The organism is Candidatus Binatia bacterium, assembly GCA_036382395.1.
In the GTDB taxonomy this organism is placed as follows: Bacteria; Desulfobacterota; Binatia; order HRBIN30; family HRBIN30; genus JAGDMS01.
This window is the reverse complement of sequence record DASVHW010000238.1, coordinates 1-47,257: the sequence shown is the minus strand read 5'-3', so window position 1 is coordinate 47,257 and position 47,257 is coordinate 1. Positions and strand designations below refer to the sequence as shown.

Here is a 47,257-nt window from a genome sequence, read left to right as displayed (position 1 = left end):
ATCAAAGCCCAGCCCTTCCTCGAACACGGCTTCCTCCATCTCGCTCGGCGGCACGGTGAAGTGCTGCCAGATGCCGAGGAAATCGTTGAACTTGAAATCCACCGCCACCGCCTTGTGATCCTTCATGAACTTGATGACTTCTTTGGCATTCATCCTTTTCCCGCTCCTCTCAGATGGATTTGAGCCAGTGCAAGACCCGTCCGTCACCGGCTAGACCACTGGCGTGGTGCTTCACCTCGGGCTCGGCAGCAATGCCGATGCCACCGATCTTCTGACTGCCGGATTTCACGCACTGAGTTGCCATGAATCGAGATACTGCCTGCTTGGTAAGGACTGCCCTATTTACGGGCAGCAGCCGGGTCGCGCGGGTCACGCTCCAGGGCGTGCAGGACGATTTCTTCGAGAGCCGGAGAAATTCCCGGGCGCAGGCGGCGTGGCGGCGTGGCGGTGTGGGATCTTCACGCAACTTCGAACGCATGGCGGCGTACACATTGTCCCCGGAAAAGGCCACCTCGCCGGTCAGCATCTCGTACAGAATGGCGCCCAGGCTGTAGATGTCGGTGCGGACGTCACCGCGCAATCCCTTCACCTGTTCCGGTGCCATGTAGTCCGGGGTGCCCATCGTCGGCGACAGGCCCGACCAGGTCACTTTGCGCAAGGTGGTGTCGAGCGCGATGCCGAAGTCCATGAGCTTGAGGCTCCCCTTTTGGCAGGATCATGATGTTCTCGGGCTTGAGATCGCGGTGCACCACGTTGTTGTCGTGCAGGTAGACCAGCGCATCGGCGGTCTGGATGGCGAGTTGCACGGCGGTCTCCACCGGCAACCGGCCTTCGCGCCGCAGGCGGCCGCTGAGCAGTTCGCCCTCGACATATTCCATGGCCAAGTACATCCGGCTCTTCTGTCGTGGTGTGAACATCTTGATGATCGCCGGGTGATCCAGGCGTTGGCCGATTGTTTCCTCGCGCAGAAAGCGTTCGTGAAAGACGATGTCGCTTTCATACTGGAGGTGAGGGACCTTGAGGACGACGGCGTGCCCATTCTCCAGGTCACGCGCGTGAAAGATCGTGGCCATTCCGCTGCGTGCGATCATGCTGAGGAGTTCATACTGGTCCAGTCGTTGGCCGGGAGCTAGATCAGCCATAGCGGGGGCACCTTAGCGGTCGGAAGGGGCAAGGGGCAAGCAACTCAAGAGGTCGTGCAACTCAAAAGGTCGAAGCGCTGGCTACAGCCCCTCACCTTCATCCTCTCGCGGAGGGAGAGGAAAGAACCTCAGCCTCCGAGCTGCCACCAGCGACGGGCGTTGGACGGCGGACAGTTGAGAACGGCGGCGACCTGTACGCTCAGATTGTCATCGCCGCCGGCGGCGCGCCCGCGCTCGATCAAGGCTCGGCAAGCGGCTTCGGGTGCCGAGCCTTGCAGCGTGGCGACGATCTCGGATTCCGGCAGTAAGGCGTGGATGCCGTCGCTGCACTGCACGAGGATGTCCCGGGTTGAATGTCCAGGGTGAGTGTATCGATGCTGACGATGAGGTCGTGGCCCAGGCAGCGGCTGAGGATGTGCCGGCGCGGATGCGTGCGCGCCTCCTCCGGCGAGAGGACACCGTACTGTACCTGCTCCCAGACCCAAGTGTGGTCCTTGGTCAGCTGAGCGAGCGTGCCCCCACGCCAGAGATACAGCCGGCAGTCTCCCACATGAGCGGCGGTGAGGTTTCCGGCGACCAAGGCCGTTACGGTCAGCGTGGTTCCCATGCGGCGCAGCTCGGGGACGGTGATGCCCTTGTTGTAAATTGCGAGATTGGCTTCCTGAATCGCGCGCCTGAGCCGCGTGGTCATCGACCAATGGCCGGGGGCGCGCTCCATTTCGCGCGCCAGCACCTCGAGTGCGAGACTGCTGGCGACCTCACCGGCGTTGTGCCCGCCGAGACCATCCGCCACGGCAAAGACGATTCCGTCTTCGTGCGGCCAGTAGCCGACGGCGTCCTCGTTCCCGGTGCGGCCACAGCCCACATCGGTGAGCTGAGAGAAGTCAATCTCTGGCATGACAGAGCATGGCTGGTGGCGTCAGGCCACCAGCCATGCAGCGTACGCGTCAGGGAAGTTCGTCTCAATCCCTGCGGCCGGCCGCCCTAGGCGACCTGCCGCAATGCGGGAGCGGCGAGGAGCGGGCGGCCTTTGCGTACGCTCGCTACCGTGACATACAGGGCGCTGACCACCGCCCAGCCCCCGGCGATACCGAAGCAGATGTCCCCCGCCACCGAAGAGCCGTCCGGCGCGGTGGCCGCCGCCTGCAGCTGATACGTGGTCCACAAGAACGCCCCGGGCGCGATCAGTGCCATCGCGTTCGGCCCCTCCTTTTCTGAGGAGAGGCTTGAGCGACGTCGGTGCCACTGCCACAGCTGATCAAACTGAAGCGGTGCCGGCCCACAAGTCGATGGGCTTGTGCTTATCTCCTGGGCGGCGCTGCTTCAGTAGGCGGCACGATGCAGCCACTCCCAGGCCTGAGTCGCCCTGACCGCATGACGTTCAATGACCCAGTCAGGGCAGAGGCGCGTGAACATACGAGAGGCAACAATCACCGCGATGACGTCATCGACGATGCCTAGCGGCAACACGTAGTCGGGGATCAGGTCGTTTGAGACGACACCGTAGACAATCGCTAAGGCGAGCAGTCCCTTACCGACAGCGGAGGCGTTGTGGTCAACCAGTAAGCGGACGAAGACAGCGATGGCGAGAGCCGAGGAAGCGCCCAATGCCCGGAAGCCGTGCTCGCGCCAGGTCTGCACCAGCCTCCGATCGAGCAACGCGGCCAGCGGTGCGATGAGCACGAACAGCAACGCGCTACTAGCCCATCGCCTCCATTTCATTACGCACACACGCAGGTATTTCGCCAGATTCGCAATAGTGCCGTGCATCAACCGAAAAAGATGACGCGCACCTAAACTCAATCGGTGCTCGAAAAACGGCTGGGCGAAGCTCGCGGCGAACACCAACGAGGTCGGTATCATCCGCTGGGCGCCGTTGATGCCGATTTGGCGAGCTAAGGGGGCACCAGCACGGAGCAGCTCTTCCGCGCCGCGGTGGTCGCTCACAGCCGGCAAGCGAAAGCCTGCGGCTGCCACTGTGATGATGGCCAGCCCTGCGAGAATCACGGTTGTGGTCAGTCGCACGATTCCATTCCGCCCAGGGCACCCCCTGTAGCACATCGATTCCGAAAAATCGTCTGCAAAATGCGGCAGAAGAAAATACCTCACTGATGCTGGTTCCACAGGAAATTCCGCAAAAAGGAAGAGGCCGCCCGTGGTGCGGGTGGCCTCTTCCTTTTTGCGTGTTGTCGTCGGTTTGTGGCGTGGCCCCAGATGGCGGGGTGGGACTAGAAAGTATACACCAGTTCCGTTGCCAGGGTGTCCTGCCCGCGGGCAAAACCGCTCTTGAGCGGGAAGACCTTCTTCGAATCCGACTCGTCATGGCGGTACTCGTTACGCCAGAAGAGCCCGTCGACAATCTTGTAGCTGACAGTCGGGGTGAACTCCCAGTAGTTGGCTTGGTCGCCAGCTCCGAACCCGTTGACCCCGGCCGCCAAGGTCCGCATGCCATCCATATCGTCGAAGATCTCGGCACGCAGCGTTCCCGACAGATTGTCGGTGAAGGCGTAAATGATGTAGCCGGCAGCGCCGTGCCACTGCGCGGTGTGGAGCATCCCGTTGCGTGGCACGACGTCGCTCTCGTTGCCGTAGTTGTGGTCGAGGATGAGCGTGAGCTGGTCCGTCGGCTTCACGGTGATGAGTGTGGTCACCATGAGACGCTTCGACCGCGCGGCATGGACGACCAAGGGGTTACCGTGGGAGTCGACGAACGGCAGCGGATCGCGGGTACCCGGGTCGAGGTTGTTTGGATTCGTGGGCGTGTGCGTCGATTGCTCCGGCCCGTAGGTGCCCGAGATGGCGATGCTGAACTTGGGACTCGGCGCGTAGGTGAACATGCCGTGCACGCTCTTCCCGTCGTTGTTGTCGACAACGTTGTCCCAGCCGTTGACCAAGCCCAGACTCATGCTGAGCTGGTCGTTGAAGGCGTACGAGCCCATGATGCCGGTGTGAGTGAACGGAATCGCGAAGCCGAACAAGAGCGAGTTGGTGATGTTGTAGTTGAGGTTGTTGTAACTCTTGATCACTTCGGCGCCGTGCAGCGTGACGAAGCGCCCGGCTTGCAGCTTGATGCCGGAGCCGACGGGGACGGTGTACGTGAGGTAGAACTGGCGGACATCGAAGAAATTCGTGCCGTTGCCGAGATTCGGATTGCCGTTGCCGTCGAAGCCCTTGCCGAAATAGGTGCTGTTGTTCACGACATTCGCGGTCTCTCCGAAATCGACATCGGAAACGAAGCCGAGGCCATCCTTCGAAGCGCGCTCGAAGTGCAGATTGGCGAGGTTCAGCACGAAGCTGTTGTTCTTGTCTTCAAACGAGCGCAAAAACGGAATTGCGCCGCCCGCCGGCCGGTTGATATTGTAGAGATAGTCGACCGCCACCAAGCCATGGATGCTTACCCCCAACGTCGCCGCCAAATTCGACTGGTCAACCTTCTGCTCGATTTCCTGCACACGCTCTTCGAGCGTCTTCGGCTCGTCCGCTCGCCCTATTTGCGGTAGCATTCCCAGCGAGAGCGCCACCGTCAACAACCAGCCAAGCTTTTTCCCCCACATGATTCTCCCTCCTTTTCGTCTCTCCACCGGAAACCTATTCGGCGGAAGTTCACAAGTTGTTCCGAGCACGCCTCAGCAACGCGCATACCAGTGCGGTATCCGCCGACTTCAGCTACAAAAGGAGTCGATACGGGAGAAATGTGACCAGGGCTTGGGTTTGTGCTGCCCTCGATTTAAGCTCCGCTGGGAAAACGGGCAGATCTACGGTCGCGGCAGATGATCAGTGTCCCCGTTTGGGGATCAGGACGCGGCGGCGCAGCGACAGCACGCGCGCATCGTGTTGATTCCAGGCGCGGGTCTCGACGTAGAGGACGCCACGATCGGGCTTGCTCTTTGATTCCGCCTTTTCAAGGATCTCGGTCTCGGCGTAGATCGTGTCGCCATGGAAAGTGGGCCCCAGGTGGCGGATGTTCTCGTATTCCAAATTGGCGATGGCGTTTTGGCTGATGTCCTTGACGCTCATGCCGACGGCGATGGCGAACACCAGGATGCCGTTGACTAGGCACTTCCCGTGCTGTGATTGGCTGGCATAGTGGTCGTCGAAGTGGATGGGGTTGGTGTTCATGGTCATGAGCGTGAACCAGGTGTCGTCGAAATCGCGGATGGTGCGCCCCGGCCAGTGCTTGATCACCTCGCCAACGGTGAAGTCATCGAAGTAGCGGCTCATATCATCTGCCCTCTGCAGGCTCTTACAGCAGGGAAGCGGCGGGCTCAAGATGCCCGGGGGAAGTACGTTGGCGCAGGCGCCCGCGGTGAAAGGGAGAATCTCGCGACTTATGGGAGCTGCAGCAGCCGCTGCACCAGGAACTCCACACATCGAGGGGCGTCCACCGTCACGGCGACCTCGAACTCGGGCGCGGAGTGTTCCTCGATCAGGCGGAAGATGCCATCGACAATCGCAGGCCGGAGCCGGAGGCGCTCGAAGGTCACCAAGGACCGGTCGACGAGAATGGCGAGCGTGAGCGGATCGTGCAGAAAGGCGACGGCGTCGCGCTGGAATGTCGGTGCCGATTCGGAGAAGGCGCGCTGTATCGGCGCCCACACCTCAATTGCGTCACACAGGGTCTGTACGAACGCCGAGCCTGCGCGGCGGAGGCGGTCGAGGTGTCCGGTGGTGAAGAATACTTTCCACGTGACGTCCAGCGGCACCAGGGTGGTGGAAATACCGAGGTTCAGGACGACCAGCGCGGCCTCAGGATCGCTGGCGAGGTTGTACTCGAGTAACGGAACCTGCGGGTGGTGTCCGAGAGAACCACCCATGATGGTCAGGTGCCGGATGGAGGTGATGACCGCGGGCTCTTTCATGATGGCGACGGCGAGGTTCGAGAGCGGTCCGATCGCCGCCACCTGCATCGGCTCCCGCAACAGCGTTTCAATGAGCAGGTCCACGGCGTGTGCCGGAGCGAGTTGGAGGGTCTCTTCGGGCGCGACGATGCGTTGCCCCTCATGTCCCAGCCAGAGAAAACGCCGCTGCCGCAAGATCGGGTCGCGGATGCCGGCAGCCACCGGCACGGCCGAACGGCGCGCCAGGGTGAGGAGCTTCTTGGCGATTCTGCCGCGGAGGGACACGTCGCCTGACACGGTAGTGATTGCCCGGAGATCGATTTCGGGCGAGGCGAGCAAGAAACCGATGCCAATGGCGTCGTCAACGTCGGTGCCGACGTCGGTATCGAGGAGAAGTGGAAGTGGGGTCGCCATCGCGCGAGCCGGAACCAGACCTAGCGAAACAAGTCGAACTCGCGGGCGCGGATGAGGCGCTTGGCGTCGCCTTCCGCCGGGATGAAGTCGTAACCACGTACCAGCGCCGCAGGGATCCCGTCGCCTTTGCGCATCACCAGTCCGGCTCCGGCAGCCAAGGCGTCGGCCTGGGCCATCACCGTGTGGTGCAACTCGCGACCGTTGAGGTCGTGCTGGCCGCGCAAGTCCAACAGGGCCTCCATGCCGGCGAGGCCGAGGGCGAAATCGACGAGCCCTTCTCGCCAGGGCCGGCCGAAGGTGTCGGTGATTACGACTGCAACATCAGCTCGCGTGCGTTCCCGGAAGGCGGCTCGCAAGTGACGGGCGGAGGCATCAGGGTCCACAGGCAGGAGGACCACGCTCTCCGGACCGAGACCGTTCGACTCGTCGACTCCGGCATTGGCGCATATCCAGCCGGGACCAGTTTCGGTGATCAGGTGGCCGCGGTCCATTTTGACGATGCGCTTGGTCTCACGCAGCACCACCTCGACGACGCGTGGATCTTTGTCCGTCGTTTCGGCAGCGAGTTGCTTGGCGAAGGATGACGGTGTGATCTGGTTGAGCTGGACGATTCTGCCCTCGGCCTTCGACACCACCTTTTGGCAGACTACCATGACATCGCCGGTGTGGAGCTTCAGTCCGGCAGCCTCCAGTGCTCCCAAGATCATGGCGGCGAGATCATCGCCAGGTTTGACGGTGGGGATGCCCTTGATTGCCGTGATGGAGATGGTCATCGCCGGAGTTCGGACAATACGGTTGCGGCCAGACGACGCGACGCGGGGGTACCGGTCATGAGCGTGTCTGTGATTACCGGACGCATCCCCAACTCCGCAATGCGGGGTGCGAGAGCGGCGTCGCGCCGGTCGACGACGAACACGTCGGCAAGGCCACGGTACAGCCGGGCCACCCCTACGGGAGAGACCTCGTATCCAAGACCCTTCAGCATGTGATGCAACGGTCCCTTGACCGGGGCGCCAGCGATGATGGGGCTGACCGCCGCTACGCGGGCTCGCATGGTGCGTAACGCTTGGCGCATCCCGCGCAGCGCGATGATCGGACCGATGCTGACAAGCGGATTGCTTGGCGGAATGATGACGAAGGTGGATCGCCGGACCGCGGCCAGCGCACCACGGGTGGGATGCGCTTGGGATGCGCCGCGCAAGGTGATCCGTTGCACTTGTCCACGTCCGCCTCCGTGCACGAGGTAGCGTTGGAAGGGCAGGGGGCCGCGGTGGGCCACGTCGACGAAGGTACGAACGAGCGCATCGGTCATCGGCATCACGGTGGCACGGATGCCGTAGGCCTTGGCTATCGTGGCAGTGGCCTCCGTCAGTGTCTTTCCCCGGCGCAGCGCGTCGGTGCGAAAAATGTGCGTCGCCAAGTCTCTATCACCGAGTTGGAACCAGGTCTCGTCGTAGAAGCGATTCAGGGCGCCCAGGCAGGAAAAGGTGTCATTCCTGATCCCCCAGCCGGGTAGCGGGTTGATGGCGCCGGCGAGCGTGTAGATCACGGTGTCGATGTCCGGCGAAACGTGGAGCCCAAAGAAGCTCTCATCGTCCCCGGTGTTGACGATGACGGTGAGGCTACGTGGATCAAGAAGCGAGCTGAGGCCCCGCAAGAAGCGCGCCGCGCCCACCCCTCCAGCCAGCACTGTCACTCGTTCCGTGCGCCGTGTTTGCGGAGACCCTGCCATACGTTGTCGTGCGCTCCTCCGGCGTGCGTCCGGCCGTCTCGATGAGTGTGCGGATGCTCTCGGCAGGCAGATACTCGCCGGCATCCGCTCCAGCGGACTTGGAGATCTGCTCTTCCATCAGCGTGCCGCCGAAATCGTTGCAGCCTGCCTTCAGGCTCATTTGTGCGAGCTCGGTTCCGAGTTTTACCCATGATGTTTGCAAGTTGTCGATCGCTCCGCGCAGCATCAAGCGTGCGAAAGCGTACAGGCGCATGTCGACCGCGCCTTTCGGCGGCGGGTCGACCAGACCCCTCTGATACAGCGCGGTGTAGGTATGGATGAATCGGAGCGGCACGAATTCGGTGAAACCACCCGTATCCTTCTGGATGGAACGCAACAGCTCGACATGGCGGACAATGTGCTCCGGTTTCTCGATATGCCCATACATCAAGGTGGCCGTGGTCGGCACGCCGACACGGTGTGCCGTCGTGATGATTTCAACCCAGGTCCGGACATCGACCTTCTTGTGGCTGAGGACCTCGCGCACCTGATCATCGAGTATCTCGGCCGCCGTGCCGGGAATGGTTCCGAGCCCGGCATCTTTCAGCATGGTGATGTAGTCGCGATAGTTCATGCCGGTGCGGCGCGCACCGTACATGATTTCCATCGGCGAGAAAGCGTGCATGTGGATCGCGGGGAAGCGGGCCTTTATCGCCAGAAGCAAGTCGCGGTATTGAAACGCCTCCATCTCGGGGTTGATACCCCCCTGCATGCAAATCTCGGTGGCGCCGCGATCGACGGCTTCCTGGACTTTGGACAACACCTGTTCGGTATCGTCGGTGCGCGCGTCGGTATCTTTCCGGTGGCGCGCGAAGGCGCAGAACTGGCAGCCGACGAAACACACGTTGGTGAAGTTGATGTTGCGGTTGACGATGTAGGTGACGACGGGACCCACGTCTGCCGACCGTACGAAATCAGCCGTGCGAATCAGGGCGAGCAGGTCGGGGCCCTGCGCATGGAGGAGCGCGAGGCCGTCGTCGAAGTCGAGTTCCATGCGCGCGAGGGACCGTTCCAGAATCCCGGCGATCCGTGGCTGGGCGGCGGCAATGACGGCTTCGAGCGGTCGTGTGTCGTGCACCAGCTCTCGGAGTTGATTCATCAACATGACGGTACTCCTCTCTCGTTGGCGCGCTGTGCCACGATAGGGCGCAAGGCAGGTTCGAGGAAGCCTGGGCGGTCGAGGTACTCCGCATACAGCGGCAGGCGTGGCCGCAGCAGAAAGCCCTCGGTACGGCAGGTCTCCGCGAGCGTGGTGATGTGTGGCCAGGGTGCCTCGGGGTTCACGTAGTCAGGGGTCAGTGGGGAGATGCCACCCCAGTCGTTGATGCCCGCGGCGAGAAACAAGCGGTGATCGTATGGGCTGAGGTTAGGGGGGGCCTGAATGTTCATGTCAGGCAGCATCAGTCGTGCGACGGCGATGGTCAGGGCGATGTCGACGGTTTCGGGTTCCGGGTGCGCCGCCATCACCGTTGTGGGCTTGGCGCGGAAGTTCTGGATGATCACTTCTTGGATGTGCCCGTAGGTCCGATCCAAGTCACGGATGGCGGCGAGACTGGCGACGCGCTCGGCGCGGGTTTCACCGATGCCCAGCAGGATGCCCGTGGTGAAGGGAATGCCGAGATCGCCGGCTTCCTGCAACATCTTCAGGCGCCGTTCCGGATCCTTGTCCGGCGCATAGTAGTGTGCTTCACCCTTGCATCGCAGCCGCGGGCTGACATTCTCCAACATCAGCCCCATACTGACATTGACGGGCTTGAGCGCAGCCATCTCCTCGCGACTCATCACCCCGGCGTTGGTGTGAGGCAGCAAGCCCTCCTCCAAGGCGATCTCGCAGGCCTGATGCACGTAGCCGATAGTACTGGTGTGTCCGAGCCCGTGCAATGTGGCGCGGTACGAACGAAACGCCAGTTCCGGCTTGTCTCCGAGGCACATGAGCGCCTCGATGCAGCCGAGAAGACGTCCGGCGCGGCAGTCGGTGCGGATTTCCTCCGGGCGCATCGTCCACGCATGCGCGTCGCCGGGATCGCTGCGGAACGTGCAGTACGAGCACCGATCGCGGCAGAGGTTGGTGACCGGTAGAAATACCTTGGGGGAATAGGTGACGACGGTTCCCTTCGTGCGCGTACGCACGTGTCCCGCGACCGCGAGGATGGCGCTGAGTTCATCGGGAGCGTCGGCCGCGATCAATGCGTGCGCATCGGCATCGTTGATGGCCAGGCCGTCCAAAGCCCGCTCGAGCGGGGCACGTACCACGGCACGGGTATGGCATAGGCGGCCCGGAACCGCAGCGGCATCGACGATGCTCGACATGAGGCGTAGCTACCACAAACACTAGTTCTGTAGTAGAGGGCTTCCCGTCAGTCAAGCTACGCTGAGGCGAGAAGTTGGGCGGGGCCGCTATGCGGGCAATGCTCTGTACTCGCGGCGCACGCGCAAAGCCAGCAGCCCGTCTTCATAGCGGTTGCTCTGGAGGAACTTGGTCAGGGTGTCGAACTCCGACGGGTCGAAGATTTCGGCGCAACGTGCCAGGAGTTCCTGATAGGTCTCGTCGGGCATGCGTGCGACGCTGACGGCGGGGTCCTCGGCATCATCGAAGGCAACGGTCAGCGCGTCCGGGTTGAGATGGCTGACGACGTCGCGGACCACCGAAACGAAGCGGTCCAGTTTCGTCAGGCGGAGCGCGTGAGGGTAGAAGGTCACGTCCAGGCCCCGCCGCAGGTCGCGGTCGTCGATGAGGATTTCCGAATTGGTCACGTCGAGCGTGCCGGGGGCGAAGCGGTAAATGCGCGGCTCTTCGACTGCGGCCCGACCTCCATTCACGAGATATACCTGATGCCCGTCTGTCGCTTCGAAAGTAATCGTCGCCATCGGATCCCACAGGGCGCGGTCGGAAGCGACCTCGGTGCCGTGTCGTTGCAGCCATGTGATCGCGTGTGATTGATGGTCGGCAACGAACCTCCAGAAGGCGGCGATGAATTCTTCTGATGCCTCATCCGGTGGGGTGGTTGTGTGGCACGTTGCTGGGTGCAGTACCAGTACCCCGCAGTCACGGCAACCGACCAAGAGTGTGTTGTCCCAGAAGCTCATCAGTGGAGGGACCGGCTCAACGCGTTCTGGCGCGAAGGGATCGTGATAGTGACGTGCGTGCCGTGTCCCAGCTCGCTGCGGATCTGTAGGCTCCCGCCCAAGAGGTCGATCAAGCGAGTTGCCATCCGCAGGCCCAACCCGAGACCCCGAAAGCGCCGCCGCGGAGAGGAGTCTCCCTGGGTGAGCCCTTCGAGGGCTTGGGCGATTGTCTCGTGCTCCATGCCGAGTCCGGTGTCAGCGATCTCAATTTCGAGTGCGGCAGGTTGCGTTGCACGGCGGATGGCGACCGAAACCGTGCCGGCCTGGGTGAACTTGACGGCGTTGTCGAGCAGGGCGCACACGATCCGTTCAAGCTTTCCCTCGTCGGTAACAGTCATGAAGTCCGTGGCGTCGTTTTCCAGATGCATCGACAATCTTTTCTCATTCGCCGACGCCTGAAATTTTTCGATAGCGCGCCTGGCCATATCGCCGACGTCGAAGGCTTCGATGTTGAGGGTGATTTCACCGGCATCGAGGGCGTTCAGCAGGAGTACGCCCTCGACGAGGTTGAGGAGGTCGTAAGAGTTGGCCTGGATCCGGTCGAGTGCGGCGCGTTGATCCGGGTCGACTACCCTCTCCAGTTCCTCGGTCAGAATGGAGCTGTAGCCAATGATGGCACTCAGCGGGGTGCGCAACTCGTGTGACAGATTTGCCAGAAAGTCTTCTTTGGCACGGCGGGCACGCAGGTTGGCACGCCGGCGTGCCAACGCCCGGCGCACGAGATCGGAGATTTGCGGTACGTCGAATGGTTTTGAGATGTAGTCGAATACTCCGTGTCGAAGTCCTCGGATCGCGGAGTCGAGCGAACTGTAGCCGGTCACCACGATGACCTCGACGTCGGGATCGAATTCCTTGATCCGCTCCATGACCTCGACTCCGGACATTGCCGGCATGCGGAGGTCCAAGGTCACAACGTCGATCGGCGTCGAATGCAGAATATCGAGCGCCTGCTGGCCGCCACTCGCCGTGAAGACATCATACGATGGCTTGAAAATCATACGCAGGGACTCGGCCGGGCCCCGCTCGTCATCGACGATCAGAAGGGATGCTCTTTCTTCACCCATAGAACTTTACCTCGCGGAGCAGCATGTGCCAGATCGGTGCGGCTCAGCAGGTAGCACGGGAAGTGCCAACCAGACTGCAAGGTGAAGTGGTGTTCTAGCTCCGAAGCCTAGAGCCTAGGTTTTAAAGCGCATTCTGGGTTCGGAAAGATTTGCGGGGCGGTCACCACTGTGGGTTTGAAGTGAGATCGAGGCGTACAAATATGGACGCCTCGGCGGGGAATTGCCACCAAAGTCGGGAGGCTACTCCAGAGCGACGATGCGGAGCTTATCCATTTTATACTTCAGAATGCGCCGGGTGGTGCCGAGGATCTCGGCGGCGCGGGTTTGATTGTTCTGTGCTTGCGTCAAGGCGTTGCGGATCAATTCCTGTTCAAATTGATCAACGGCTTCGGCCAGCCTGGTCTCGCCGCGGAGAACGCTTTGCTGAACCGGGTGTTCATGGCCATTCCCGTTCCGAAGATACTGCGGCAGGTCGTCGGCGGTCATGGTGAGGCCCTGCGACAGAACCATCGCTCGTTCGATAAGATTCTCTAGTTCTCGGACGTTGCCCGGCCAGGAGTATTGCATCAGGAGGTCAAGCGACTCGGCAGTGAAGGATTTTTCTGGCAAACCAAGCCCCTGTGATTTTGTTGTGAGGAAGTGATGGACCAGCGGAACGAGATCCTCGCGTCGCTCGCGCAAGGAGGGGAGGTGGACCGAGACGACGTTCAAGCGGTAGTAGAGATCCGGACGGAAGTTACCATCACGCATTCCCTGGTGCAGATCGCGGTTGGTCGCCGCGATCACGCGGACATCGACCTGGGTGGGCTGAGTGCCTCCGATGCGGGTGAATTCGGACTGTTCGAGGACCCGCAGGATCTTGGCCTGAGTCGCTGGATTCATCTCGCCAATTTCGTCCAAGAACAACGTGCTTTGATCGGCCAGCTCGAACTGTCCAACCTTCTTGACGTAGGCATCGGTGAAGGCCCCGCGCTCGTGTCCGAATAGCTCGCTCTCCAAGAGGTTTTCCGGAATGGCGGCGCAATTGATCGTTATCATGGGCTTGTGAGCCCGCGGGCTGTGGTAGTGCAGCGCCTTTGCAATCAGCTCTTTGCCGGTACCACTCTCCCCGGTGATGAGCACGGTGGTTTTCAGTGGTGCCACCATGGAAACGGACTTGAGGACGGCCTGTAGTTTCGGGGAATTGCCAACGATGCTCTCGAAGCTGTATCGCAACCCCACCTCGGAGCGGAGCGCGTCCACTTCTCGTGCCAGCGCCGCTGACTCGACCGCCCGATCAACGATGAGCAGCAACTCATCAACGTCAAACGGCTTGGTCACGTAGTCGAAAGCGCCCAACTTCATCGCGGTTACCGCGGTCTTGACGGTCTTGGTGGCGGTCAACATCACGACTTGCGCCGGCAGGTTCAGTTCCTTGATCCGCTCGAGAACCTCCAGACCATCCAGTCCCGGCATGAGAATGTCCAAGAGCACAACGTCGACGGGCTGGCTGCTAAGCAGATCAAGCCCGTCTTGGCCCGAGGCGACGGCGAACGGCTCAAAGCGCTCTTTAAGCACCATTCGGAGGGATTCGCGGACGCCAGGTTCGTCGTCAATTATTAAGACTCGCCGTTTTACCATTTCTCGGTGCGATCTCCTCTCGGCTCGGGAGCCAAACGCTTATCGCGGTGACGTCGCGGAGGTTATCTAGTTGGATGCGGCCTCCGTTCCGTTCGATGAGCGTCTTGGCGAATACTAGGCCCAAAGGCAGCAACGATGCTGCATCCGCTGGAGCGTGGTCGAGGAGTTGTGCAAGCTTGCCTGCAATGAGGTTGCGCGCGCCGCCAAACTCGAAAGTCACTCCCGCCGTTCCTTCTAAGGGGCGCACGGAAAGCGTTTGTCCCTCTGGCAGCTCGCGGGTAATGACTCGCAAGAGGTTATCAAAGGCATATCCAATCTGTGCGGCGTCGACGAAAATGGCCACTGAGTCCGCAGGCCGGTAGTTCAGCAACAGGCGCCGCTCCGCGAGGGCGGGAGCGAGTTCGGTCAGGCAGGGAGAGAGGATGGCGTTCAGGGCCACATCGCCAGGGGCCGGCACCCGGAATCGCGTGAATTGCAGGAGATTCTCCAACGCCCGGTCCATGCGGTCGACCGCCTCGCCCGTGAGTCGGGCGACTTGCTCGCGTCCAGTTTCGTCCGCTAGCAGTCGCTCCAGGTGTTGTGCCACTGTCTTGATCGTCACCATTGGGTTCTTGAACTCGTGAGCCAGCTCGTTGATGATCAGGTCGACGGCGCCACTCGTGGCCGCCTCGGGAGCAACTTCCTTCGCCGCTGCAGGTTCCTCGTCTGGGCGGGGCACAATCCGTCCGTATCCGAACAACAGATCCGCCGCATCGATGGTTGGGCGTTGAGCGAGTACCACCGAACGGGTCAACACCGTTTCGAACTCCGCTAAATTTCCGAACCACAGGTAGCGCACCAGCCGTTCTATGGCGCGTTGAGTGAAGGTCACGGGCTCAATGGACTGCCCTCGGGCCAGTTCCGTGGCGATATGTTCCGCCAGCGTGGGAATATCCGACGTCCGTTCCCGTAGGGGGGGGAGGGTGATCGGAAACACGCTGATACGGTAAAGCAGTTCTTGGCTAAAGCCGGGCATTCGCGCGAGACCTTCGAAGCTCTGCGCCGTTGCGCAGATCAGACGCACGGCATGCCAGCCAGCGTTTGAGGATAAGCCGCCACAGTCAATCAACTCGAACAGGAGCTGTGTTCCTTCTGCAGTCACGCTGCTGATTTCGTCGATGAACACCGTCAGGTTTCCAGGGGTGACGCTGCCGACTTGCTGGAGCGCTGCGGCAGTGCAGCTGCTGGCGGACAGCATCAGAAACTGGCCGCTGCGCCCGAGCGAGTGGATGGCGCGAGCTAGTCGTGCCTTCCCCGTCCCAGGCTCCCCGCAAATCAAGACTGGGAAGCTTGTCCCTGCTGCTCGATGAGCGAGCAGCAGGGCTTCCTTTGGCAGTACAGGGTACTCGATGTTGGATCGAGCCCCCGACGTCGAGGGGACCTGCGCCCGGTGTGCCAGCAACGCCTGCGTCCGGGCGCGCAAATCGTCAGGCCGGAAAGGATAGGGCAGGGCCGCCGCTCGGTCGGGAAACGTAGACAGGGAACTGCCGGGACCGAGTAGCCAGAGTACGGGGGTGTCGGGCGGGAGGAGCGTGACTGACTTCTGCGGGAGGGCATCCGCTTCCAGCACCAATAGGTCCGCTTCTCGAACCTTGGACGGGTCGCGCACATACTCTTCACAGCTGAGGGCGCGTACGCGGTAGTCCTCCCCGAGTACGATCGAAATCGTCTCCTGAATGGACGGAGAATTATTGATTACCCACAGGCACGGGCGCTCCAATCAGCAGCCTCCTTCCCCTCCCCTCGCCCCCAAAGCGGCGACTGGCTAGAACAGACTTTTGAACCTGCTCATTTTTCTGTCGAGAAGTCAATGCTGAAGTTGGCATCTGCTGAATTTGGTACACACTGCGGCCGCGACCTTGAGCTCGAAAGCCGCAGAATTCGCTTGAAAAAGTTTAACAGGGCGTGGTAACCGTCATGAAATAGGTCAGTAGCAACTGCTGCGTACAAGCGAAAGGCTAGTGGCGAGGAATGGGTAATGGTGCCAGCGATAGGTGGCTCGTGAGAGGTTTTGTGCTCGGTATACAAGGCGTTGCGGGGTAGCGACGTGGGCGGTGCGTTACGAGGGACCGTCGCCCTCGATCAGAAGAAGCGCGATGGCGGGCGGGCCGAGGAGTGCCTCATTTCCGTCCACCCTGCCGTGGTGGAGCACGCCGGCCATACTTTTGGGAATTTGTTCCAGCGAATTTACCACCTTATCGAACTGCTGCGCCGCAGTGATGCGACGGGAGCCGATCACCTTGGAAGCAGCATCGGTCAACTGGAAGATTTCCTGCAATTGGTGATGGACTACTTCTCGCCGCTCTCCTTGACGCTGCAACGTGTCGCTAGCGCCGACGTCGCTGAAAGCCTGGCGCGGCAAATTGGCGCCATGGCTGACTGCGCCGTGGAAATTGAGGGAAAGGGGCTCGACGGGGAGTTGTTGGTCGACGCTGGACAGGTGGCAAGGGCCTTTGGTCTGTTGGCAAAACAACTGGCTGGGGAGAACCCGGAGCCTAACGAGCGCATCCAACTCACGGCTTCCAAGGGAAGATCGGGCCGCTCCTTGGTCCTTCGCGTGGTGGGTGTGCGGGCGCCATTCGATTCAAGACGTCTGTCGCAGGCGGAGATGCAGTGGGCGGTGGCACAAAAGATCCTTGAGACGCACGGTGGGACCTTGCAACAACATCCACAAACCTCGGGGGAAACGTCGTGGGAGATAGCGCTACCGCTCCAATTCTAACGCCATTGGCTGCGGGCCCGGTGCGCATCCTCGTTGTGGACGACGATCCACTAATCCGGCGGCAGCTCGAAGGGCTGTACGTGACTCATGCGTACGCCGTCGAGTCGGCAGCGAACGTGCAGGAAGCTCTAGAGAAGCTCAGCGCCTCGGATTTCACCCTGGCGATGGTCGATATGAAAATGCCTGGAAGCGATGGTATCACGCTGATCAGCGAGATTCGCGAGCGCTGGCCGTCGGTCGATGTCATCATGATTACCGGTTACGGTACCATCAAGGGGGCAGTCGAGGCCATGCGCTGCGGTGCCTGCGACTATATCACCAAGCCGTTTGAGCCCGACGACATCCTGCTCGCCACGCAGAAAGTTCTCGAACGACGGCGGCTGCTGGATGAAATCGAGTATCTACGTAAGCAGCTGTCGGATCGTTACACCTTTGCGAACATGGTCAGCCGCGATCCGGTGATGATGGAGGTGTTTTCCACGATCGAGACGCTGGCGCATAGCGATGTGACGGTCGTGATTTCGGGCGAATCCGGGACCGGCAAGGAATTGGTGGCGCGGGCGATACATTTCCAGGGGAAGCGCAAGGCGGGACGGTTCGTCGCCATCAATTGCGCCGCCGTCCCTGAATCACTGCTGGAAAGCGAGCTTTTCGGCTACGAACGCGGCGCCTTTACCGGGGCGATGCAGGACCACGTCGGCAAGATCGAATTGTCGAATGGGGGCACGCTTTTCCTGGATGAGGTCGAGAGCATCCCCTTGACGATGCAAGCGAAGTTGTTGCGGGTTCTTGAAGAGCGGGCCATCGAGCGACTGGGCAGCAACCGCCGGGTGAGCGTTGACATGCGCGTGGTCGTAGCGACGAACAGAGACCTCAGTGAAGCGGTGGCGGCGGGGCACATGCGAGAGGATTTTTACTACCGGATCAACGTCGTTCCGGTTAAACTGCCACCCTTGCGGCAGCGCGCTGCCGACGTGCCCCTGCTTGTCGCGGACTTCCTTCGCAGCAACGCCATGGCACGTGAAAAGGGTATCAACCGCGTTTCGGAGCGATCCCTGGCGTTGCTTATGGGGTACGGCTGGCCCGGCAACATACGTGAGCTGCTCAACGTAATGGAACGCGCCGTCCTTCGTGCAAAGGGCGATACGATACGCGAGGTCGACGTGCCTGGTCAGGAACAGAAAGTCTCCGGTGCCGCGGAGCTTGCTGATTACCAGTTGTCGCTGCGGCAGTTTCTCAAGAAGGCGGAGCAACTGTACCTCGCCCGGGTCTTGAAGCAATACCACGGCAGCATTGCTCCGGCGGCGCGACATGCCGTGATCGACCAGGCCACTTTGCACCGCAAGATCCACCTCCACGGATTGCGCCCCAGCGAGCTTCGCCGCGGCGGCCCGCGCATATCGTCCGGGAACGAATGATGAGGTCCGTTTGGAATCCGACTGGCGCTGCTGCGAGTTTGCGGCGCTTCTCATCGTCTGATCTGGCGCTGATGCAAGTGGGGGGACGACATTGGGTGGGCCTGGGGGTCGACCCGTGCGTGGCACGGTGGTTGCCCTTAGAGGATGAGGCGTCCAATGTACTGTGACTTCTATCAGTTGACCGAACGCCCCTTCAACGTTACGCCCGATCCGAAGTTTCTGTACCTCAACGCCAGATACCGCGAGGCGCTGGCGTCGCTCAATTACGGGATCACGCAACGCAAGGGCTTCATCACCCTGATCGGCGAAGCCGGAACGGGCAAGACGACTCTGTTGAACAAACTGCTCGAGGATCTCGACGCGAAGACCAAGTCGGTCTTCATCTTCAATACCAATGTGACTTTCGAGGAAATCCTCGAGTACATCTTCGCCGAATTCGACCTCCCTGTTCACAACGGGAAAAAACTCTACATGCTGCAGCGACTCAACGCCTTCCTCCTCGATGAATTGCGGGCTGGGGTCAACGTGGCGCTGCTGATTGATGAGGCGCAAGACCTGGAGTTTTCGGTGCTGGAGGACCTCCGCTTGCTGTCGAATCTCGAGACCGCGAAGGAGAAGATATTGCAGATTGTCCTCTCCGGACAGCCGGAACTCGGGCAGAAGCTGAGTAACCCGGTTCTTCGGCAACTCCGACAGCGGATCGGAATCAATAGCAGGCTGCTGCCGCTGTCGAGGGATGAGATAACGGAATACCTCCAGTATCGCTTGCAGGCAGCTGGCTGTCCGGACCTCAAGCTGTTCTCGCATGAAGCCGAGGAGCAGATTTACCATTTCTCGCGCGGCATTCCTCGTTTGGTCAACGTCGCTTGCGACAATGCGTTGGTGATCGGCTATGCGCTTGGCAAGAAGCGGATTGGGGCGGAGATCATCACCGAAGCGGCTGCTGATCTGCTGTCCAACGAGCCATTGGCGGAGGAGCAGCGTCCGGTTCACACTTCCTCGGCGCCGTCAGTGTCGCCTGTGGCGTCCGCCGCCTCACAAAGCCGCTGGCGGCCTCGCTTGGCCGTCATAAGTGTCCTCATCGTAGCGGTTGCCGTCGGCTTACTTTCGGTTGGCCGAACCATGCTGCTCAGGCCAGCAGAAGAGAATGTATCGACGGAGCTTGTGCGGCCGAGACTGGAGGTCATCCGGCCGGGCTCGCAGCCCGAGGGTACGGGGGTCGAAGCCCCCGCGGCCCGACCAGCCGAGAGCTTCGGTAACACCGCCCCCGTTTCCGATGACCGGGCCAATCGAGTTTCGCCGCCGCCGCCCGCCAAGGCGATCGCCGCTCAAGAACCGGTGACGGCGGGCGATGTGGGTACCCCAGACGATCGCGCCAGCGAGGGCAGGAGTGCCCCGATTGTTCCGCCTGTTCCCGGTTCCGATGCCGCGCAGAAGAGCGATGGAGAGGCGAGCGTTCATGGCGCGCGGGCAAGTCAGGAAGTTGTACTCGGTGGTCCGCAGGTGGAGCATCCAAACGTCGCGTCAGAACGGCCAGTATCGGCGCCGGAAGCGGTGCCAGTGGCGCTGAATCCGCCAAAGGATGAGCAGGCGCACTCGACTGGGAAACTGAGCGAGCCGCTGCCGAAGGGAGAGGCGACTGCGCTCAACCGGACGCAGCGCGAATCCGTGCCCATGGAAATGAAGGAGGCCGAACGGGAAGATCCTGCCGGTTCGGGTGGCGTGGTGGACGTCGGCCGCCAGCCACGCTTGGAGGGCATGCCGCTGACACATGTGGTTGTGCGCAGCGGCGACTCGGTGTCGGGTATCGCGCGTCGCAAGTATGGGCAGGCGAGCTACACGGTCTTGGACCTGCTGAAGCTCGCAAACCCTGAGCTGAGGGACATCAACCTGATTACCGTCGGTCAGACGATCCACTTGCCGGAACTGGGAGACGGTTTTCCGATCTTCCGCGACGGATCCGGCCATTACGCCCTGCTCGTGTTGTCGACGCCTCATGCTTTCCGGGCAGCGGCGGTTCAAAACGCGCTACACAGCCGTGGCTTTGAGGCGCATGTCTCAGGGGGGAGCATGGGATTTGAGAAGCCGGTGTTCCGGGTCGTGCTTTCCGGCTACACGGATCGCGAAGAGATCGCCGGGGTCGGGAGACAGGTGCAGAAGCTGTTTCGCGACGATACGCGGATTGCGCAGCTTGGGGATTGAGCGAGGCAGGTGAGGTCGTGCCAGTGAATCCACAGTGGTTTGTGATCAGCACGAAGGCGCGCCGCGAACAGTTCGCGCAAGACCAACTCGTGCGGCGCGGCGTGGATACCTTTCTGCCCCGGATAGTGGAATCCCTGCGGTTGGGGCTCAAGTCGGCCGTCGCCCCGTTGTTTCCGGGATATCTCTTTGTGCGCATTGATCTCTATGAGCAGTATTTTGACGTGGCGTGGACCCCCGGGGTGCGCCGGTTCATCGGGTTCGGGGCCTTGCCCTGCGCGTTGGATGATAAGGTGATTGAGTTCTTGCACGCGCGGATTGGGCGGGAAGGCATCCTCTACGCCGCACCGGTTTTTAAGCAGGGCGACGTGGTGCGTATCAAGCACGGTCCGTTTGAAGGGTTGATCGGAATCATTGAGAACCCTGGCTGCGGCCGGGGCCGCGTGCGGGTGTTGATGGAATTGCTACGGCGCCAGACGCGGGTCGAGGTGCCGCTGCACATTATTGAACGCGCATCGGCGTAGCGCTGCGCGTTCGGGGCGAAGATGCGCCTGCAGCTTTTTGGCAGGCTGGAGATTATGTGACGGGATGAGCGAGGTCACGGAAGGGCGGAGCTATATCCCTGACTCGCGACACCCGTTTACGCTGGTTGAGTCGAAACGTATCATATCATGAGAACACTCCTTGCTGGCATACTCGGCGGGGCTTGGGCCGGTGCCGTGGTAGGGCTGGCGGAAGCCGGATTGCTCACGGCGACTGCCGGGCCAGCCGAAGAATACTGGTTGTTTCCCTACGCGGTGGTCAGCTACGGCGCATTGGGGATGTTGCTGGCCATAGGCTGCACCAGTATTGCGGCGGTCGTCGCTCTGGAGCGCACACGCCACAATGCCTTTGGGTTGTGCGGCGCGGTGGCGCTCTTTGCGCTGGGTGGTGCCGTCGCTCGCTACCAAGTCATTCAACGGGTTTTTCACGAGGACCTCGTGACGTTCTCCTTCGCGGGACTGGCTGTCCATTTGGCGCTGTTCGTCTCGGTTGGCGGCTTGGCTTTGGCCGTGATGCGCGCAGGGCGTCGAGTGCAACGGGATCGGGGCGGCCTACTCATAGCTGCAATCGGGTTGATATTCTGTCTGGGGGGCAGTGTGGCTGTCGCGGCGCTGGCTTCCCCCCACGCCCCGGAGACAGCAACAGGCTGGGCCGGTCGGGGCGTGACGAGCAGCGCTCCAAACATCATCCTCATCATCGCCGATACATTGCGCGCCGATGCGGTCGGATCGTATGGTGCTGGCCCCGGGGCCACCCCGGCCCTGGACCGTTTCGCCAGTGAAGCAGTGCGCTTTGAGAACACGTACGCGCAGTCGACTTGGACACGACCTTCGATTGCCACGATTCTGACGTCGCTTCATCCGTCGGTGCATGGTCTAATGCATAAGATGGACGCGTTGCCGGACCGGGTGACGACGGTAGCCGAGGCCTTGCGTGCCCAAGGTTACTGGACAGCTGGGTTTGTCAGCAACATCAATGTGGCCCCGATATTCAACTTCCAACAGGGCTTCGACGAGTACACGTATCTGACGCCTGCGTTCTACTTCTGGGCCACGGATTCGGCGACGCGGCTTGCAATTTACAAGGGCCTGCGGGTTGTGCGCGAGCGACTCTTTGGAGATCGGATCTATTTCTACAATTACTACCAGGATGCGGCTGTGGTCACCGACGCCGTGTCTAACTGGCTGCGGCGGCGTCCACCGAGCCCCTTTTTCCTGCTGGTCCATTATATGGACCCGCACGATCCGTATTTCGAAATACCGTATGACGGGCGTGGCGTCGCCCGGGTTGTAAACCCGGACCCGCCAGCGAGTCGGAAGAACGAGCTGCGCGCGCTCTACAGCGAAGACGTCGGGTACCTCGACCAGCACCTCGGTACGCTGTTCGCACTCCTGAAGTCACGAGATCTGTACGACAACAGCATCATCGCCCTGACGGCTGATCATGGCGAGGAGTTTCAGGATCACGGCGGATGGTGGCATGGAACGACACTTTACGCGGAACAGCTGCGCGTGCCCCTTATCGTCAAGCGGGCGCATGAGGAGCGTGCCGGCCAAGTCGAGTCACGGGCAGCCCGCACACTCGATATCGCTCCCACCTTACTGGCGGCCGCGGGCCTCGCTTCCCCGCCGGACTTCACCGGACGCGGCCTGTTCGGTCCGATGGCGGTCACGCCGGAGCCGCTATTTGCAGAGGAGGATCTGGAAGGCAACGTACTGACAGCCCTTCAGCTAGGCCCGTGGAAAATCATTACTGCCAATCCCGAAAACCCACGCGGTCTTCGACCTGTCGAGCTGTATAACGTTGCGGAGGACCCGCAGGAGCACCACGACCTGACGGGCACCGAGCCGGCACGAACGCAAGAGATGCTGCAGTCGCTGGCGCAAGAGCGTGCCCGAATTAGCGGCCGCCGCTCGCTGAGTGGTCTATCGAGTCTTCACGATGCTGCTGATCATCGGTCTTGACGGCGCCACCTGGGATCTCTTGGATCCGTGGATCGAACAGGGTCGGCTTCCTCACCTTGGGCGGCTGCGCCGTCACGGCTTGTGGGGTCCGTTGGCGTCGACGATGCCGCCGGCAACGCTTCCGAGTTGGTCGACATTCATGACCGGTGTCAACCCGGGTAAGCACGGCATCTTCGATTTTACACGGCGGCAGCTAGGCACCTATGCCGTGCAGTTTGTTAACGCGAGCTTTCGCAAGGCGCCAACGGTTTGGAGGCTACTGAGTGATGCCGGACGGCGGGTATGCGTGCTCGGCGTGCCTGGTACCTATCCTCCTGAGGACCTGAACGGGTGCATGATCAGCGGCTTTGACACACCGGTGACCACCCGCGCGGATGCCTCCTTTGTCAGGCCGCAGACGCTGGTGCCGTTGGTTATGGAATTGGGAGGGTTCCCGTTTGCGGACTTCCAGGAGTTTCGTGTGAACCGGCGCTGGTACCATACGGCGCTCGAACGATTGCTGCGCGGCATCGAAACGAAGACGCGACTGGCTCAGGCATTGCTGGCGCGGGAAGAATGGGATTGTTTTGTTCTGCTGTTCGGGGAGTCGGACACGGTGGCGCACCACTTCTGGAAGTTTCACGACGCGGATTCTCCGTTGTTTGAGCCAGAAGCGGCGCAGGAATTCAGCACCGCAATACGACGCGTGTATGAAGCACTCGACGCCGCGATCGGAACTTTGACCGGCGCGGCACCGACTGCGACAGTGCTTGTGGCTTCAGACCACGGCTTCGGTGGAGCTGGGAAAAAAGCGGTCTACCTGAATCGTTGGTTGGGAGAGCAAGGCCTGCTGCGGATGAACCACAAGCCGTCAAAGTCACAGCGCAGTCGTGGTCTCAAGCAACTGGCCCTGCGCGCTCTGCCCGCGGCGATGCAGGCAAGGATGTTTCGATTGCGTGGAGGCCGGTGGGCCAGCTGGTTGGAGTCTCGGGCTCGCTTCGCTGGAATCGACTGGGCGGGGACGCGGGCCTTCTCGGAAGAACTGAATTACTTTCCCAGCGTGTGGCTCAACGTGAAGGGTCGGGAGCCGCAGGGGACCGTTGCGCCGGCGGACTACCACCGCGTGCGTGAAGAGGTCTGTGCCGCCGCGCAGGCACTCAGGGATCCGGAACACGGTGGGTCGATTGTGCGCCGGGCCTGGCGCCGGGAAGAGCTGTACCACGGCCCCTGGCTCGAGTACGCGCCTGACGTCATCCTCGAGTTCCAGCTCGATCAGGGGTACTCCTACGCATGCCTGCCGAGCGCCACGGCGCTAGACCGGCACAGCGTACGCGTATTCGATACCGGCGAATCCGGCGGCGGCAAACTCTCGGGCATGAGCGGCAGTCATCGCGCCGACGGCGTGTTTCTCGTGAGCAACACGGATACCAGGGTGCGGCGCCGGCTCACGCATGTGCAGATGGTCGACATGACACCGACAATCCTGCGGCTGTGTGGTGTCGATGTGTCCGCCGACTTCGATGGCGTCGCCATCGATGCCGTGGCGCCCGACGGCCCGCACGCCCGCCAGTCGGCGGCGCCGCCGTGCGATGAACAGCCCTATACCCATGCCGAAGAGCGCGAGATTGCAGCTAGGTTGAGTGCGTTGGGGTATCTGCAATGACACTGAACCGTGCGACCGGGGACTCCGTCAGACGCATTGCCATGGTGGCGGCGTGCCCCTTTCCGTCCGCGAGAGGGTCGCAGGTGCTCATTCGTGAGCTGGCGCAAGCCCTGGCCAATCGAGGACACCACGTGCACCTGGTCACGTATCCATTTGCGGAGAGCCTGACCCCGATCCATGGCCTCTTCGTTCACCGGGTGCGCTTTTCGCGGCGGGTGCCGTCCCGAGGTGGACTGGGTTGGCGCAAGCTGCTGTTCGACGTGGCCTTGGTCATGACCTTGTACAAGGTGGTGCGCCGCGAACGGATCGAGGTGATCCACGCACACAACTACGAGGGGCCTCTGGTGGGATATCTGGTGCGCCGACTGACCGGTGTGCCGGTCGTGTATCATTCCCACAACGCATTGAGCGACGAGCTGGGCCACTACTTCCGGCCCGGTTGGCGTCGACTCGTGGCCAGTAAGCTCGGCGCGGTCCTCGACCGGCAGGTGCCCCGGCGGGCGGATTTCAGCATCGCGCTGACGCCGGAGCTGGAACAATTTCTTCGGGCTCGTGGTGTGGCGGGAGATCGGGTGGCGGTTATCCCGCCTGGCAGTTCGCCCGCCGTGATTGCGGAAACGCCGGCGTCGGACCCCTTCGCTGGCCGGTTCGTCGTGATGTACACGGGGAACCTGGACGGTTACCAGGATCTCCGCATCCTGTTCGATGCGTTCGGCAGGTTCCACAAGTCGGCTGCGCCTGCGCTGCTCGTGGTGGTAACGCACGAGGTCCAGTGGGCCAAGCGTGCCGATGATCGGCTGGCGAGGCTTCTCCGCGAGGGACATGCCCGCGTGATTGTGGCGTCGGCCTTCTCGGTGGTGCGTCGATTGATGGCTCGCGCTGATGTGCTGGTCTGCCCGCGAAGCTCCTGGTCAGGGTTTCCGATCAAACTCATCAACTATATGGCAGCCGGCAGGTCGCTGGTTGCCGCCGAAGGGTCGGCGAAGGGTATTGTCAGCGGCGAGACAGGTTTGATCTTTCGCAACGGGGACCCGGAGGACTTGGCGTCGGCCTTGCGACGTTTGTTCGAAGATGCTGCCTTGCGGCAACGGTTGGGAGAAAACGCCAGGGTCGCAGCGGGTAGGTTGTACAGCTGGAAGCGAGCGGTAGCCGAGATTGAGCGGATCTATGCAGCGGTGGCCGGAGTCGGGTCTCCCCGGCTGCAGGCCCGCACGCTCGGGAGCCGACGCTTTGCGGGGATTGATAGCCTTCGTCAGAGTTCGTATAAACGCCGCGGTCAGCGGCTGGCCTGATGATAGGGATGAGTAGAAATAATGCGCTACGTGACGCATAGAATCGGCGTAGGGTTGCTTTTGTCGGTGTCCGTTTGGGCATGCGGGCGTACTGTGGGCCGGCCGGCACCGCTTCCCCCGCTCGAAGCGTTGCAGGAGTCTATGGGGGGCAACGTCGGCGAAGAGTACCGTCTGCAGCCCGGAGACCAGATCCGTGTGAAGTATCTGTACCATCCGGATCTCGACATCAAGGTGCCCATTCGACCCGATGGCAACGTCACTTTACAGCTTGCTGGCGATGTCCGAGCCGCAGGTTTGCGTCCGACAGAGTTGGAACAAGTCATCAAGGAACGCACGAGTGATCGCTTGCGTGATCCCGAAATCTCGGTGATGGTTGCACAACAGGCTGAGCGCAAGGTGTACGTTGGCGGTGAGGTCCGTCTTCCGGGGTTCGTCACGTACTATCCAGGGATGAGCCCCATCCAAGCGATTATGGACCGCGGGGGATTCACCGATACCGCGCGTGTCGACAGCGTCCTGCTCCTTGCCGCGGCGCCGAGTGATTACCAGGGGAGACGGTTGGATTTTACAAAATCGCTTTCGGATGGATCTCAGGAAGGGATGCATTTGGCGGCCGGCGATGTGGTTTTTGTACCACGGACATTTATCGGCGACATCGACGCGTTCGTTAAGCTCTATATCCATGAGATCCTGCCGACGACGCCTCGAGTCGGTGCCTCCTTTTGAACTGAGTTGGGAGAGCCATGGCTTACGAACCTCCACAGCGCGAGCGACCGAACGGTCATCGCAACGGCAACGGCAAGGGGAACGGCAATGGGAACGGGAAGCACTCGTACGGTGGGGCGCCCGCTTGGACCAGCAGTGGAAGCGAGCAACTGCATGAAATCCTGCATGTCATCTTCAAGCGCAAGCGGTGGATTGGAGCCCTGTTCCTGGCGGTTGCCCTACCCGGGCTGACCGGTACCCTCTTGCGAAAACCCAGCTACGTGGCGAGTGCAAAGGTGATGATCTCCACGCAACGGTCAGATCCCACCTTACAACCGACCGACTTGACCAAACTAGAAACCATTCAGCTCAACGAATCCTTGGTCAATTCCGAAGTGCAGGTGATTGGTAGCCGAGACCTTCTGGAACACGTGGTGCGAACACTGGCGGTGTCGGGTGATGGCAGTGCCCCTCCGCACGTTACGCTGATCGGGAGCACGTTTGGGACGCAAGTGCTGTCTATGGCGCAGGATCTCAGCATTACGCCCGTCAAGGGCTCGAACGTCATTCAAATCGACTACAAGTCTTCCGAGCCTTCGAACGCCGCGCGTGTCGTCAACCGAGTGGTGGACGAGTATCTCGCCTACCACGCCGTGGTGCATGGCAATAAGGGACTATCCCAGTTTTATGACGATCAGCGCCGCGGGCTCGAGCAACGCCTGCGTAAGTCAGAAGACGCTCTGGGTGCCTTTTCGGAACGGGAAGGCATCGTGTCGCCCAAGGATGAGATCCAGGCGGCGGTCCGGACGGTCGGCGAAGTCGCCAGCGCAGTGCGCGACGTGACGGCCGGGATTGCCGGTACGGAGGAACGCATCCGGGCGATCCGTGACCAGATCGCGAGTCAGCCGGAGGTGGTCAAACGCGAGCAAGCGATCGAAGTAAGCCCGACGATCACGCAGTTGACGCAGCAAATGGTGGCACGGCAAGTCGACCGCGTTGCGCTTCTTCGTAAGTACATGGACAAGGACCGACACGTTCAAGACAATGCAGCAGAGATCGCCGAATTGAAGTCGCAACTTGATACGGAATTGCGCGATCGTCCGACGATCGTGAGCCACCAGGTGTTTCATACCAACCCCCTGCGCGAGGATCGCTTGAAAACCCTGTTTGACCTCGAAGGTTCGCTGCGGGAGATGCGCGCGCGGCAGGCGATGCTGGAAGAGAATGTCAGCCGCACGGGTCGACAGATGATCAATCTGCAACAGAAGGGCATCGCGTATGACCGGCTCGAGGAGGAAGTGAAAAACCGGCGTGGCACCTATGAGTTATATGTCAAGCGCGAGCAGGAGGCCCACATCAGTCAGGCGATGGACGAACAGAAACTGGTGAATATCGACGTCGTCCAGCGACCGGCGTTGCCGTTGCCGCGCACCGATATGCGGGGGGTCTCGCTCGCCCTGTCCCTCATCGCCGGCTTGGTGGTCGGAATTGTCGGAGCCTTCGGTCGTGAATATGTGAACAAGTCCTTGCATTCTGAGGGCGATGTTGGCCGCTACCTGGGCCTCCCCTTGCTGGCAAGTATCGGCGAGTCTCGTAAAGCGTAGAAACGGCATCGGTAGGTTCGACATTGAGCAAGATATACGAGGCCGTCAAAAAGGCGGCAGAAGAGCGAGAACACACCAGGGTTTGGAACCCCGTCCGAGCGCTGGCGGAGGCCGGGTGCGTGCCCTCGGAAGATCCCAGGGAGGAAGAGTACCAGAAGCTCCGTGCCAGCTTGCTGTCGGTCGCTGTCCCCGCGGGCTTGCATACCATCTTGATAACTTCCTCGCGGCACGGTGAGGGGGCTACTACAGTTTCCCTTGGCCTGGTGACGGCGCTGGCGAAGGAGCGCGAGTCGCGCGTCCTGCTGGTGGAAGGCAACTACCGAAGGCCGTCGTTCAGCACGCTATTACCGCTGACCAGCAACGTCGGTGTCGCCGATTTCGCCGCCGGCCGAGCGGCGCCCGAGGCCGTGGTCACACGGCTGGAGGAACTCAATTTCTCCGTGATCCCGGCTGGGTCCGTGCCCGAACAGGGAACCAATGTGGAAACGGTCGATGTCCTGTTGGGCTGTCTCCAGTCTCAGTTTGATTTCATCCTGATCGACGCTACGCCGGTCAATGACTACGCAGATGCGAGCATGCTTGCCACGAAAGTGGACGGCGTGATCCTGGTGATTGAGGCGGACCAGACGCCGGTTTCCGAAGCGGAAGCCGCCAAGCGGCAACTCGATAAGGTGGGCGCGCGTGTCCTTGGCGTCGTGCTCAATCGGCGCCGATCCTACATCCCGGCATTTCTGGAAAGCATCCTTTGATATGGAGGCAGCACGTTGGTGCAGGTGGTAGGTTCGGAGCAGCGGTCGTCGGTGCAGGGACTTGTCCCTGCGCTGTCACTGACGGCTCTCGGTACGCTCGTGGCGATCGGTATGATCGCCGTTGGACCGCTCGCTCTGCTGCCCGTCTTCGGGGTATTGGCTGTCGCTCTCGTGGTGTCGTTCCCGGAATACGGGATCGCCATGTTCCTGTCGACGTTCTTGGTGACCTACCCGCAGGCGTTGCAAGGAACGGGGGCGCTGACGATTAACAACGCGCTGGGTGGCATCTTCCTGGTCTTGCTCAGCTACAAGGTTTACAGCGAACAAGACTGGTGGTTCCTGCGCCTTACCGAGATCAGATTGCTCCCGTTCATCTTCCTGGTCTTTTACATCGCTGGTCGGCTCAACGGACCGGACCCGCGATTGCTGACGCTGCTTGGAGTTGTAGAGGCGCAGGCGGAAACCTCGCGAACACTCCTTACGCGGAGTGTGTTTACTATATTCTTCATCAATTATATCCGCACTCCAAAGCATGTAATAATGATTTACTCGGTCGCCATGGTATTCATGATAGGTGCGGCCTTGTCCGGAGTGCAGAGCGTCATGCACGGCACGGCACTACACGGTTATCGGGCGGCGACCTCAGTCATTGCCGCCGCCGTCAATCCGAATCGTTTGGCGATGTTTTCCATCATGCCGATTGCCGGTCTCTGGTATCTGATGCGGTCGTTGCGGATTCGGGCGGCGGCTTTGGTCATTCTCCCGTTGATCGCCGTGCTGGCCTTGGCGGTGTTCATGACAGGGTCGCGCAGCGGACTGTTGGGCCTCGGGGTGTGCGGCGCAGCGATTATGATCGATGAAAGGCTCAGTCTGCAGCAAATGGCCGGGCTCACCTTGGCTGGTATCCTGATGCTGATTCTCGTCGTAGAGTTCGTGCCGCAAAGAACCTTCGACCGCATTACCAACCTGCCATTCACTCAGTCTGGTGAGACCGGCGAGGGTTCAGGGTCTTTTGAGCGCCGCGCGTACGGATGGCAGGTGGCCTTCAAAATGTTCAAGGAACACCCCATTGTCGGCATCGGCATCGGCAACTGGGGACTGGATCGGTTTCTGCACGATCCCGGGCGTAGTACTGCCGCGCCGCACAGCTCGTACGTTCTCGCCGCGGTGGAGGGGGGATCCGTCTGCTTGTTGGGCTATTTGGTTATACTATGGCGGACATGGCGTAACTTCCGCTACGCGGAGCCCTACGTCAGTGCTCCTGATTCTCCGCTGGCAAATCTGACTTGGGTGGTCAAGAGTGCCCGTACGGTTTTCATCGTGATGGTGTTCTTTTCGTTTTTCGCCGACCTGTGGCAGTTCGTCACTCTGTTTTTGCTCGTCGGTCTTGGCATCGTGCTGCGCCGCTTGGTCGATCAGACGGCGACGGAGGAAGCGGCGGCTTGGTGAACGCGCGTAACACGGAGATGGACGCGGCCGGCTACGCGGATTTTCTGCGCGCCCTCGGACACCGGGTTGTGCGCACGCGGTCGAGCTATTGGTTCAACACGAGCCGGTTCTTTCTGTTGAGCGCGCCGCCGCACCGACTATATGATCCGTCGACCGATGAACTGCGGCAGCTGTTTCGCCAGCTGCCGTGCGTCGGGGTGCGCTTCGCAGCCCCTTTGGAGAGCACCGGCAAACCGAGTTACCAGATCGTCTGCGACAATGCCGATTACGGCTTGGAGACGCTCAGCGCCAACGTGCGGAGCAAGGTCCGGCGTGGCCTCAAGCGTTGCGAGGTGGCTCCGGTCGACTTTCCCGTGATCGCAACCGCCGGCTGGCGGGCCCATCAGGATACCTTGGCGCGTCAAGGCCGGGACGGGGGACTCACGGGTGAGAGCTGGCAGTGCTACTGGAAGGCCGCCGCCGCCACTCCTGGATTCGAAGGTTGGGGGGCGTGGTGTGGCGGCGAACTGGCGGCGTTCCTGGTCACCGTGACCTTCGAGGACAGTGTCGAGTTTCTGCTTGCCCGCTCGTGCACCGATCGGCTTGGTGCGTACCCGAACAATGCACTGCTGTTTCACGTTACGCAGGAAATGCTCGGGCGGCGGCGGGTTCGCGAGATTACTTTCGGTTTGGAGTCGCTTGAGCCCGTGGGGCCGTTGGACCAATTCAAGTTCGCCATGGGATTCCGCCCGCGCCCCATTCGCCAGCGCGTCGTCTTTCATCCGCTCGTCCGAGCGGTGCTGCGCCCGGCGGCGGTGCGTAGGGCGGTTCGCAACTGGACGGATCGGCACGGGCCCGGGGCGGTGTTCTGGAGGAAGGCGGCTGGGCTTTTGCGCTTTGCGGAAGAGGGTGGTCTGTGAGACAAGCAACGGCCAAGCTGGCGTACCTGTTTCCGGTCTTTCCCGTGTTCCATCAAACATTTGTCCTGTGGGAAGTGATGGGACTACGGCGGCACGGCGTGCGCCCGAAGATTTATTCACTGCGCCGCGCGGGTCGGCTCCAGCAGCCCGAGGGCGGCGCGATCATGAGCGAGGTGACATACTTGCCGCCAGTGTGGTCGTCGCCGGTCCGAAAGGCGAACTGGCGCCTGCTGCGGACAGGTGTGCGCCGCTACCTTTCTCTTTATGCGCAAGTTTGGAATGCATGGAGGACCGGAGATGATATCCGGCACAATGCCGGGTGGGCGAAGGCGACAGTCTCATGGCACGAGGGGCTGCGTGGTTGGTTCAACAGTCAACCGCTCTTGTACTTACTCAAATCGTGGTTTCTCGTGCCCAGCGCGGCTTACCTGGCTGAGGAGCTCAGCGCCGAGGGGATCACGCATCTGCATGTCCACTGGGCGAGTTACCCTGCGACCGTAGCCTACATTGTACAACTCATTTCAGGCCTGCCGTTCAGTATCAGTGCGCACGCCTATGACATTTATATGGTCCAGCGAATGCTCCCCGCCAAAATTGGTTCAGCCCGCTTCGTCGTTACCTGCGCAAGGACCAATGCGGCTTTCCTGCGACGGTTGGCAGGAGCCGGTGCCGACGGCAAAGTTGTTGTCAACTACCACGGCGTTGACGTCAACCGCTTTGTCCCCGCGTGGCGTCAGCCGAATGCCGGAGAGCCGCTGCGCATCGTATCGTGCGGCCAGCTGGAACGCTACAAAGGTATGCACGTTCTGGTTGAGGCGTGCGCGACATTGCGCCGCCGCGGTGTGGCGCTAGAGTGCTTTATCGTTGGCGAGGGACCGCGGCGGCAGCAGTTGCAGCAACAAATTAGGGACCGAGGTTTGACCGGGACCGTTCATTTGCTCGGATCTCGACCGCACGCCGAGGTGGCGGAACTCTACCGCAAAGCCGACGTGTTTGTGTTGGCGAGCGAGCTGGCCGGAAAATCTGGACGCCGCGATGTCATTGCCAACGTGATCGTGGAGGCGATGGCTGCAGGCCTGCCCGTAGTCGTTTCGCACATCCCGGGAGTTGAAGAACTGGTGGAGGATGGCGTGAGCGGCTACCTGGTACCGCCGAATCAGGTGGAGGGGTTCGCGTTGGCGCTGGAAAACCTTGCAAACCGGCCTGAAGATCGCCTGCGCTGCGGCCACGCGGCGCGGCAGCGTATCGAGCGTGATTTCGATAGCGGCAAGAACGTGCGGCTGCTTGCGGAGTTGCTGCTTACGCCACCCGAGGAGGACGGACAGCGGCCGATGCTTGCTGCCGCGCTTCAGCCCGTCGGACAGACGCTTCAGCGGACGGGCTCAACGTCGGCTGTCCCTGAGATGGCGACTGCAAGTCGGGTCGGCAAGGACCATCCGGAAATGTTTCCGATAACCGACACCGCCGCAAAAGAAGGGTAACCGCGATGGGCGCCAAGGCCAGTCAATCTGCCGGGAAGGGCGAAGAACATCGAGACGTACCGTTCTACCGCCCCGACATCGGTGACGAAGAAATCGCCGCGGTAGTTGAGACGCTACGCTCCGGGTGGCTGACCATCGGGCCGCGGACGCAGGAATTCGAACGTGCATTCGCCCAAGCCATCGGCGCCCCGCATGCTGTCGCCGTGAATTCGTGCACCGCGGCGCTGCACTTGGCGTTGGATGCCCTCGATCTCAAGCCCGGCGACGAGGTGATCACGAGCACCCTCACCTTTACCGCTACCGGCGCCACCATCGTGCACGCGGGCGGACGCCCGCAGCTGGTCGATGTCACGCCGGACACGCTGAACTTGGACCCCGCCGACGTCGCCCGCAAGATCACCTCCCGCACGCGTGCCATCGTGCCGGTTCACTTCGCCGGGCATCCTGCTGCCATGGATGAGCTGCTGGGCATCGCCCGGCAGCACCGTCTGACCGTGGTGGAAGACGCCGCACATGCGCTTCCCGCGAGCTACCGTGGGAAGTCGATCGGGACGATCGGAGATGTCACCGCCTTTAGTTTCTATGCGACGAAAAACATGACGACCGGTGAAGGCGGCATGCTGACGATGTCCGACGGGGAATTAGCGGAGCGCCTGCAAACCCGGCGGCTGCACGGCATGAGCCGTAACGCCTGGCGGCGCTACAGCAGCGAAGGGTCATGGCGTTACGATGTGTCGTACCCCGGTTTCAAGTACAACATGACGGACATGGCCGCCGCCATGGGGCTGGTGCAGCTGCGGCGGCTGCCGGCGTTGTCCCGGCGCAGACAGCAGATCGCCGCCTTGTATACGGAACTGCTGGCCGATCTGCCGCAACTGCAGCTGCCGACGGCCCGGGCAGAGGTCGATCACGCCTGGCATTTGTACGTGGTTCGGATGCAGCCGGACCGGCTGCGCCTGCACCGCGATGCCGTCATCGAGGAGTTGAAGGCCGCCGGTGTCGCGACGGGGGTCCATTTCATTCCGCTCCACCTACATTCCTACTACAGCAACGCCTTCGGCTACCGGCCCGCGGACTTTCCCGTCGCCAGCGCCGCCGCCGAGACGATTCTCTCCCTCCCCCTGTTTACCTTGATGTCGGATGAAGAAGTGCGCTACGTAGCAGCAACGCTGCGGAGAATCCTCGATGCAAACAGACGCTGAACTCGCGGAACGATCCGTTGACGCAGAGTGCGAGCGCGATCCGGATGGCCCGGTCGCCGCAGTCGACCGCGCCATGACGAGCGGCGGCGTGATGGCCAAACACGCAGTGGACTTTGCCTTGGCCCTGCTCGGTGTCATCGGCCTGCTGCCAGTGATCGGGCTAGTTGCACTGCTGATCAAGTTGGACTCGCCCGGACCGGTGTTCTTTCGCCAGAAGCGTGTGGGCCGGGACGGCAAAGCGTTCGACATTTTCAAGTTCCGGACGATGGTGCAGGGGGCCTACCTGATGGGATCGCGGCTGACCGTGAAACGCGATCCACGCATCACGCGCCTCGGGCGGTTGCTGCGCTGGTCCAAGATCGACGAGTTGCCGCAACTGTTCAACGTGTTGCGCGGGGACATGAGCCTGATTGGGCCCCGGCCAGAGGATCCACACTTCGTGAAGTTTTACTCGCCGGCACAGCGACGAGTCCTGCTGGTACGGCCGGGCCTCGTGGGCCCAAGTCAGATCCAGGGACGCGATGAGGTCGAAGATTATCCGGAAGGCCTCAAGGATACGGAAACCTATTACATCGAGCACATCCTGCCACCGAAGTTGCAGCGCGATATCGAGTATGTCGAAGGCGCGACCTTCTGGAGCGACATGGGCCTGCTCGTGCACGGTGTCTGGGCGACGGCGCGCGGTGCCTTCAAGGCCAAGTATCTGTGGCGTCGGCGTCGGCGGATCGCCTTGATGGGCGTTGATCTGGTGCTGGTGGTCAGCGCCTACGCCCTGGCGCTCCTGATGCGTTACGACTGGCAGTGGCCGGAAGCCGACTGGGCCTATCAGACGGTAACACTGGTCGCGATTCTCCAGCCACCGCTGCTGGTCTATTTTGGCGCCTATCAGGGCATCGCTTCTTACTTCGGGTTGTGGGACCTGGTTGCCCTGTTCAAGGCCGTGACCGTCGGCTCAATCGCGGCTGCGGGTGTGACCTATTTCGTCGGATCCCAATCGCATCCTCGCTCGGTGTTTGCCATCAACGGGGTGTTGCTGCTGCTCATGCTGTTCAGTTCGCGCTACATCCTACGGGTGTGGGCCCGCCGGCACCCGCGCAGACGCAAGCATATGCGGGCAAAGGCGATCATTGTCGGTGCTGGCCGCGGAGGGGAACAGATGAGCCGGGCGCTCGTCGAAGACCCGTCCTCTCGTTATCAGCCGATCGGATTCATCGATGAGTCCCGGGATTGCTGGGGTTCCCGAATCCACGGTATTAAGGTCCTTGGCGGCACCGCCGAACTGCCCCTGGCCCTATCCGTAAACAAGGTTGGTTTTGTGTTCGTGTGCCTCTCGGATGTCACGGCGGCCACGGCTGGCGAGGTGGCTGACATTTGCACCGCTGCGGGTGTCGCTTACCGTATGCTGCCGGCCCTGAGCGAGTTGTTGCACGCGGGTGGCTCCACAAACGAGCGCCCGGGATCGCCGGAGCGCCAACCGACCGTCCGGTTGGCGTAATCCAGGCCGGGGACGGCTTTTCCCCCTCGCCTGGTGCTTTTTTTCTTGTCTTATGTTTTAGATTGGTTGTAAGTGTTGTTGTGGGTGTCTTCCGCGGTTGAGGCCCCGTCCATACGGGTGCTGCAGGGCTACCTGCAGAGCCTAAGGGGAACGGCCGGTCTGTGACTCAGGGAGCGGCCAGCGGAACAGCAGAGGTGAAAGGGAGGAATAATGCGGGACAACGTCGTTCTGGTTACTGGGGGAGCCGGATACATCGGCTCTCACCTCGTGCGCAAACTGTTGCAGCGCGGATACCACGTCCGTGTCCTTGACAAGTTTCTCTATGGTGAACACGGCGTGGCGGAACTGCGAGGTGATCCGAACGTCGAGCTGCGCTACGGGGACATCTGCAATATCCGGGATGTCGTGCAGGCGGTGAACGGGGTACGGGCCGTGGTGGCATTGGCCGCCCTCGTCGGTGATGCCGCTTGCGATCTCGATCCGCGGGAGGCCTTGACCACAAATTTCGAGTCCACGCGGTGTCTGCTGGAAAGCTGCCGCGAGGCGGGAGTGCAGCGCCTGGTGTTTGCCTCCTCGTGCAGCGTGTACGGCGCCAATGGCAATGACCTGCTGCATGAGGGTTCGCACCTCAATCCTGTCTCGTTGTACGCACGGACCCGGATCATGTCGGAAGAGGTGCTTTTGCAGGAACGGGGTCCGGTGGAGATTGTCATCCTGCGCTTGTCGACGGTCTGCGGGCTGTCGCGTCGTATGCGGTTCGATCTCATGGTCAATACGATTACGGCACGGGCCAGTGTCGAAGGTCGCGTCCGCGTCGTGGGGGCCAGCCAGTGGCGGCCGCACATTCATGTGCAAGACGCGGCCGAGGCGTTTCTCCTGGCCGTCGAATCGCCTTCCGCGGTAGTGGCGGATGAGATTTTCAACGTTGGGGCGGAGAGCTTGAATTTCACGGTCGGCCAAGTCGCCGACAAGGTTGCAGAGCAGATCCCGGGAACCGTTATCGAGTACTTCGATCACATCGAGGATCGCCGTAGTTATCGGGTGGCCTTCGACCGGATCCGTGAAAAGCTGGGATTTGTTCCGGGACGCAACATCGACGATGCCATTCGGGAAGTGCGTACGGTTCTGCAGACAGGAGAAGTCCGAAACTATGCCGACGAAGTCTATCACAACGTGAAGTCGCTGCAGCGCAACAGCCGGCAACGCGCTCACGCCTGAGTCTCTCGACTGCCGTTCCCCTCTATGACCGCTGCCACGCGTATCCGGGTTGCACTGCTCGGTTGCGGGCGGATCGCTCATGTCCACTGCGGCTACCTCCGCCAGATCCCGCAGGTTGAACTGGCAGGAGCGTGCGACCTCAGTCGCGACAGCCGCGAGCAGCTGACGGCACGCTGGCAGGTGCCGACCTACGCCGATATCGATGAACTGCTGAGTGCGGCGCAGCCTGATGTGGTGCATGTGATCACGCCGCCCGCCACGCACGCCAGCCTGGCCATCCAATTGCTCGCGGCGGGCGTCCACGTGCTGGTTGAAAAGCCCATGGCGCTGTCCGCCGCGGAGGCCGATACGATGATCGCGGCGGCGCGACAAGCCGGCAAGTACCTCAGCGTCGATCATAACCGCTGGTTTGATCCCGTCGTCGTGCAAGCCCGCTCACTCTTGGCCTCGGGCCGCTTGGGATCGCTAGTGGGCGTCGAGGTGTTTCAGGGCGTTGCTTCCGGGGAGGCGGAACTTCCGGCGGACGAACACGGCCGGTGGAAGGCATCTTTGCCTGGGGGAATCGCGTACGACGTGGCTCCGCATGCCAGCTACCTGCTCGCGGGACTGGTCGGTGCGATCGACAACGTGCAGGTGTCGGCGCGCACCGATGCGCGCGGGCAGCTGCGTGAACTGCGCGCGATTGTCGACGGTGAGTGTGCACTGGGGAGCTTGACGCTTTCACTGGAGACACGCCCGTTGCTGAGCCGTCTGATCCTGTACGGCTCGGCCATGACTGCGGAGGTGAACCTCAATAACATGACCCTGATCCTGCGCCAGGAGCGCCAGGTTCCCAAGATCGTAGGGAAGGTGCTGCCGAACCTCGACGAAGCGGCGCAGTTGCTGCGCGCAACCATTGTCAACGGCATCGAGTTCCTGCGCGGTCGCCAGCGATATTACCCAGGCATGGGGGGGCACTTCCGCGCTTTGTATGAAGCCCTGGCGAACGGACAGCCTCCGCCGGTAACTGCGGAACAAGGGCGGCAAGGCGTTTGGCTGCTGGAAGAGATCTGGGACCGCGCTGGGCTCCACGTCGGTCCGCAGCTGCTCCAGGCTGTGAACTGATGAAGGCACTGGTGACGGGTGCGAGCGGCTTCCTGGGCCGCAGCGTAGTGCGGCGCTTGCGTAGCGACGGTGTCGAAGTCCGCGCCTTGGTGCGTGCCGGCCGCGGGCTCGATGACGCCGATGTGGATATCTACCCGGGAGATATCTGCGACGACGCAGCGGTCGAGGGCGCGGTTCGGGGCATGGACTTGGTTGTCCACTGCGCCGCCCGGGTGGAGACAACGGGAAAATGGGAAGAGTTTGCGGAAGTGAATGTCCGCGGCACACGGCGGGTTATCCGGGCTGCACAGTCGGCCGGCGTGCGCCGCATCGTACATATCAGTTCCCTGGGTGTCTACGCCGTGCCGTATGACGGCGTGACCATTACCGAAGACAGCGCCTACGAGAGCGAGGGCGAGTCGCGGGGGCATTACAGCCGCTCGAAACTGGCTGCCGACCGCGTGGCGCTCGATGCCGCCCGCCGTGGTGCCCCGGTGGTGGTGCTGCGGCCGGGGTTGCTGTATGGACCCGGAAAACGTCCACCGCTGGCCCGACAGAGCTTCAGTGTGAAGCAGTTCAAGTTGATCCTGGCGACCCCGGCGTACACGTTGCCGATGACCTACATCGACAATGCGGCTGACGCAGTGTCGCTGGCAGCTACCGCCGACGGCACGGTGGGACAGGCCTTCACCATCGTTGATGCGAATGTGCCGCAGGCAGAGTATGCGGCGCTGTATCGCGACGCGTGCGGCGAGAGCTGGCGCCCGATGTTCTTGCCGGTCGGGATGATTGCGGCTGCGGCGTGGGGGCTCGAACGCGCCTTGCGGCTTGCCCGGCGGCGTTCGCCGGTGACCTATCATCAGATTCGGCGCGCGACCCGATGCGCCCACTACGACTGCTCACGCGCGGAGCACCTGCTCGGTTGGCGGCCGGCCGTCAGCGTGCAGGAAGGTCTGCGGAGCACCTTCGCATCACTGCGGGCAGCATCAAGCGAAGCGGCGCCGAGAACCTCATGAAGCCGATCGATCAGCCGCCAGATCTACAGCGGTATTATCAAGACCGCACGGTCGTCGAGGCGTACATGCAGCGCCGCACGGGACAGCCGCTGAACGGTGTGTTGCACCGCAGCCAGGTGCGGTTTCTCAATCGAGTGTTGGACCAGCGCGCGCCACGAGCCGTGCTCGAGATTGCTTGCGGGCCCGGGCGTCTGACGGCCGAGATGCGTGGCGTACCGCTCGGCGTCGCCATAGATGCGAGCCCAGCCATGCTCGACACAGCAAGGCAGCGCCTGAACGGTTCCGCCGGGCAATGGTCGTTCCTGCGTACTGACGCCTTCCGGTTGCCGTTTCGGTCGGCGTCGTTCGAGGCCGTGTACACGCTGCGTTTCGTGCGGCACTTTCAGCTCGAGCAACGCCGAGCGCTCTATGTCGAGATCCGCCGTGTCCTGGCCCCGAACGGCGTATTCATGCTCGACGCACTCAACCGTGATGTGTCGCTCCCCTACAGGGTGAAGCGCGGGATCGAGCACTACGAGATCTACGATGTCCTTTACGGATTGGAAGAAATCGAGGCAGAGCTGCGCCAAGCCGGGTTCCGAGTCCTCCAGTGCGAGGGGCTGATCAAGCACTACTGGGCTCAGCGCCGCCTGAACCGGTTGCGGCGCATACATCTGAACCGTTTGGCGACAGCACTCATCCAGTCGCTGGAGTACGTGCCGAGCAGCCAGCCTTCGACTTGGATGTTGATGTGCGAAAGAGATTCCGAGGCGGGCAGCCGAAACGGACGCCACGACATCAGCACGCCTGAGAGTTCATGAAAAATCTCTTTCAGGTCGTCGCAACACACGCGGCACACTCGGGATCAAAGATCGCCGCCTCGAAGTGGAGACCGGGCGCGGGGTTTGTCGAAACCTCGTACGGAGCACTCTTCCGAGACGCGAAACGGCTGGCGGCGCTGTATGCGCGCTTGACGCCGGCGGACAGCATCGTTCCGATGCTGGTCGGAAAGTCGGCCGCCAGCATTGCATGCATGCTCGCCGCGATCGCGGCGAGGAGGCCGTTTTGCTTCGTCAACCCGAAGTATCGAGCGCCCCAGGTCGCGGCGATACTGCAAGCGACGAAAGCGCCCGTCGCTATCACTGATGCGGCAGGACTCGTCGCCCTCAGAGGAGCGTGTCGCCATCACCCAGCACTGGCGAGAACGACTTGGGTAGTTCTCGAAAGCGAAGCGCCAGCAGGCATCCATGCGCAGGCGATGGAAGAGCTGCGCGCTGCCGCTAACGTCATCGTGGTTGGTGATCGAGATGAGGGGGATGATCGCCGCCTCGGAAATGAAGAGGACGCCAGACCGAACGCCGCCGCCGTGTGCCTGTTCACGTCGGGATCTACCGGTCAACCCAAGGGCGTGTTGATCAGCGAAGCGGATCTCATGCGCCGGGTAGCCGCCGAGATCGCGTTGTTCGGATTGACAAGCGCGGATGTGCTCCTCAGTGTTCTGCCGTTCTCGTTCGATGTCGGGTTAAACCAACTCATGACGGCGTTGGCGGTCGGAGGCGAGATCGTGCTTCTCGATTCCTGGTTACCCAGGGACATCCTGACAGCTGCCGAGGTGCGGCGGGTAACAGGAATCTCCGGCGTCCCATCGATTTGGCAGGATGTCATTCATTCCGGAGTTCGGTTCGATAAGCGTGGCCGGCAGGCCTCGCTGCGCTACGTCACTATCTCGGGGGGAAGTCTTCCAGAGGAATACCTGCGGAAGTTTCCTGAAATCCTCGATGGCGTGCAGATCTTTAAGACCTATGGGCAGACGGAAGCGTTCCGGGCGACCTCGCTGAGACCCGAGGAATACCATAGAAAGCTGGGGAGTGTTGGGAGGCCCTTTACGGACGTGCGGGTGTATGTGGTTCGGGAGGACGGCACCCGCTGCCGCGCCGGCGAGGTTGGAGAGGTGATCCACTCAGGCCTTGGTACGATGATGGGTTATCTGGAGAGCACAGCAGACACACTGGAGCTGGAGAAAAAACTCCGACGCAATCCGTTTTGCGGCGAGGATGACCCCGCGCCCTTCGCCATCTTTACCGGAGACATGGGCTATCTGGATGAGGAGGGCTATCTGTTCCTGAAAGGCCGACGAGACAGCATGCTGAAGATCATGGGCAACCGCGTTTACCCGCAAGAGGTCCACAACCAGATTTTGACTGTACCTGGCGTGAAAGACGCTGTTGTGGTTGGCATCCCGCGGAACGGGCAGACGATGCTCGTTGCGTTCCTGGCGATCGCGGAAGATGTTGATCTGAATCCAGCCTCAGTCGCGAAGAGCCTCACCGCAAAGCTTCCAACGTTTATGATTCCCAAAGAGATTGTTTTTGTGGACCACATGCCGCGCACGCTCACCGGTAAACCGGACCAGCAGAAACTCGTGGCGGAGTACGGCGACGGTGGGGTGCGGACGCCGCCCCAGACCGCGGCGAGTCCGGGTCTCTGAGGGCCGAAGATGATACTTATCAGAGAATCTTTGCTGAACTTTATCCAAGAGAAACTCGGTGTCGAACTGACGGCAGTGGACGATGAGACGCCGCTGTTTTCTTCGGGCATCATCGATTCGGCTAGCATGGTTGACCTGATCGTCTTCGTCGAATCGGAGGGCAACATCAGATTCACTCCTGACGAGATCACCTTGGAGAACTTGGATTCCGTCGACCGTATCTTGAAGTTCATATCGAGTTGTCATGCTGAATGAGGAACGCGACCTGAACGAGATACTGCGCGGCATCGCGCAGGATTTCGGCACCCCCTGCTACGTCTACTTTTGGGAGCACATCCGTGAGCGCGTCGGGCGACTCCGGTCGGCTTTCGGCAATCGGTTCCGGATCAGTTATGCAGTGAAGAGCAACCCCCACTCGGGAATCTTGCGGCGTATGCGGAGTGTCGTAGACGCGCTCGATGTCTCCTCGGCGGGCGAAGTGTCGCGAGCGTTAGAGGCAGATTGGCCGCCGCAAAAGCTGAGTTTCACCGGGCCCGGAAAGACGTCGGGCGAGCTGCAGACATCTGTCGACGCGGGCATCGGCGAAATCGTCCTCGAATCGGTCGAGGAGGCGGAGCTGGTAAACAGAATCGCCGCTCTGGCGGGTCGGCGGCAGCGAGTGCTCATGCGGATTTCTCCGCGCCGCGTGCCGCGTGGCTTCGGCCTGAACATGAGTGGTAAGCCCAGCCAGTTTGGCATAGACGAAGAGGAGATTGATGCTGCGGTGCGCAGTGTGCGCGCTCTCCCCCATGTGGATCTGTGCGGGTTCCACATCTATTCCGGGACGCAATGCCTTGATGCACAGGCTCTCACCGAGAACTACGAGATCTTTATTGAGATCTTCAAAAGGGTCTGTTCTGCGCACCGGATCAGTCCGGAAAAGCTGATTTTTGGTTCAGGCATCGGAATCCCGTATTACGAAAACGACGCCCCTGTGGAGCTGGCGGCAGTGGCCGACAAGACCAATCGGGCGCTGGAGGCGCTGAAGACGGACTCGGCGTTTGCGGCTACGGAGCTGGTGCTCGAGACCGGGCGCTACCTCGTTGGCGAAGCGGGCTTCTACCTGACGCGCGTGATCCGTAAGAAGCGCTCGCGAGGCGTGGACATCTGCATCTGCGATGGCGGCATGAACCACCATCTCGGAGCGGCCGGACACTTGGGAAGCGTCGTCCAGCGGAACTACCGAATGTTCAAGGTTGCCGCCGCAGGGAACAACTGCGATCGGGAGCAGGCGTACACCCTCGTGGGCCCGCTGTGCACCACGATCGACACGCTGGGGCGTCAGGTGAAATTCAACGGACTCGAACCGGGCGATGTGATCGCGATCAGATCCAGCGGTGCCTATGGTGCCACGGCGAGTCCCATATATTTCATCAGTCACCCGGCACCCAGAGAAATAATCGTGGAGAGTACGCGCGACAGCGTCCGAGTGGAGAACAGCATTGAACTCGGCGGCAGGGGGATGACCTTCACCGCAGAGGCTGCCCACTGATGGCCAGATTCCCAGCGGAAGGCGTCTTGATCATCGGCGCGCCCAGATCCGGAACGACGCTGCTCCGGAGGCTGTTCAACGCCCACCCGAATATTGCCTGTCCGGGCGAGACCAATGTGTTCACCGGCTGTGGGCGCTTCCTGCGCAGCGAGCACATCGCGGAAGGGACTGGCATTGGTGTGCTGGACGGACTGGGCTACGCGGGTTTCTCGAAGAGCGAGGTGCTGACGAGACTGCGCGAATTTGCCTTCTCCTTTCACAGGGACCACGCCAAGCAGCAGGGGAAACCACGCTGGGCATCAAAAACCGCCTTCGACGCCTTCTACCTCGACGAAATCGAGCAACTCTGCGGCGATCAGGTGCAATTCGTCTGCATCCAGCGCCATGGGCTCGATGTGGCTTGCAGCATCGAGGAGCTGTGCCAGAAGAACGGCGTGTACCTCAGGGAGCTTCACGAGTACATCATCCGGTACCCGGTGATGCTCGAGGCCTTTGCACACGCCTGGGTAGATCTCACGCACCGCATCAATGCCTTCGTGAAGCGACACCCAGAGAATGCGCTGCAAGTGCGCTATGAGGATTTGACCGAGCAAACTGGTCCGACCATAGGTCGAATCATGGAGTTCCTGGGGGAGGCATGGGATCCTGCCCTGATTGAGCAGGCTCTGGAAAGCCGGAGCGGGCTCGGGTTGGGAGACTGGAAGACGTACGGTCGGAGTGCCGTTGATCTCTCGAGCGTGGGCCGGTGGAAGCGATTGTCGCGTGATACGATCAGCCGTCTGGGCGACATCTGCAACCCGACGCTGATCCTGTGTGGGTACGAGCCCGTCGAAGTCGAGGTCGAGCGGGCCACGGATGACACCCGTCGACGCTACGAGGTCGGCCTGCTGTTGCAGGGCCTCAAAAAGAACTCGGATCGGCCTGGTGCCGCAGGGCCCGAGTCGCGAGGCGACAGCGTGCGAGAGGGCGTGCACAAATCGTAGCGCCGACAGCGCACGGCAGGTCGCAGTGGCACCAGAATGGCCAGCAGTTCTGCTCCGGCAGGGAACGCTGGGGGGAGTGGAGAATAGTGTGGTGGACCTGTTGCGGCTTCTGCTGCTGAGCCTCCGAACCGACGGGCTCGGGCCCACCCTCAGGCATGCCGCGGCGCGCCTGTTCGGAAAACGAGAGTTCTATCTGTTTGTGCGATATCCGAACCGGCCGGCGCAGCCGGTCGATTTCCCGGTCGACATCAACGGCGTGACCATCCGGAGCATGAACGAAACGGATCGTCGCACGCTGCAGGTCCGGCGACACGAGCCTCGCGGCGCTCGCAGTATCTCGACCGCAATCGTGGCGACACGTGGAACGCACATCGTTGGAGCGGCCTGGTACGCGGATTCTGTAACCGCAAAGCAGCCGTGGTACGAGGCGGTCGAACGGCATCTTGTCCCGCCGGCGCTGCTGACGGCCAACATCTACGTGGTGCCGGGGGACAAAGGGGCCGCCTGGGCGCTCCTGAAAAGTGCCACCGACGGGCTCGCCACGAGAGGCGTGCGCACCATCGTGGGTTTGATTCGGACCCACAATCAACCTTCGATTCTCATGGCCCGGCTGTTCGGGGCCAAGTTAGTGGCTCGCATTTCGATTCGGCACTGGTTCGGGCGTGCCACAACCGTGGTTGCACCCTTAAGTGAGGATCGGGACGCCTGTCTGACGCCGCCGGAATCTAGCGGACCGCTTCGTCGGCGACAGGGGGGGTAGCCGCTTAGACGAACATTGTGGTCTCGGCGAGGCATTGAGGTACCGAGCGATAGTTCGGCGCCGTGGATCCGTTTTCGCAGTATTGTGAGTGAAAGAAACCTGATGGCGCACCGTCGTCTCGCGCACGACATGATCGACGTTTTTGGGGCACGCACGGCCGTGGCTCTGCTGGGCACGGTCACGGGCATCGTTCTGGCGCGCACGCTGGGGCCGCATGATCGTGGGATTCTGGCGCTGGTGCTCTTGTTGCCATCCACGTTGGTGACCTTGGCGAAGTTCGGGCTGACACAGGCGAACGTATACTGCGTCCGGCGCGAAGGCGCGTCCATCGAGCAAGTCGCGGCCAACTCGTTGGCCTTGGCAGTAGTCTTGGGCGTGGGCATCGGCGCAGTCGCCTGGTGGTTTCGCGGGCTCTTGCTGTCGACGATCATGCGTGAGGTGCCGGCGTGGGCGCTGTTGCTGGCGCTCTGGCGCCTGCCGCTGCTGTTGATCGATAATTTCTTCTGCGGCGTTCTCCAGGCCATCAATAACTTCTCCCTGTACAATCGCCGGACCGTATTTGGTGCCGCAGCGGTACTCGTACTGGTTGTCGGACTGCGTGTGGCGCTACGCTTGGACCTGTTTAGCAGCGTGCTCGTTTATACGATTGTTACCACCGTTGTGGTGGGCGCATTGGTGATTGGGACGCGACGGCTGGTGCCGTTCGGCCTGTGGCTGGATCGGCGACTGCTGAAACGGCAGATGCGCTTTGGCATGAAGTCGTACACCCAGATTCTGGCGACGCATCTGTTGTTCCGCATCGACGTCTACATGGTTGCCTATTTCCTCAACCCGGCGCAGACCGCGTTCTACAGTCTGGCCTTGCATTTCACCGAGATGATCCTGGAGATTCCGCAGGCGGTGGGTTGGGTGATCTATCCGCGGCTCGCGTCGCTGAGCAAAGACGAGGTGCATCGCCTCACGGCGCAAGCGTGCCGCCGGACGGTTCTGTTGACGGGGCTTGGCGGCCTTGTGGTGATCGCGTTTGGGCCCTTGATGGTGCCTTTGTGGTATGGGAAGGCGTTCGCCGCCGCATCAAAACCGCTCGCGTTTGCCACTCTCGGCATGGTGATGATGTCGGTCTTCACCATCCTCACGCGCGATTTCACCAGCCGCAACAATCAGGGCGTGAACATTCGCGCGGGAACGGCGGCGCTGGTGACCAACGTCATCCTCAACGTGTTCATGATCCCAACCCTCGGGATTTCCGGTGCGGCGCTTGCGACCAGCATCTCGTACTCGCTGGCGGCGATCATGGTCATGGTCGCATACCGCCGCGAGTCGGGCATCGCGCTGACGGAGGTGCTGATCCCGCGGCTCGAAGATGCACGATTCGTCTACGACGTAACGGTTCAGGCCGCGATGCGACGCATGCGGCGTACACCGGCGCCGCTCAAGAGTGCGCTGCCGCTGGCCAGCGAACCACCCCCCCCCCCGCTGAATGGACAAATCGACCGATGAACGGTCTGGAAAAGAGATGACCGCAGATCTGATCACAGGTTGTTTAGCTGGCGCGCAGTTCGCGTTCCGCTGCGATGCGCCCGATCTGTGCGATTATACCCGCATCCACTTGGCGCCGTCCGCATCCGATCAGACGAGCGCCCCGGCAGTCACGGCCATGCTCAGGTGGCACGACGGCCAGCCGCCCGCGAATCGAGCGGCCTTGTCATCCGAGTTGTCCGGTCTGCAACGTCTCGATCGCGACATCTACGCCAGCAACGACAGGCTCTGGTGGTTCCGCGTCGACGACCTGCGCGATTTGCACCTGCGGTTTGCCTGGGCGGACAACGGGCTGAAAGTCGAGGGCGATTTCTACTACCGCCTTGGCAATACCCGCGCCAGTGATCGCATCCGCCGCGTGCGCCAGTGGCGACGCCGGCGTGCCCTGCGCCAGCGCCGATTTAGCACGCTGCTGTACTACCTGGTCTACTACCCGTGCTGGTGGTGGTTGGAGCAGATGCAGGACCTGCACCCGATCCATGCGGCCGGTGTGGATACCGGGGACGGTGTGGTTTTGCTCGCCGGTGCCAGCGGCGTCGGCAAATCCACTCTGGCAGTGGCGCTCGCCGGTCTCCCCGGCGCCGCCTTGCTTTCCGACAGCTTCGTGCTGCACCACGGAACTAAGGTGTTCGGGGTCAGGGAGCCCGTGCTGCTGGATGACTGGAGCGTACGCTGGCTCGGTGCGCAAGCACGGGATCTGCGGCGCATCGACGGGCGGTTCTGCCTCGACCGCGAAGGATATCACCCGCCGTCGGCGGGGATAGCAGACGGCGGCGAGGCTGCGCTGCTGGTGTTCCCACGTCGGGCGCCGTTCGCCTTCGTGCGGCCGTTGTCGGCGACCGAGGCCTGCCAACGCCTGAGCGCTGTCGATCTAATAGTCAACGACTTACGACGCTACTGGGCTTTCGCGGCTGTTCTGGAGCAGATGTTCCCCGCAGGACTGGTGGCCCAGCGCGAGAGACATCTGGCGCAGCTCACCGCCGCGGTGCCGTGCTACGATGTGGGTGTGACAGCCGAGATGACGAGTACGGCGGCGGCACAATCGATCGTGCAGCTGATGCGTGCGCAGCCGCCCCGAGCGGCGGGCGCGCATCTCTGATCCGGCGCTATGATTCGCGTGTTGTTCGTCGAGGCGTCGAGTGGCGGGGTCGTTGGGGGGTCGCTCACCGGCTTGTACCATCTGATCCGCGGGCTCGACCGCACGCGCTTCGCGCCGAGCATGGTTCTGTACGAGCCGAAGGCGATGGAGACGGAACTGAAGGCGCTCGAGGTTCCCGTATAT

The 47,257-nt window shown here is 61.7% G+C and carries 42 protein-coding genes; 26 read left to right on the top strand and 16 right to left on the bottom strand.

The window, feature by feature from the left end; genetic code table 11:
* Positions 1–169: 169 nt before the first annotated feature.
* The 16 genes from VF515_11240 to VF515_11165 all read right to left on the bottom strand — a co-directional run bounded on the left by VF515_11240 (position 170) and on the right by VF515_11165 (position 15,734).
* On the bottom strand, positions 170–688 hold the full coding sequence (locus tag VF515_11240) for a hypothetical protein (protein ID HEX7408206.1): 519 nt from the start codon (positions 686–688) through the stop codon (positions 170–172).
* Positions 570–1,142, bottom strand: a complete 573-nt coding sequence (locus VF515_11235; protein HEX7408205.1) for a serine/threonine-protein kinase — start codon at positions 1,140–1,142, stop codon at positions 570–572. The genes VF515_11240 and VF515_11235 overlap by 119 nt, the downstream gene beginning before the upstream one ends.
* Before the next feature lie 238 nt (positions 1,143–1,380).
* The gene (locus VF515_11230; GenBank protein ID HEX7408204.1) at positions 1,381–2,040 is read right to left on the bottom strand and encodes a protein phosphatase 2C domain-containing protein; all 660 of its coding nucleotides are present in this window, start codon (positions 2,038–2,040) and stop codon (positions 1,381–1,383) included.
* Between the two features lie 86 nt (positions 2,041–2,126).
* A complete protein-coding gene (locus VF515_11225; protein HEX7408203.1) occupies positions 2,127–2,336 on the bottom strand; it encodes a hypothetical protein in 210 nt (69 codons plus the stop codon).
* A 129-nt stretch (positions 2,337–2,465) separates the two neighbouring features.
* Positions 2,466–3,167, bottom strand: a complete 702-nt coding sequence (locus VF515_11220) for a hypothetical protein (protein ID HEX7408202.1) — start codon at positions 3,165–3,167, stop codon at positions 2,466–2,468.
* Between the two features lie 203 nt (positions 3,168–3,370).
* On the bottom strand, positions 3,371–4,696 hold the full coding sequence (locus VF515_11215) for a porin (GenBank protein HEX7408201.1): 1,326 nt from the start codon (positions 4,694–4,696) through the stop codon (positions 3,371–3,373).
* 220 nt (positions 4,697–4,916) lie between these two features.
* Positions 4,917–5,513 (bottom strand): MaoC family dehydratase, encoded by a 597-nt coding sequence (locus VF515_11210; GenBank protein ID HEX7408200.1) that lies wholly within the window; start codon positions 5,511–5,513, stop codon positions 4,917–4,919.
* Positions 5,471–6,394 (bottom strand): nucleoside hydrolase, encoded by a 924-nt coding sequence (locus VF515_11205; GenBank protein ID HEX7408199.1) that lies wholly within the window; start codon positions 6,392–6,394, stop codon positions 5,471–5,473. The genes VF515_11210 and VF515_11205 overlap by 43 nt, the downstream gene beginning before the upstream one ends.
* A 20-nt stretch (positions 6,395–6,414) precedes the next feature.
* A complete protein-coding gene (gene cofE, locus VF515_11200) occupies positions 6,415–7,167 on the bottom strand; it encodes a coenzyme F420-0:L-glutamate ligase (protein ID HEX7408198.1) in 753 nt (250 codons plus the stop codon).
* On the bottom strand, positions 7,164–8,084 hold the full coding sequence (gene cofD / locus VF515_11195; protein HEX7408197.1) for a 2-phospho-L-lactate transferase: 921 nt from the start codon (positions 8,082–8,084) through the stop codon (positions 7,164–7,166). Before cofD ends, cofE begins: the two co-directional genes overlap by 4 nt.
* Positions 8,026–9,270, bottom strand: a complete 1,245-nt coding sequence (gene cofH / locus VF515_11190; protein ID HEX7408196.1) for a 5-amino-6-(D-ribitylamino)uracil--L-tyrosine 4-hydroxyphenyl transferase CofH — start codon at positions 9,268–9,270, stop codon at positions 8,026–8,028. The genes cofD and cofH overlap by 59 nt, the downstream gene beginning before the upstream one ends.
* Positions 9,264–10,475 carry a 7,8-didemethyl-8-hydroxy-5-deazariboflavin synthase CofG gene (gene cofG / locus VF515_11185; protein ID HEX7408195.1) on the bottom strand — a complete coding sequence of 404 codons (1,212 nt, stop codon included), beginning with the start codon at positions 10,473–10,475 and terminating at the stop codon, positions 9,264–9,266. The genes cofH and cofG overlap by 7 nt, the downstream gene beginning before the upstream one ends.
* An 87-nt stretch (positions 10,476–10,562) precedes the next feature.
* Positions 10,563–11,252 (bottom strand): hypothetical protein, encoded by a 690-nt coding sequence (locus tag VF515_11180; protein HEX7408194.1) that lies wholly within the window; start codon positions 11,250–11,252, stop codon positions 10,563–10,565.
* Positions 11,252–12,355: a hybrid sensor histidine kinase/response regulator gene (locus VF515_11175; protein ID HEX7408193.1), complete on the bottom strand. Its 1,104-nt coding sequence runs from the start codon at positions 12,353–12,355 to the stop codon at positions 11,252–11,254. Before VF515_11175 ends, VF515_11180 begins: the two co-directional genes overlap by 1 nt.
* 240 nt (positions 12,356–12,595) lie before the next feature.
* Positions 12,596–13,915, bottom strand: coding sequence for a sigma-54 dependent transcriptional regulator (locus VF515_11170; GenBank protein ID HEX7408192.1), 1,320 nt, complete (start codon positions 13,913–13,915; stop codon positions 12,596–12,598).
* Between the two features lie 31 nt (positions 13,916–13,946).
* Positions 13,947–15,734, bottom strand: a complete 1,788-nt coding sequence (locus tag VF515_11165; GenBank protein HEX7408191.1) for a sigma 54-interacting transcriptional regulator — start codon at positions 15,732–15,734, stop codon at positions 13,947–13,949.
* Between the two features lie 312 nt (positions 15,735–16,046).
* Between VF515_11165 and VF515_11160 the strand changes: the two genes are divergently transcribed.
* The 26 genes from VF515_11160 (at position 16,047) to VF515_11035 (ending at position 47,074) form a co-directional block, all read left to right on the top strand.
* Positions 16,047–16,736: a hypothetical protein gene (locus VF515_11160; protein HEX7408190.1), complete on the top strand. Its 690-nt coding sequence runs from the start codon at positions 16,047–16,049 to the stop codon at positions 16,734–16,736.
* Positions 16,737–16,756: 20 nt separating this feature from the next.
* Positions 16,757–18,154: a sigma-54 dependent transcriptional regulator gene (locus VF515_11155; protein ID HEX7408189.1), complete on the top strand. Its 1,398-nt coding sequence runs from the start codon at positions 16,757–16,759 to the stop codon at positions 18,152–18,154.
* A gap of 156 nt (positions 18,155–18,310) precedes the next feature.
* Complete coding sequence (locus VF515_11150; protein HEX7408188.1) at positions 18,311–20,356, top strand: AAA family ATPase; 2,046 nt, start codon at positions 18,311–18,313, stop codon at positions 20,354–20,356.
* A 17-nt stretch (positions 20,357–20,373) separates the two neighbouring features.
* Entirely contained in the window at positions 20,374–20,877 is a 504-nt protein-coding gene (locus tag VF515_11145) for a transcription termination/antitermination NusG family protein (protein ID HEX7408187.1), read from the top strand.
* Between the two features lie 147 nt (positions 20,878–21,024).
* Positions 21,025–22,860: a sulfatase gene (locus VF515_11140; protein ID HEX7408186.1), complete on the top strand. Its 1,836-nt coding sequence runs from the start codon at positions 21,025–21,027 to the stop codon at positions 22,858–22,860.
* Positions 22,838–24,502, top strand: a complete 1,665-nt coding sequence (locus VF515_11135) for an alkaline phosphatase family protein (protein ID HEX7408185.1) — start codon at positions 22,838–22,840, stop codon at positions 24,500–24,502. The genes VF515_11140 and VF515_11135 overlap by 23 nt, the downstream gene beginning before the upstream one ends.
* A complete protein-coding gene (locus VF515_11130) occupies positions 24,499–25,794 on the top strand; it encodes a glycosyltransferase family 4 protein (GenBank protein HEX7408184.1) in 1,296 nt (431 codons plus the stop codon). The genes VF515_11135 and VF515_11130 overlap by 4 nt, the downstream gene beginning before the upstream one ends.
* A 141-nt stretch (positions 25,795–25,935) precedes the next feature.
* Positions 25,936–26,520, top strand: coding sequence for a polysaccharide biosynthesis/export family protein (locus VF515_11125; protein ID HEX7408183.1), 585 nt, complete (start codon positions 25,936–25,938; stop codon positions 26,518–26,520).
* A gap of 17 nt (positions 26,521–26,537) precedes the next feature.
* Positions 26,538–28,103 (top strand): Wzz/FepE/Etk N-terminal domain-containing protein, encoded by a 1,566-nt coding sequence (locus VF515_11120; GenBank protein HEX7408182.1) that lies wholly within the window; start codon positions 26,538–26,540, stop codon positions 28,101–28,103.
* A 23-nt stretch (positions 28,104–28,126) separates the two neighbouring features.
* Positions 28,127–28,852 (top strand): CpsD/CapB family tyrosine-protein kinase, encoded by a 726-nt coding sequence (locus VF515_11115; GenBank protein ID HEX7408181.1) that lies wholly within the window; start codon positions 28,127–28,129, stop codon positions 28,850–28,852.
* Between the two features lie 18 nt (positions 28,853–28,870).
* Complete coding sequence (locus VF515_11110; GenBank protein HEX7408180.1) at positions 28,871–30,301, top strand: O-antigen ligase family protein; 1,431 nt, start codon at positions 28,871–28,873, stop codon at positions 30,299–30,301.
* Entirely contained in the window at positions 30,295–31,200 is a 906-nt protein-coding gene (locus VF515_11105; protein HEX7408179.1) for a hypothetical protein, read from the top strand. The genes VF515_11110 and VF515_11105 overlap by 7 nt, the downstream gene beginning before the upstream one ends.
* Positions 31,197–32,681: a glycosyltransferase gene (locus VF515_11100; protein ID HEX7408178.1), complete on the top strand. Its 1,485-nt coding sequence runs from the start codon at positions 31,197–31,199 to the stop codon at positions 32,679–32,681. The genes VF515_11105 and VF515_11100 overlap by 4 nt, the downstream gene beginning before the upstream one ends.
* Before the next feature lie 5 nt (positions 32,682–32,686).
* Positions 32,687–33,883 carry a DegT/DnrJ/EryC1/StrS aminotransferase family protein gene (locus tag VF515_11095; protein HEX7408177.1) on the top strand — a complete coding sequence of 399 codons (1,197 nt, stop codon included), beginning with the start codon at positions 32,687–32,689 and terminating at the stop codon, positions 33,881–33,883.
* A complete protein-coding gene (locus VF515_11090) occupies positions 33,867–35,378 on the top strand; it encodes a sugar transferase (GenBank protein ID HEX7408176.1) in 1,512 nt (503 codons plus the stop codon). The genes VF515_11095 and VF515_11090 overlap by 17 nt, the downstream gene beginning before the upstream one ends.
* A gap of 210 nt (positions 35,379–35,588) precedes the next feature.
* The gene (locus VF515_11085) at positions 35,589–36,596 is read left to right on the top strand and encodes an NAD(P)-dependent oxidoreductase (protein ID HEX7408175.1); all 1,008 of its coding nucleotides are present in this window, start codon (positions 35,589–35,591) and stop codon (positions 36,594–36,596) included.
* Between the two features lie 24 nt (positions 36,597–36,620).
* A complete protein-coding gene (locus VF515_11080) occupies positions 36,621–37,700 on the top strand; it encodes a Gfo/Idh/MocA family oxidoreductase (protein HEX7408174.1) in 1,080 nt (359 codons plus the stop codon).
* The gene (locus VF515_11075; protein HEX7408173.1) at positions 37,700–38,695 is read left to right on the top strand and encodes an NAD-dependent epimerase/dehydratase family protein; all 996 of its coding nucleotides are present in this window, start codon (positions 37,700–37,702) and stop codon (positions 38,693–38,695) included. The genes VF515_11080 and VF515_11075 overlap by 1 nt, the downstream gene beginning before the upstream one ends.
* The gene (locus VF515_11070; GenBank protein HEX7408172.1) at positions 38,692–39,495 is read left to right on the top strand and encodes a class I SAM-dependent methyltransferase; all 804 of its coding nucleotides are present in this window, start codon (positions 38,692–38,694) and stop codon (positions 39,493–39,495) included. Before VF515_11075 ends, VF515_11070 begins: the two co-directional genes overlap by 4 nt.
* Positions 39,492–41,162, top strand: a complete 1,671-nt coding sequence (locus VF515_11065) for a class I adenylate-forming enzyme family protein (protein ID HEX7408171.1) — start codon at positions 39,492–39,494, stop codon at positions 41,160–41,162. Before VF515_11070 ends, VF515_11065 begins: the two co-directional genes overlap by 4 nt.
* A 9-nt stretch (positions 41,163–41,171) precedes the next feature.
* The gene (locus VF515_11060) at positions 41,172–41,417 is read left to right on the top strand and encodes an acyl carrier protein (GenBank protein ID HEX7408170.1); all 246 of its coding nucleotides are present in this window, start codon (positions 41,172–41,174) and stop codon (positions 41,415–41,417) included.
* Complete coding sequence (locus VF515_11055; GenBank protein ID HEX7408169.1) at positions 41,407–42,693, top strand: type III PLP-dependent enzyme; 1,287 nt, start codon at positions 41,407–41,409, stop codon at positions 42,691–42,693. The genes VF515_11060 and VF515_11055 overlap by 11 nt, the downstream gene beginning before the upstream one ends.
* Positions 42,693–43,676, top strand: coding sequence for a sulfotransferase (locus VF515_11050; protein ID HEX7408168.1), 984 nt, complete (start codon positions 42,693–42,695; stop codon positions 43,674–43,676). The genes VF515_11055 and VF515_11050 overlap by 1 nt, the downstream gene beginning before the upstream one ends.
* 91 nt (positions 43,677–43,767) lie before the next feature.
* Entirely contained in the window at positions 43,768–44,436 is a 669-nt protein-coding gene (locus tag VF515_11045) for a hypothetical protein (GenBank protein HEX7408167.1), read from the top strand.
* 102 nt (positions 44,437–44,538) lie between these two features.
* Positions 44,539–45,936: an oligosaccharide flippase family protein gene (locus VF515_11040; protein HEX7408166.1), complete on the top strand. Its 1,398-nt coding sequence runs from the start codon at positions 44,539–44,541 to the stop codon at positions 45,934–45,936.
* A gap of 16 nt (positions 45,937–45,952) precedes the next feature.
* Positions 45,953–47,074, top strand: coding sequence for a hypothetical protein (locus VF515_11035; protein ID HEX7408165.1), 1,122 nt, complete (start codon positions 45,953–45,955; stop codon positions 47,072–47,074).
* Positions 47,075–47,257: the final 183 nt, after the last annotated feature.

Excerpts from the sequence above, each read along its gene's own strand:
- VF515_11240 (HEX7408206.1), bottom strand. The coding sequence starts at position 688 with ATGGACTTCGGCATCGCGCTCGACACCACCTTGCGCAAAGTGACCTGG.
- VF515_11235 (HEX7408205.1), bottom strand. The coding sequence starts at position 1,142 with ATGGCTGATCTAGCTCCCGGCCAACGACTGGACCAGTATGAACTCCTC.
- VF515_11230 (HEX7408204.1), bottom strand. The coding sequence starts at position 2,040 with ATGCCAGAGATTGACTTCTCTCAGCTCACCGATGTGGGCTGTGGCCGC.
- VF515_11225 (HEX7408203.1), bottom strand. The coding sequence starts at position 2,336 with ATGGCACTGATCGCGCCCGGGGCGTTCTTGTGGACCACGTATCAGCTG.
- VF515_11215 (HEX7408201.1), bottom strand. The coding sequence starts at position 4,696 with ATGTGGGGGAAAAAGCTTGGCTGGTTGTTGACGGTGGCGCTCTCGCTG.
- VF515_11210 (HEX7408200.1), bottom strand. The coding sequence starts at position 5,513 with ATGTGTGGAGTTCCTGGTGCAGCGGCTGCTGCAGCTCCCATAAGTCGC.
- VF515_11205 (HEX7408199.1), bottom strand. The coding sequence starts at position 6,394 with ATGGCGACCCCACTTCCACTTCTCCTCGATACCGACGTCGGCACCGAC.
- cofE (HEX7408198.1), bottom strand. The coding sequence starts at position 7,167 with ATGACCATCTCCATCACGGCAATCAAGGGCATCCCCACCGTCAAACCT.
- cofH (HEX7408196.1), bottom strand. The coding sequence starts at position 9,270 with ATGTTGATGAATCAACTCCGAGAGCTGGTGCACGACACACGACCGCTC.
- cofG (HEX7408195.1), bottom strand. The coding sequence starts at position 10,475 with ATGTCGAGCATCGTCGATGCCGCTGCGGTTCCGGGCCGCCTATGCCAT.
- VF515_11180 (HEX7408194.1), bottom strand. The coding sequence starts at position 11,252 with ATGAGCTTCTGGGACAACACACTCTTGGTCGGTTGCCGTGACTGCGGG.
- VF515_11175 (HEX7408193.1), bottom strand. The coding sequence starts at position 12,355 with ATGGGTGAAGAAAGAGCATCCCTTCTGATCGTCGATGACGAGCGGGGC.
- VF515_11170 (HEX7408192.1), bottom strand. The coding sequence starts at position 13,915 with ATGGTGCTTAAAGAGCGCTTTGAGCCGTTCGCCGTCGCCTCGGGCCAA.
- VF515_11150 (HEX7408188.1), top strand. The coding sequence starts at position 18,311 with ATGTACTGTGACTTCTATCAGTTGACCGAACGCCCCTTCAACGTTACG.
- VF515_11140 (HEX7408186.1), top strand. The coding sequence starts at position 21,025 with ATGAGAACACTCCTTGCTGGCATACTCGGCGGGGCTTGGGCCGGTGCC.
- VF515_11135 (HEX7408185.1), top strand. The coding sequence starts at position 22,838 with ATGCTGCTGATCATCGGTCTTGACGGCGCCACCTGGGATCTCTTGGAT.
- VF515_11130 (HEX7408184.1), top strand. The coding sequence starts at position 24,499 with ATGACACTGAACCGTGCGACCGGGGACTCCGTCAGACGCATTGCCATG.
- VF515_11125 (HEX7408183.1), top strand. The coding sequence starts at position 25,936 with ATGGGGGGCAACGTCGGCGAAGAGTACCGTCTGCAGCCCGGAGACCAG.
- VF515_11120 (HEX7408182.1), top strand. The coding sequence starts at position 26,538 with ATGGCTTACGAACCTCCACAGCGCGAGCGACCGAACGGTCATCGCAAC.
- VF515_11095 (HEX7408177.1), top strand. The coding sequence starts at position 32,687 with ATGGGCGCCAAGGCCAGTCAATCTGCCGGGAAGGGCGAAGAACATCGA.
- VF515_11090 (HEX7408176.1), top strand. The coding sequence starts at position 33,867 with ATGCAAACAGACGCTGAACTCGCGGAACGATCCGTTGACGCAGAGTGC.
- VF515_11085 (HEX7408175.1), top strand. The coding sequence starts at position 35,589 with ATGCGGGACAACGTCGTTCTGGTTACTGGGGGAGCCGGATACATCGGC.
- VF515_11080 (HEX7408174.1), top strand. The coding sequence starts at position 36,621 with ATGACCGCTGCCACGCGTATCCGGGTTGCACTGCTCGGTTGCGGGCGG.
- VF515_11075 (HEX7408173.1), top strand. The coding sequence starts at position 37,700 with ATGAAGGCACTGGTGACGGGTGCGAGCGGCTTCCTGGGCCGCAGCGTA.
- VF515_11070 (HEX7408172.1), top strand. The coding sequence starts at position 38,692 with ATGAAGCCGATCGATCAGCCGCCAGATCTACAGCGGTATTATCAAGAC.
- VF515_11065 (HEX7408171.1), top strand. The coding sequence starts at position 39,492 with ATGAAAAATCTCTTTCAGGTCGTCGCAACACACGCGGCACACTCGGGA.
- VF515_11060 (HEX7408170.1), top strand. The coding sequence starts at position 41,172 with ATGATACTTATCAGAGAATCTTTGCTGAACTTTATCCAAGAGAAACTC.
- VF515_11055 (HEX7408169.1), top strand. The coding sequence starts at position 41,407 with ATGCTGAATGAGGAACGCGACCTGAACGAGATACTGCGCGGCATCGCG.
- VF515_11050 (HEX7408168.1), top strand. The coding sequence starts at position 42,693 with ATGGCCAGATTCCCAGCGGAAGGCGTCTTGATCATCGGCGCGCCCAGA.
- VF515_11040 (HEX7408166.1), top strand. The coding sequence starts at position 44,539 with ATGGCGCACCGTCGTCTCGCGCACGACATGATCGACGTTTTTGGGGCA.
- VF515_11035 (HEX7408165.1), top strand. The coding sequence starts at position 45,953 with ATGACCGCAGATCTGATCACAGGTTGTTTAGCTGGCGCGCAGTTCGCG.